This is a genomic window from Aeromicrobium tamlense (assembly GCF_013408555.1).
Taxonomy (GTDB): Bacteria; Actinomycetota; Actinomycetes; order Propionibacteriales; family Nocardioidaceae; genus Aeromicrobium; species Aeromicrobium tamlense.
On sequence record NZ_JACBZN010000001.1, the window covers coordinates 2,637,055 to 2,692,978 of the forward strand.

Genomic DNA, 55,924 nt, shown 5'->3' on the forward strand with positions numbered 1-55,924 from the left:
CGATGCCCTTGACGATGTCGGCGATGCGCTCGGGGACGACCTTGCCGCAGGCGATGTAGTCGGTCAGGAACAGCGGCTCGGCGCCGCAGACGACGAGGTCGTCGACGAGCATGCCGACCAGGTCGAACCCGATCGTGTCGTGGCGATCCATGCGCTGCGCGATCGCGACCTTGGTGCCCACGCCGTCGGCGCTGGTGGCCAGCAGGGGGCGGCGGTAGTCCTTCAGGGCCGAGGCGTCGAAGAGGCCGGCGAAGCCGCCGATGCCGCCGACGACCTCGGGGCGGGTGGCCTTGGCGACCCACTGCTTCATGAGCTCGACCGCGCGGTCGCCCTCTTCGATGGAGACTCCGGCGGAGGCGTACGAGGTCACTGGATCACCTTCAGGGGCTCGGTCCCGTTGTGCGGCAGCTCCAGCAGGTGCTTGCCGATGAGGTCGTCGTCCGGCAGCTCCACCGGGTAGATGCCGTCGAAGCAGGCGCGGCACAGGTTGTCCGCGGGGACGTGCGTCGCCTCGATCAGGTCGTCGAGCGAGACGTAGGACAGGCTGTCGGCGCCGATCGAGCGGCAGATCTCGTCGACGCTCAGGCCGTTGGCGATCAGCTCGGCGCGCGAGGCGAAGTCGATGCCGTAGAAGCACGGCCACTTCACCGGCGGGCTGGAGATGCGCACGTGCACCTCGGCCGCGCCGAACTCGCGCAGCATCCGCACCAGCGCGCGCTGGGTGTTGCCGCGCACGATCGAGTCGTCGACGACGACGAGGCGCTTGCCGGCGATGACGTCGCGCAGCGGGTTGAGCTTGAGCCGGATGCCGAGCTGGCGGATCGTCTGCGACGGCTGGATGAACGTGCGGCCCACGTAGGAGTTCTTGACCAGGCCGTGGCCGAACGGGATGCCGCTCTCCTCGGCGTAGCCGATCGCGGCGGGCGTGCCCGACTCGGGCACCGGGATCACGAGGTCGGCCTCGACGGGCGCGGTGTTCGCGAGCTTGCGTCCGATCCGCTCGCGCACGCTGAACACGCGCTGCTCGTTGATCGTGGTGTCGGGGCGGGCGAGGTAGACGTACTCGAAGATGCAGCCCTTCGGCGCGGCCTCGGCGAATCGGCTGCTGCGCAGGCCGTTCTCGTCGATCGCCACGAACTCGCCGGGCTCGATCTCGCGGATGTACGAGGCGCCGACGATGTCGAGGGCGGCGGTCTCGCTGGCGATGACCCAGCCGCGCTCGAGCCGGCCCAGCACGAGTGGGCGGATGCCCTGCGGGTCGCGCGCGCCGTAGAGCGTGGTCTCGTCCATGAAGACGAGGGAGAAGGCGCCGCGCAGCTGCGGCAGCACCTCGAGCGCCGCGTCCTCGACCGAGCGGTCGCGGTAGGACGCCAGCAGCGAGGCCATGACCGACGTGTCGGTGGTGGCGGTCTCGGCGGAGGCGGACTTCGCGTCGCCCTCGGTGCGCTCGCGCAGCAGCTGGACGAGCTCGTGGGTGTTGGTCAGGTTGCCGTTGTGGCCCAGCGCGACCGAGCCCTGGGCGGTGGGCCGGAACGTGGGCTGGGCGTTCTGCCACACGCTGGCGCCGGTGGTGGAGTAGCGCGCGTGGCCGATCGCGATCTGGCCGGCGAGGGACTCCAGGGTGGCCTCGTCGAAGACCTGGGACACCAGGCCCATGTCCTTGTAGACGAGGATCTGCCGGCCGTTGCTCACGGCGATGCCGGCCGACTCCTGCCCGCGGTGCTGCAGGGCGTAGAGACCGAAGTAGGTGAGCTTGGCGACCTCCTCACCGGGGGCCCAGACCCCGAACACGCCACAGGCGTCCTGGGGGCCGGCGTCGCTGGGGTCGAGCTCGTGGGTCAGGAGACCATCTCCGCGGGGCACGGGTCCCAGTCTACCGGCCGTCGGCGCGTTCCCCGACCGGCACCGGAAAGCCGGAATCCTCATTAACAGTCAACCTTGACTGGAAGTCTTCCCTGCGGCGCTCCGGAGCACTAGCGTGTGACGCACCTCACCACCGGCCTCCAGGAGACCTCATGACCGATGCCGCCTTCATCGCCGACCACGCGCGCGCCGCCGCGCAGGCCTCGCCCGACGAGACCGGCTGGATCTACGAAGGGCGCGAGTGGACCTGGGCGCAGGTCTGGGAGTCGGTCCGGCGCACCGCGGGCGCGCTGCGCGCCGAGGGCATCGGGCACGGCGACCACATCGCCGTCGTCGACAAGAACAACCCCGCGATCCTGCAGCTGGTGCTGGGCGCGAGCCTGGTCGGCGCGGCCACGGCGATCGTCAACTGGCGCCTCGCCGGCGACGAGCTCGACTACACGATCAACGACGCCGGCGCGAAGCTGCTGTTCGTCGGGCACGAGCTGCTCGACCAGGTGGAGGTCATCCACGAGAGGCTCACCACGGTCGAGCGGATCGTCGTGATGGGCGGCGACGCCGACGAGTTCGAGGCCTGGCAGTCCGCGGGCGAGCCTCTCGAGCAGGCCGACGACGTCACCGCCGACGACCCGGTCGTCATCATGTACAGCTCGGGCACGACCGGACGCCCCAAGGGCGTGCTGCTGACCCAGCGCAACCTCGTCGCCCACACCGAGGCCGCCGACACCGGCATCGCCTACGGCGAGGGCGCCAAGATGCTCATCGCGATGCCGATGTTCCACGTCGGCGGCACGTCCTACGCGATGTTCGGCCTCAAGAACCGGGTACCCGGGCACATCATCCGCGAGGTCGAGCCCACCGCCCTGGCCGGCGCGATGATGTCCGGCGTCACCCACGCGTTCCTCGTGCCCGCCGTGGTGGCGATGCTGCTGCAGGCCGGGCCCGACGCGATGAAGCTCTTCAGCGGCCTGCGCGGCTTCTCCTACGGCGCGGCGCCGATGCCGCTCACGATCCTGCGCGGGGCGCAGGAGCACTGGCCCGACACGGCGTTCTACCAGGTGTACGGCCTCACCGAGTTCTGCGGCGTCGTGACGATGCTGCACGACGACGAGCACCGCGACCTCGAGCACCCCGAGCGGCTGCTGTCGGCCGGCAAGCCGATCCCCGGCGTCGAGGCGCGCGTCGTCGACCCGGCGACGCTGCAGGACGTCGCTCCCGGCGAGCCCGGCGAGCTGTGGTTCCGGACCGACCAGGCCACGCCCGGCTACCACGGCAAGCCCGAGGCGACCGCCGAGCTCTATGCCGGCGACGGCTGGGTCCGCACCGGCGACATCGGGCGGATCGACGCCGACGGCTACGTCTACGTCGAGGACCGGATCAAGGACATGATCATCACCGGCGGCGAGAACGTGTACTCCCCCGAGGTCGAGCGCGTGCTCTCCGAGCACCCGGCGCTCCTCGAGGTCGCGATCATCGGCGTCCCCGACGACACGTGGGGCGAGTCGGTCAAGGCGGTCGTCGCGCTGCGGCCCGGCGCCGAGGCGACCGAGGCCGAGATCATCGCGTGGGCGCGCGAGCAGCTGGCGCACTACAAGGTGCCGCGGAGCATCGACATCGTCGAGCTCCTGCCGCGCAACCCCTCGGGCAAGATCCTCAAGCGCGACCTGCGCAAGCCCTACTGGTCGAGCGGCCGCCAGGTCTGAGTCAGGAGACCGACTCGATCACGACGTCGTTCTTCGGAGCGACGCCGTCCGCGCCGTTGCCCTCCTCGGCGATGGCGCGGGCGGCCTCCATCCCGGCCTCGTCGACCGTGCCGAAGACCGTGTAGGCGGCGGGCAGCGCGGCGTCCTCGAGGACGATGAAGAACTGCGAGCCGTTCGTGTCGGGGCCGCTGTTGGCCATGGCGAGCGTGCCGGCGGGGTAGGTCTCGTCGCCGGTCAGCTCGTCGTCGAAGCTGTAGCCGGGGCCGCCGGTGCCCGTGGCGGACGGGTCGCCGCACTGCAGCACGAAGCCGGGCACGAGGCGGTGGCACTTCGTGCCGTCGAAGTAGCCCTGCTCGGCCAGCGACGCGAACGAGTTCACGGTGCACGGCGCGGTGTCGGGCGTGAGCGTGAGGCCGAAGTCGCCGCGGTTGGTCTTGACCGTGAGCTGCTCGGGGGCGAGCAAGTCGGACGGCGGGAGCTTCGCGTCCTTCGCGGCCGCGGACTCCTCGACGTACGAGCACTCGCTCGAGCCGGCGTCGGAGTCGTCGCCGCCTCCACAGGCCGCGAGGAGCGGGAGGGCCAGGACCGACAGGAGCAGGAGTCGCACGCGCATGGGGAAGACCCTAGCGAGCGGCTTCAGGGGACGAGCGGCAGCAGTGGCGAGAGGTCGGATCGCTCGCCACTGGCCCGCACGGACGCGTCGGCCCAGGCGAGCCGGCCGCGCGCGAGGGCGATCCAGGTCTCGGCGTCGGTCTCGACGACCGCCGGCGGGGTGCCGCGCGTGTGGCTCGCCCCGGCGATGCACTGGATCGCGGCGAACGGCGGGATGCGGACCTCGACGCTGTGCCCCGGCGCCTTGCGCTGGAGCAGGGCCAGCAGGTGCTTCGTGGCGGCCTTGAGGTCGGCGCGGTCGGCCTCGCCGGCGTCGATGCGCGCGCAGATCTGCGCGAACTCGGCGAGGTCGATCGGGGTCAGGGTGCGCGCCACCCGGTCACCCTATCCGGCCCACTGAACGAGGTTTCCTGTCACTTCACGAGGGTTGCGAACCTCGTGAAGTGACAGTTTCCCCGGTTAACCGGGGAAACCGTCACTCCGGCAGCCGCAGCGCGGAGTGGCGGGGGCGGGGGGCGGCGGGGCGGCCGGCGAGGTACTCCTCGGTGCTGACGCCGCGGACGTCGGCGGGGTCGCGGCCCTCCTCGGCGAAGACCCGGCGCGCGATGTCGGCCCACGACTCCACCGGGCCGCGGCCCGTGACGTGGTGGATGCCGTACGGCGCCTCGGACCGCAGCAGGTCGACGATGCCCTCGGCCAGCACCGACGCGGGCGTCAGCCGGCCGTGCTGGTCGTTCACCACCGACGGCGAGACGCCCTCGCGCGCGAGCCGGCGCATCGTGTCGACGAAGTTCGCGCCCTCGCCCACGACCCAGCTGGTGCGCACGAGGTAGTGCCGCGGGACGACCGACGTCACCGCCTCGGTGGCCGCCTTCGTCTGGCCGTAGACGCCCAGCGGGGAGACGGGCTCGTCCACGCGGTGCTCCTCGACCGTGCCGTCGAAGACGTAGTCGCTCGAGACGTTGACGAACGTCAGGCCGCGGTCGTTCGCGATCCGCGCCATCGCGGCGACCCCGGTGACGTTGATCGCCCAGCACAGCCGCCGGCCCTCGGGCGTCTCGGCGCCGTCCACGTTCGTGTAGGCGGCGGCGTTGATCAGCGTGCCGACGCCGCTCCAGTCGATCGAGTCGAGGGTCTCGGGGCGCGCGAGGTCGACCTCGGGGAGGTCGTGGAACTCGGCGTCGGGCAGCACCTGCTGCAGCGCCCGGCCGAGCTGGCCGCCCGCGCCGATCACGACCGTGCGTCGCGGCGCCATCGGGGCGACCTCGGCCAGCAGCGGGTGGGCGCGGTCCTTCTCGGACATCTCGCCCACCGGCAGCGGCCACGGGATCGCGACCTCGGGGTCGAGCAGGTTGACGTTGGCGTAGACCGCGTCGGGGCTCCAGTGCTCGTTCACGAGGTACGAGTAGGCCGTGTCGTCGTCGAGCACCTGGAACGAGTTGGCGACCCCGCGCGGCACGAAGACGGCCGTGCGCGGGTCGAGCTCGGTCCAGAAGGTGGCGCCGAACGACTCCCCCTCGCGCAGGTCGACCCACGCCCCGAACGCCCGGCCCGCCGCCACCGACACGTACTTGTCCCACGGCTCGGCGTGGATGCCGCGGATCGTGCCCGCGGCGGCGTTGAAGGAGACGTTCTGCTGCACCGGCCCGAAGTCGGGCAGGCCGGCCGCGACCATCCGCTCGCGCTGCCAGTTCTCCTTGAACCAGCCGCGGTTGTCCTCGTGCACGTCCAGGTGCACCACCAGCAGGCCGGGGACGGGTGCCGTCTCGATCCTCATCGCGCTCCCCTACTGGCCCAGCGCCGCGTACTTGGCCTCGGTGGCCGCCTTCGCGGGCCGCCACCAGTCCTCGTGGTCGCGGTACCACTGCACGGTGTCGGCGAGTCCCGCCGAGAAGTCGGCGAAGCGCGGCGTCCAACCGAGCTCGGTGCGCAGCTTCGTCGAGTCGATCGCGTACCGCAGGTCGTGACCCGCCCGATCGGTGACGTGGTCGAAGTCGTCGGGCTCGCGACCGAACAGCGCCAGCAGCGCCTCGACCACCTCGCGGTTCGACCGCTCCCCGTCGGCGCCGATCAGGTAGGTCTCGCCCAGGCGGCCGCGCTCGAGGATCGTCAGGACGGCGGCGTTGTGGTCGTCGACGTGGATCCAGTCGCGCACGTTGCGACCCTCGCCGTAGAGCCGCGGCCGCACGCCGTCGATGAGGCCCGTGATCTGGCGCGGGATGAACTTCTCGAGGTGCTGCCACGGCCCGTAGTTGTTGGAGCAGTTCGAGATCGTCGCGCGCACCCCGAACGACCGCACCCACGCCCGCACCAGCAGGTCCGAGCCGGCCTTCGTGGACGAGTACGGGCTCGACGGGTTGTAGGGGGTCGACTCGGTGAAGCGCTGCGGGTCGTCGAGCTCGAGGTCGCCGTAGACCTCGTCGGTGGAGATGTGGTGGTAGCGCACGTCGTGGGCGCGGACGGCCTCGAGCAGCGTGTACGTGCCGACGATGTTGGTGTCGAGGAACGGCCGCGGCCCGACGAGCGAGTTGTCGTTGTGCGACTCGGCGGCGAAGTGGACCACCGCATCGGCGTCGGTCACGAGCGAGTGGACCAGCTCGGCGTCGGCGACGTCGCCGACCACGAGGCGCACCCGGTCCTCGGGCAGCCCGGCGAGCGACTCACGGCTGCCGGCGTAGGTCAGCTTGTCCAGGACGGTGACGTGGTCGTCGGAGTGCTCCACCACGTGGCGGACGAAGTTGGACCCGATGAAGCCGGCTCCCCCGGTGACCATCAGTCGGCGCATGGGGCCGAGCGTAACGCTGATCGAACCCCCTCCGGGGCGGTCTTGGCCACAGTAGGGTGCACCCATGCGCGGCATCATCCTGGCCGGAGGAACCGGATCGCGGCTGCACCCGATCACGCTCGGGGTCAGCAAGCAGCTGGTGCCCGTCTACGACAAGCCGATGATCTACTACCCGCTGTCGACCCTCATGGCCACGGGCATCCGCGACATCCTGGTGATCACGACGCCCCACGACGCCGAGGCGTTCCAGCGCCTGCTCGGCGACGGGTCGCGGTTCGGGATCAACCTGACGTACGCGCAGCAGCCGTCGCCCGACGGCCTCGCGCAGGCGTTCCTCATCGGTGCCGACCACATCGGCGACCAGGGCTCGGCGCTGGTCCTGGGCGACAACATCTTCTACGGCGCGGGCCTCGGCACGAACCTGCAGCGGTTCGACCAGACCGTCGGTGCTGCGGTGTTCGGCTACCACGTGGCCAACCCGCGAGCCTACGGCGTGGTGGAGTTCGACGCCGAGGGGCGGGCGATCTCCCTGGAGGAGAAGCCGAGCGTCCCGCGCAGCAACTACGCCGTGCCGGGCCTGTACTTCTACGACGACACGGTGGTCGAGCGCGCCCGCGCGCTGCGGCCGTCCGCGCGAGGCGAGCTGGAGGTCACCGACCTCAACCGCACGTACCTCGACGAGGGCACGCTGCAGGTGGAGGTGCTGCCGCGCGGCACCGCCTGGCTCGACACCGGCACGTTCGACGACCTCGCCGACGCGGGCGCGTTCGTCCGCACGATCGAGAAGCGGCAGGGGCTGAAGGTCTCGTGCCCCGAGGAGATCGCGTGGCGGCTGGGCTGGCTCTCCGACGAGCAGCTGGCCGAGCTGGCCCGCCCCCTCGTGAAGAGCGGCTACGGCGGCTACCTGCTGGGGCTGCTCGGCTCCTGAGGTCCCAGCCACGCGTCGACCACGCGCGCGGCGGCGTGGCCGTCGTCGAGCGGGGCGTACCGCTGGCGGAACGCGCGCGCCTGGTCCGACGAGGCTCCCGCGAGCGCCTCGATCACCTGGTCGGTGGAGGTCGCGATCGGTCCCGGCGGCGTCTCCTGGAGGTCGAGGTAGAAGCCGCGGTCGTCGCGGTACTCCTCCACGTCGGGCACGAGCAGCACCTGGGGCCGCTCGGTGACGGCGAAGTCGAACATCACCGAGGAGTAGTCGGTGACGAGCACGTCGGCGGCGGCGAGCAGCGCCGTGATGTCGGGGTGCGCGGTGACGTCGAGGACGCCGGGTGAGCTGATCCGGCCTCGCCCCGCCGCGGCGTTGCTGTGGCTGCGGAGCAGGACGGTGGCGCCGGTGCGCTCGTGCACCCGCGCCGCGTCGAGGTGCGACACGAAGGCGCGGCGGCCCTGCTCGGTGCGGGCGGTGTCGCGCCACGTGGGGGCGTACAGGACGACGCGCTCGTCGCCGAGCCCGAGCGCCTCGCGCGTGGACTGCCGCAGGAGATCGGCCCCCTCTCCGGCGAGCGCGTCGTTGCGCGGGTAGCCCTCGAGGATGACCCGGCCGTCGAAGCCGAGCGCCTGCGGCAGCACGCCTGCGGCGAAGGAGTTCTGCGCGAGCAGCGCCTCCCACGCGCCGGCCTCGCGCGCCATCGCCGCGGTGTAGCCGGCCGAGAGCCGCGGCGAGGCGATGTCGCGGCCGATCCGCTTGAGCGGGGTGCCGTGCCAGGTCTGGAGGTAGCGCTGACCCTCGCGGAAGCGGACGTAGTGCGGGAACTCCGCATTGTTGACGAGGTACCTCGCGTGGGTGAACGCGTCGTGCCACTCGCGGGAGTGCAGCAGGATCGGACGGGAGCCCTCGGGCACGGCGACGGAGTGGTCGGTGACGACGAAGTCGACGGGGATGCCGCGACGGACCAGCTCACGCGCGACGGGTGCCACGCTGTCGCCGGCACCGCTGCCGCCGAAGCACATGGCGACGGCACGGTCGCGCAGCGGACCGGCGTTCTCGCGGACCTCGTCGAGGAGGAGTCGCTGACGACGGCGGCCCCGGTCCTCCACGGGGATCGGGTTCCTGACGACGAGGGCGACGCCGGGCTCGCCGGAGGTCCAGCCGCGTGCCGTGACGAGCAGGTCGACGAGGTCGATCGCCCGCTCGGCCAGGGGCAGCGCCAGCGCTGCCGGGTCGGCGAGGTCGAGGGGCACGTCGGCGGTGACGGCGAAGCGACCGGCGGGAATGGTGGCGGCCGCACCGAACCGGTCGACGCGGGCGTCGAGGTGCAGTGGGGACGGCCCGCCTCCCCAGGCCTCGGAGACGGCCGCCACGGTCAGCTCGTGGTCGCCGGCGGCGAGGCGGACGCCGGACGCGGTGGGGACGACGGCGAGGGGCACGGCTCCGTCGAGCGCGGGCACGACGACCTCGGCCGTGCGGACGACCTGGTCGGACGTGACCGTGACGGTGAGGGTGATCGGCTGGCTACGGTCGAGGCCGATCGCGGTCCACCAGGACGCGCCGGTCTGGTCGGCCCACCGCTCCCCGCTCTCGGCGTCGGCGACCGGGTCGGGCCGCATCGTGACGTCCGCCTCGACGGTGCCGTCGCTCGTCGTCGCGGTCACCGCGACGGTGTCGACGTCGGGGTCGAAGGCGAGGCCGGAGATGAAGCTGGTGCCGGCGACGTACACGGGCGACGAGCCGGCGGCCTCGACGGTGACGCGGAGGGCGAGGTCGTGCTCCTGCGCGGCGAGCAGCCAGCCGGGAACCTCGATGCCCTCGCCGAGGTCGATGCGATGCGTGCCGCGATGGACGAGGAACGAGGGCCCGTGGACGGTGCGCGACTCTGCCAGCCGGTCCACGGTCTCGCGGTCGCCGTGCGCGGCCGCGTAGAGGGCCGCGCGGTCGCGGACGGGCAGGTCGAGCCAGTCGGCGCGGTTCCAGGTGGCGGCTCCGGACTCGGCCTCGGCGACGAGGGCCCGCCATTGCTGGGCGTCGAGCCGGAAGGCGGTGCGCACGCGCTTGGCGAGGGCCGGCGGCGACGGGGCGTCGCCGTGCCGGCGCAGCCGCTGCACGATCCTGCGCACGAGATCCATCCGGTCAACCTACCGATCGGTGGGCGCGGGTCGGGTCACCCGGTGAGGCTCAGGGGTCGGTAGTGGTGGTTGCGTCGCCAGGGCTCGCCGGGACGCCGGCGAAACTCGACGATCTGGTCGGTGGGATGGAGTCGGAGATCCCAGTCGCGGTCGTGCACCTCGTGGTGGTGGCGTGAGCAGAGCAGCACCCCGTCGTCGACGGTGGTGGGACCGCCGCGTGACCACGGCACGAGGTGGTGGCTCTCGCACCAGCCGGGTGACCGGTCGCAGCCGGGGAAGGCACAGCCGAGGTCGCGCTGCGCCAGTGCCCGTCGCTGGGCGACGGAGTGGAGCCGCTCCTCGCGCCCGAGGTCGAGGACCTGGGACTCGCCGCTCAGCACCAGGGGCAGGATGCCCGCGTCGCAGGCGAGGCGCCGGAGCTGGCCGGCGGAGACGGCCGTGCCGTGCTCGGTGACCCCGGCGCGGTCGGTGGCGCCTCGCAGGCTGGCCTCGTCGACCGTGACGACGAGCGTGGCCGGCACGCCGCCGTGGTTGCCGAAGCCGTCCTTCGGCAGGTGGCGCACGAGCCGGACGAACGCCTCGCCCTGGGCGCGCCGACGATCGATGACGCCGTCCTGCTTGCGGGGCGCCGTGGCGGAGTCCATGAGGGAGCGCAGCAGGTCGCCCGTGACGGCGTCGACCTCGAAGCCGCCCTTGACCAGGCCGGTGGCGGGATCGGGTCGGATCATCCAGAACGAGGCCTCGGCGGCCTGCGGCGTTCCTCGCCGTCGAGGAGCTGGTTCTCGATCGCGTCGGCGCGGCGCACGTCGACGACCTCGACCGCGCGGCGGGCCTTGCGGCGCAGCTGCTCGAGCGGGAGGTCGGGCGCGGCCGCGGTGAGGTCGGACTCGACGGCGCGCCGCTCGTCGGTGGTGAGGTCGGCCGGAAGGCCTTGGAGGGCCTCGGTGACGATGCGGGCCTTGTCGGCCGACATTCCGTCGCGACCGAGGGCCTCGCGCAGCACGGGCGCGGTCTCGAGCTGCTGGGCCAGGCGGACCTGCTGGGCCGCCTCGCGACGCGAGACCCCAGCTTCCCGGGCGACGAGCGCGGCCATCGAGATCTCCCCGGCCGCACGGTGCGCCTCGGCGCGGGAGGCCTCGGCCATCGCCGCGAGCCCCAGCGCCGTGGCCTTGCGCACGAGGTCCTGCGCCAGCCGATTCAGCCGGACGAGCTCGTCGGCGGTGAGCTCGGTCAGGTCGCACGCCAGTGCCGCATCGAGAGCCCGCGGCCCCGACTCGATCTGACTGAACACCCGATGCACGCGTCCCCCGACGACCCTCGAACTGATGTTCTGAGTCTACCGCATTGGGCCCAACACAACAAGCATCAATCCGAGCTCGATGCGTGGTCGCGCTGCCACCAGAAGGTCAGCTGCTCGCGCGGCACCTGCGGCTGCACGACCACCTTCAGCCGGCGCGGCCCGCCGAGCGCGAGGTACCCCTGCCGGTCCTCCATCTCGACGTCCCACGGCAGCCGGAGCGCCAGCGACTGGTCGACCAGCCCGGGCACCTCGTGCTCGCCGATCTCGGCCGGGATCTCGATCGCCGCCGGGTCCCTCAGGTCGCCCTCCCACGGCACGACCTCGTCGATCGTCAGCGCCCACGGCTCCTCGCCCGTCAGAGCGACGTCGCCAGCCCGCTGGCGGATCGCGGCCGAGCCCGTCGGATCGATCCGGGTGACGACCTCTCGACGCGTTCGTCCGCGATGTGTCACCTCCAGCACGAGCTCCGACGAGTCGACGTCGTCGAGGTCGGGCAGCTCCAGCTCGAGATCCCAGACACTGTCCTCGTTGCTGCGGCGGGTGGTGCGGACCCGATGGCCGATGAACTCCGCGGAGGGCGCCACGGTGAACTCGCGCTCCCAGCCCGTGATGTCGCGCAGCCAGGCACGACACGTCGGCGCATCGCCGTCGACATGGCGCAGCCACGCGGCGACCGTCAGGCGCAGGCCGGACTCGTCGAGGTGCGCCCGCAGGATCGTCGCGTCGAGCGGCGTCTGCCGCTGCGACAGGACACGCGCCTCGTCGGGCACGTCCGGGTCGCCCGTGAAGGGAAAGACCAGCGCGGGCTCCCCACCCACCTCGTCCGATCGGAGCGAGGCGAGCTCGAACCCGCCTTGCTCGACGAACGTCGCGACGTCGGACGCGCGTCCGGCCCGCAGCAGCGCGTAGACGACCCGCGCCTCGGCCGGCGCCTCGGCGAGATCGAGGTCCGGCTCCGCCAGCAGGTCGAGCGCCCCGCGGAACAGCCGCTCGCGATACCCCTCGTCCTCGACCTTCGCGAGCGTGCGGAGGTACCGCGGCACGTCGTTCGACAGCACCTGCGAGGCGCGCGCGGCGCGGGCACCGGGCACAGTGTCGAGCGCATCGAGACTCAACGCGATCGCGTCGAAGAACGCGCCGATGGACCGCTCGGTGGCCTCACGCGTGATGGAGCCGGGCCGCACCCGCCAGAGGTACGTGGGGTACGGCACGAGGTCGATGCGATCGGCCGCCGCGAACGCCCGCGCCGTGACCTCCTGGTCCTCGTAGAGGACGCCCTCGCGGAACGCCAGACCGGCACGGTCCCAGAAGCTGCGGCGGTACACCTTCGACCACGCCGTCGCCTGCGCCAGGATCTCGGGGTGCTCGTGCGCGACGACGGTGCTCGTGCGCTCGTCGTAGAACTCGGCGACCCAAGGCGGCGTGGGACTGATGGATCCCAGGTCGCGGAACTGCTGGTACGGCAGCAGCGCATAGTCCGCACTCGTCCTCTGCAAGGAGTCCAGCCCTTCCCACAGACCGATCGCGTTCACCCGGTCGTCGGAATCGACGAACGTCAGGTACGGCGCCGTGGCGTGCTCGATGCCGGTCATGCGCGCGGCACTGAGGCCGCCGTTCGGGCGGGTCACGACCGTCACCCGAGCATCGCGGCGGGCGTGCTTCCGCGCGATCTTCGCACTGCCGTCCGGCGACCCGTCGTCGACCACGATGACCTGGAACGGCGCCTCCGGCTGTTCGAGGATCGAGTCCAGGCACTCCGCCAGGTACTCCTCGACGTCGTACACGGGCACGATCACGCTCAGCAGTGGCTCGGGAGCCGCCTTGCGGAACAGCCTCACGCGTCCCACCCGAGCAGCCCGTCGACGGCGCGCTCGGCGGCGTGCCCGTCGTGGAACCGGTTGAACCGCTGGTTGAACGCGGCGTACGCCTCGGCGCACTCGGAGCTCCACGCGGTGTCGCGCACGAGTGCCGCCAGCTCGCCGGAGTCACGCACGACCGGACCGGGTGCGGACTCCTCGAACGGGAACAGGAAGCCGCGCAGCTCCTGCTCGTACTTCTCCAGGTCGGGGACGAAGAAGATCATCGGCTTGCCGGTGATCGCGTAGTCGAACCGCACCGACGAGTAGTCGAGGATCGCGAGGTCGGAGGCCAGCACGAGGTCGTTGATCTCCGGGTGGTCCGTGACGTCGACGACGCCTCCCCCGCTGCCGTGACGCTGGTCGGACCGGGCGACGGAATGGTGGCTGCGCTGCAGCACGACGACGTCGTCGCCGAGCTCCTCGGCGAGCGCCTTCACGTCGAGCAGGCCGGGATCGGCCGACGTGTTGTCGCCGCGCGACAGGTCCTCGCGCCACGTGGTGGCGTGCAGGACCGCCACTTGGTCGTCGCGGATGCCGAGCAGGCGGCGCGTCGCGCGGCGCACCTCGTCGGCGTCGTCGGCCAGCAGCGAGTCGGTGCGCGGCAGACCGTGGTCGAACGCCGGCCCCTCCCAGTCGTAGGCCTCGCGGTAGAACTCCGCCGCCTCGGGATAGGGCAGCGCGATCACGTGCCAGTAGGCGGAGCGGCGCTCGGTGGCCTCGTACTGCGCCTTCCACGGCGCCATCCGGCGCGCGAAGTCGGGGCGTCCCATGCGCTTGAAGGGCTGGCCGTGGAAGGTCTGCAGGTAGACCTGGCCCGGCCGCAGGCGCGTGTACGTGCCGACCTCGGTGTTCTTCACGAGGTACTTCGAGGCGGCGAGCGCCGAGTACCACTCGCGGGTCCCGGCCACCACGCGCTTGGCGCCCTCGGGCAGCGGCACGGAGTGGTCGACCGCGCCCCAGTAGAGCCGCATCCGCGGGTCGCGGCGGTGCAGCTCGCGGTGGATCGCGGCCTGGCTGTCGGTGGCGACCTCGGCCCAGTAGCACTGGAACATCGCGGCGCGGGCGTCCACGTCGACCTCGAGCGCCGCGTAGGCCTCGCGCAGGTCGCGCTGCCCGTACATCGCGTTCTCGTCGCGCTGCCGCGGCTTGATGAGGCGCAGACCCACGTCGGTGGTGTGGCCGACGAGAGGTCCGTCCTCGAGGTCGGTGGGCCAGCCGACGAGGTCGGCCGAGAGCGGCAGCGCGTCGCCCTGGGACACGACGGCGTAGTCGCCGACGGGCAGCGGCAGGGCGCCACGGCCCCAGCGCTCGGCGGTGGCCGGGAAGACGGCCCGGAAGCTCGAGCCGAGGCGGGCGAACTCGGTGGCCTCCAGCGTCACCGACGCGGACTCCAGCGTCGGCGCGGCATCGAGGCCGCGGCCGTTGACGACGATCGTGCCGCGCTCCAGCGAGATCGCGTCGACGGCCGGTCCGATCGGGTCGGGCGCGGCGACGAGGCCCACTCGACCGGTGGCGGTGCGGCCGGCGAGCCGGACCTCCACCTCGACCTCGAGCGCCTGCTCGGGACCGAGCCGCGAGAGCGCCACGTCGACGGCCCAGGTGCTGCGGTCGTAGGTCTCGCGCCACGTCGCGGCGCCGCCGCGGTGGCCGGAGGTCTCGCCCGTCCACTCGGCGCGGACGCCCGGCGTGAGGACGGTCAGCTCGGGAACGGCGCCCGGGACGTCGATGTGCGCGAAGCCGGCCCGGAACACGGCCTCGAAGCGGTCGCCGACGACGCGCGACCGGACGACCTCGCCGGCGAACCGGGTCTCGGAGTCGGCCAGCACGAACGCCTCGCGCGGGATGCTCGGGTCGTCCCAGCCGGGCAGGTGGGCGACGGGCTCGCCCTCGTGCACGCCCGCGGCGAACTGGCGCACGTCGGTCAGTCCGAGGTTCAGCGCCGCGTGCAGGGCGTCGAGGTCGTCGTGCTCGAGGTGGTGCAACGCGACCTTCGCCCACGACGGCAGCCGACGCACGAGCTGCGTGCGGTCGACGCCGTGGAGGAGCTCGGGGAGCCGGGCGAGGAGGTCGGCCTCCACGCTGCCGTCGACGTCCTTGGGCAGCCGGCGCACGAGCGGCGGCAGCTCCTTCACGAGCACGTCGAGGGGCTTCGCCGGACCCGTCGCGAGGTCCAGCACCCGCCGCGAGAGCGACCGCAGCCTGCCCATGTCACCTACGCCTTCGACGAACATCCCGGACGGCGTCGATGCTATACGCTCGCCGCGTGTCGCCTTCCCCTGCAGCACCGGGCGCGCCCGCCGCGGCCTTCCCCGACGGAGCCTGGTTCTCGGTCGTGGGCAACGTGCGGCTCGGCGCCGGCGGCCAGACCCGGATGGTGCTGCTGCGCCACCGGCTCTTCCTCGCCGCCGGGCTCGACTTCCCGATCCTGACCTACAACCCCGTGCCGTCGTACGAGCCGATCCGGGCGGGCCTGCGCGCCGACGGGCTGCTGCTGCCCGAGAGCCAGCTGCTCAACCTCCACGAGGACCTCCGTGAGCGCGACCTGGGCGCGCTGCCTGCCGTCGAGGCCGCTCCCGTGCCCGAGCCCGCGCGGACCGAGGACGACGCCGAGGACGGCTACGTGTGGCGCCGCCGTCACCTCGACGCCGCCGGCACCGAGACCACGTGGGAGTACCTGCGCCCCGACGGCACGACCTACGCCTTCACCCCGCCTGACGTCATGGCCGGCGACACCCGCGTGCTCGACCGCGACGGCCGCGTCGTCCTGGCGGGCGACGGGCTCGGCGCGCTGTGGCGCTGGTGGACGCGTCAGCTGGCCCCCGCCGGCGGTGCCGTGTTCCTGGTGAGCGACAGCCGGTTCGTCGCCGAGGAGCTCGGCCTGCTGGACGACCCGCGCTTCGTGCTCATGCACCAGATGCACAACCCACACCTGCGCGGCGACCGGCGCTGGGACTCCCCGCTGGAGCCCTCGTACGCCTCGTCGCTGGAGCACGTCGACCGGTTCGACGCGATCAACACCCTCACCGAGCGCCAGCGCCACGACCTGCGGCTGCGCTTCGGCGACCTCCCGCAGCTCCACGTGGTGGCCAACCCGGTGGAGGCCGTGGAGCCGCCGTCGCCCGCGCCCGCCCGCGTGCCCGGGCGGATCGTCGTCATCGCGCGGCTGCACCCGCAGAAGCAGCTCGACCGCGCGATCGACGCCTTCGCGCTCGTGGCGCCGCGCCACCCCACGGCCACGCTGGAGATCTACGGCGACGGCGACGAGGAGGAGGCGCTGCGCGCCCGTGCCGCGAAGCGCGACGTGGCCGACCGCGTGGTCTTCCACGGGCACGTCGCGGACGCGGCCGAGCGGCTCTGGGAGGCCGACCTCGCGTGGCTCACGAGCCGCTTCGAGGGCTACGGGCTGTTCATCCTCGAGGCGCGCATGCGCGAGTGCCCCGTGCTGGCGTTCGACGTGCCGTACGGCCCGGCCGAGCAGATCGAGTCGGGCGTCGACGGCGTGCTGGTGCCGCCGGGCGACGCCGCCCGCTTGGCCCACGCCACCCTCGACCTGCTGGCCGACCGCGAGCGGCTCGAGTCGATGCGCCCCCGCGCCCGCGCCGGCGCCATCGCGCACGGACACGAGTCGTTCCTGGCCGACTGGGCCGAGGTCGCGCGCGACGCGCTCGCCCGCAAGGACTCGCGCGTGCGCCTACGGGGTGTGACGGCCACGTTCGACGGCCGCACGGCCCGGCTCGAGGTCGACGGCGACGGCGATCTCGGTGAGGTCACGCTGCGCTGGCAGGCTTGGCAGCAGGGCGACGACGCCCCGGCCGACCTCACCACCTCGGTGGAGCGCGACGGCGCCACCCTCACGATCAGCGCCGCACGAGCGCCCAAGGGCGCCCACGAGCGGCTCCTGCTGACCTGGCGCAACGCCACGTGGCAGCACGACGTGCCGCCGCCGCGCAGGTTCTGGCGTCGGCGGTGAGTCCTCAACCCCTCGCTCGCTTCGGTGGTGAGCACTCAACCGAATGAGGGCACCGTTCGGTTGACCGGTCACCGCTCCTCCAGACGGACGAAGGCTCAGGCGGGTGAGGGGCCGACCTCGGAGGTGGTCTCCTCGTCGTCGCCCGACGGGAGCCGGCAGGCCCACTCCAGGCACAAGGCGGCGACGAGCAGCAGCAACGCTGCACCGGCGGCGGCAGCGGCACGCCAGAAGCGCAGCTCGCCGAGCTCGGTGGACGAGCCCAGGTAGGCCAGTGCGTAGCCCGCGTAGCCGCCCGTGAAGACGCCGCCGACGAGGACCGCGGCCTTGGCCAGCGCGACGAGTCGGATGGCGTGGTGGGCGGTGAAGCGACGCTTGTCGCGGTGCAGGCGCTGCCACGTGCCCCACGCGAGGGCGCCGACGGCGATGGCCCCGCAGAGCAGGACGATCGCGGCGCCCCAGCCGGGGACGGGCGGCGACGTGCCGTCGAGGCGGACGGCCAGCGGCGGCAGCAGCCGGCCGACCACGAGACCCGACGCGACGAGCAACGCGACGTAGAGCGGCGAGCTGCGCCGGGCCTTCCTCATCGGGACGTCACAGGATGATCTCGACGTCCTCGCGCTTGGTGACGCCCGAGGTGTCGATGCCGGACAGGAGGTCGGCGACGAAGCCGTGCCCGGGGATCTCGCCCTCGGGGTCGATCTCGAGCCACGGCACGAGCACGAAGCCGCGCTCGTGGGCCCGCGGGTGCGGCAGCACGAGGGAGTCGTCGTTGGCGATGCGGTCGCCCACGACGATGATGTCGACGTCGAGGGTGCGCGGGGCGCCCGGCTCGCTGCGCTCGCGCTCGAACGCGTCCTCGATCGCCAGCGCGCGGTCGAGCAGCGTGTGGACCGTGAGGGTCGTGTCGATCAGCACCACGGCGTTGAGGAACGCGCCGGAGCCCTCGGGCGCGCCGACGGGCTCGGTCTCGTAGACCGACGAGATCGCGACGACGGTCACCTCGGGGGTGTCCTCCAGCGCGGAGACGGCGCCCTGCAGGCGGCCGGCACGATCGCCGAGGTTCGAGCCGATCGACAGGACGGCCTGACGGATGGGTCGCATGCCCCCGGTCATCGTGTCGGCGTCGAGTTCGTACGGCGTGGGTGCTTCGGTCACAGCTTGCTCCGCTCCATCGTCACGGTGACGTCAGTGAACGCCACCTCGATCGGCGCCTCGGGCTTGTGCACCGTCACGCTGACCCAGCGGACGGGCTCGTGGCCCAGACACGCCCTCACTATACGGAGGGCCAACGTCTCGATGAGATCCACGGGGTCGCCCGTGATGATCGCGTGCACCTGTTCGGCGAGTTCGCCGTAGTGCACGGTGCGCGTCAGGTCGCCGGACTCGGCGGCGGGCTGCAGGTCGACCGACAGCACGAGGTCGACCACGAAGGTCTGTCCGTCGCGTCGTTCGTGGTCGAACACGCCGTGGTGGCCGACGGCGGACAGGCCGCGCAGCTCGATGCGGTCGCCCTGGTGCTCGGTCATGCGTCCTCCGGTTCGATCAGCGGCGAAGCGTGCCGCGCGAAGAACCGCCAGCGTCCCGCATCGCGGACGAGCACGCTCGTGGCGACGGCCTTGCCGCCGTTGAACGACTCGACCGAGCCCGCGTCGGACAGGATGTTCTCGGTGCACACCACGACCGCGGTGGTGGGGTCGGTGGCCGGCAGCAGCGTGACCTCGACGTCGGTCAGGAAGAACTGGATGTACCCGACGCCCGCCATCAGGACGGTCCACGACCGCAGGATCGGGCCGGTGCCGCTCAGCGGCTGCGCGCCGGGGTGCACGCAGGTGGTGGCGACGTCGTCGACCCACAGCGAGGCCATGAGGTCGACGTCGCCCGTCTCGATCGCGTCGTAGAAGGCGCGGTGGGCCGCGAGGACGTCAGCCACGGCCGGCCTCGCTGCGCAGCCGGGCGGCCACGCGGACGGCGTCGGCGCTCCGGCGGGGGTCGTGGACGCGCACGCCCCACGCGCCGGACAGCGCCGCGAGGGTGCTCAGGGCGGCCGTGGCGTCCTCGCGACCGTCGACCGGGCGCGGACCGACGGAGTCCGCCAGCAGCGCGCCGAGGAAGCCCTTGCGGCTGGCCGCGACGAGCAGGGGCCGGCCGAGGTCGGTGAAGCGGTCGAGGTGCGCGAGCAGCGTCCAGTTCTGGTCACCGGTCTTGCTGAAGCCCAGGCCCGGGTCGAGGATCACGCGCTCGGGGTCGACACCGGCCTCGCAGACGGCGGCGTACTGCTCGCGCAGCTCGCCCACGACGTCCTCGACCACGTCGGTGTAGTCGGTGTGCTGCTGCATGCGGTCGGAGTGGGCGCGCCAGTGCATCACGACGAACGGCACCTCGGCATCGGCCACGAGGGGCACCATCTGCGGGTCGGCGCGGCCGCCCGAGACGTCATTGACGATCGCGGCGCCCGCCTCGATCGACTGGCGCGCGGTCTCGGCCCACATGGTGTCGACCGAGACGACGACCCCCGCGTCGGCCAGGCGGCGCACGACGGGCACGACCCGGCGCAGCTCCTCGTCGCGGTCGACCGGCAGGGCGCCCGGGCGCGTGGACTCGCCGCCCACGTCGACGAGATCCGCCCCGCGGCGGACGAGGTCGAGCCCGTGCTCGACGGCGGCGCCGGGGTCGAACCACCGGCCGCCGTCGGAGAACGAGTCCGGCGTGACGTTGACGACGCCCATCACGACGCACCGGTCCTGCGGCAGGCCGGGGATCGGGGGCGTCACCATGGGGAGCTCACCGGGTGATGAGGTTCATCGCCTCGGCGCGCGTGGCGGGGTCGAGCAGCTGGCCCCGCACGGCGCTGGTGATGGTGCGGGCGCCGGCCTTGGCGACGCCCCGCATCGTCATGCACAGGTGCTCGGCCTCGACGACCACGATGACGCCCTCGGGGTCGAGGACGTCGACCATCGCCTCGGCGACCTGCGTGGTGAGGCGCTCCTGCACCTGCAGGCGGCGGGCGTAGACGTCGACGAGCCGCGCCAGCTTCGACAGGCCCGTGACGTGGCCGGTCTCGCCGGGGATGTAGCCGATGTGCGCGACGCCGAAGAAGGGCACCATGTGGTGCTCGCACATGCTCCACAGCTCGATGTCGCGGACGAGGACGAGCTCGCGGTGACCGACCTCGAAGACGGCCGAGAGCACCTCCTTGGCGTCCTGGTCGTACCCGCGCAGCAGCTCGGCGTACGACCGCGCGACGCGCGCGGGGGTGTCCTGGAGGCCGTCGCGGTCGGGGTCCTCTCCGATGGCCGCGAGCAGCTCGCGGACGGCTGCCTCGGCTCGGGGCTGGTCGACGGACACGGCCGCTCCTCAGTTCGTGGGTGACTCGCCCGGCTGCGGCTGGTCGGCGGGAGGCGCGTCCGAGCCGGAGTCCGGTCCGACGACGATACCGTCCTCGGGCCCGGCATCGGCGTGTGAGCCGTTGCGTGCCGGCACGACGATGGGCGGCTGCGTCGACGGCAGGCGGTTCTCGGAGCCGGTCCACGCGGGACGGATCTCGCGCATGGTGAGGGCCTCGAAGATGCGGGCGACCTGGGCCTTGTCGAGCGTCTCCTTCTCCATCAGCTCGCGCACCAGCGTGTCGAGGACCTCGCGGTTCTCCACGAGGATGTCGAACGCCTCCTGGTGGGCGTGCGCGATGAGGGCGGAGATCTCGTCGTCGATCGTCGCGGCGATCTCCTCGGAGTAGTTGCGCGAGTGGCCGATGTCGCGACCGAGGAACGGCTGGCCGTTGTCCTCGCCGAAGCGGACGGCGCCGATGCGCTCGCTCATGCCGTACTGCGTGACCATCGCGCGAGCCAGACTGGTGGCCTTCTCGATGTCGTTGCCCGCACCCGTGGTGGGGTTGTGGAACACGAGCTCCTCGGCGGCACGGCCACCGAGCATGTAGGCCAGCTTGTCGAGCAGCTCGGCGCGGGTCTGGCTGTACTTGTCCTCGTCGGGCAGCACCATCGTGTAGCCCAGGGCGCGACCACGCGGCAGGATCGTGATCTTGTGCACGGGGTCGCTCTGCGGCAGCGCCGCGGCCACCAGGGCGTGCCCGCCCTCGTGGTAGGCGGTGACGAGCCGCTCGTGCTCGTTCATGAGGCGCGTGCGCTTCTGCGGGCCCGAGATCACGCGGTCGATCGCCTCGTCGAGGGAGGCGTCGTCGATCGTGGTGGCCGAGCTGCGCGCCGTGAGCAGCGCGGCCTCGTTGAGCACGTTGGCCAGGTCGGCGCCGCTGAAGCCGGGGGTGCGGCGGGCGACGGCCTCGAGGTCGACGCCGGGCGCGATCGGCTTGCCCCGGGCGTGGACCTTCAGGATCTGGGTGCGTCCGGCCAGGTCGGGCGCCTCGACGGCGATCTGGCGGTCGAAGCGACCGGGGCGCAGCAGCGCCGGGTCGAGCACGTCGGGACGGTTGGTCGCGGCGATGAGGATGACGCCGCCGCGCACGTCGAAGCCGTCCATCTCGACGAGCAACTGGTTGAGGGTCTGCTCGCGCTCGTCGTGACCGCCGCCCATGCCGGTGCCGCGGTGACGGCCGACGGCGTCGATCTCGTCGATGAAGACGATCGCCGGGGCGTTGTCCTTCGCCTGCTCGAACAGGTCGCGCACGCGGCTGGCGCCGACGCCGACGAACATCTCGACGAAGTCCGAGCCGGAGATCGAGTAGAACGGCACGCCGGCCTCGCCCGCGACGGCGCGCGCCAGCAGGGTCTTGCCGGTGCCGGGAGGACCGTAGAGCAGCACGCCCTTGGGGATCTTCGCGCCGACGGCCTGGAACTTGGCGGGCTCCTGGAGGAACTCCTTGATCTCGCCGAGCTCCTCGATGGCCTCGTCGCAGCCGGCGACGTCGGCGAACGTGGTCTGCGGGGTGTCCTTGGTCATCAGCTTCGCCTTGGACTTGGCGAACTGCATGACGCGGCCTCCGCCGCCCTGCATCGAGTTCATCAGCCACAGGAAGATGAGGATGAAGATGACGAACGGCAGGAAGCTCAGCAGCACCGAGAGGAGCGTGTTCTTCGGCGGGACCTTGACGTTGTAGGAGGTCATCTTGTCGTCGTTGACGAGCTCCTGGGCCTGCGTGACGAGCTGCGAGCCCTGGTCCTGGCCGAGCCAGGTGGCCTTGACCTTGTCCTCCTTGTCACCCTTCAGGGTGGCGCGGATCTCCTGGTCGCCGTCGACGAAGGTGACCTCCTTGACCTTCGCGTCGTCGAAGTAGCCCACCATCGTGGCGGTCTTGACCTCGCGGTAGCCGTCGGCCGAGCCGGAGAACGTCAGGACGCCGATGACCACGCCGGCGATCAGGATGATCCACAGCCACGGTCCCTTGAACACGCTCTTGATGTTCATGCCGCCTCGTCGTTCATGCAGGTCTGGTTCCGTCCGGTGCTCTCAGCCACGTGCTCAGGAGTACATGTGCTCAGCCAGTGTGCCGATGCTGCGCAAATTCCGGTACTTCTCGTCGTAGTCCAGTCCGTAGCCGATGACGAACGCGTTCGGGATGTCGAAGCCGACGTACTTGACGTCGACCGGCATCTCGAGGGCCTCGGGCTTGCGCAGCAGCGTGGCGATCTCGACCGACGCGGGGCCGCGGGACTTCAGGTTGGCCACGAGCCACGACAGGGTGAGGCCGGTGTCGATGATGTCCTCGACGATGAGGACGTGGCGTCCCTCGAGGTCGGTGTCGAGGTCCTTGAGGATCCGCACGACGCCCGACGACTTGGTGCCGGCGTAGGACGACACCGCCATCCAGTCGATCTCGACGTGGCGGTTCAGCTCGCGCGCGAGGTCGGCCATCACCATGACCGCGCCCTTCAGCACGCCGACGAGCAGGATCTCGCGGCCCTCGTAGTCGGTCTCGATCCGCCGGGCCAGCTCGGCCAGCCTCTCCTTGATCTGCTCCTCGGTGAAGAGCGTCTGGGTCAGGTCGAGGTCGGCTTCGACGTGCGAGGTGTCCACGGTGTCAGCGTGCCACAAGGGACGACATCGGGCGTCGCCTGGTGGCCGGGACGAACGATGAGGCATTCGGGCACCGCAGCGGGGCGAAAGGCCTCATCGTGCGTCGAGGAACCGGACCCCGCGACCGTCGCGCACGGCGGTGACGTGACCCGGGAGCTCGATGCGCGTGCCGCCGCGGGCGTCGAGCAGGCCGTCGAGGGCCCGGGTGTGCGCGTGCGAGAGCTCGCCCGCCGCGGCGCCCGCGGCCACCGCGAGGCGTCGCCAGACGCGCATCCGCACCGCCGGGTCGAGGTCGGCGAACGCCGTCACGTCGTCGATCGCGCCCGACGGCGGCGCCTCGTCGCAGGCCATCGCGTCGAGCAGGTCGGCGTCGGCGCGCACGAGGTCGGCCGTGCGGGCGAGCGCCTCGGCCACTCCCCCGCCGAGCACCTCCTCCATCAGCGGCAGCAGCTCGTGGCGCACCCGCACGCGGCGGTAGGCGGGGTCGTCGTTGTGCGGGTCGTGCCACGGCTCGACGTCGTGCAGCGCGCAGATCCGCTCGGTCTCGGCGCGACGCAGCGCGAGGAACGGACGGCGCAGGGCTCCGCTGGCGGGCCGCATCCCGTCGATCGATCGCGGCCCCGAGCCGCGGGCGAGTCCCAGCAGGACCGACTCGGCCTGGTCGTCGAGCGTGTGGGCGAGCAGGATCGGAGCCCCGTCAGCCTCCGCGTGCAGGGCCCGATGGCGAGCCACGCGGGCGGCGTCCTCGGGTCCGCTGCCGAGGTCGCGGACCTCGACGCGGCACACCGTGGCGGGCAGGCCGAGGGCCTCGCACTGCGCGGCGGCGCGGGACGCGACCTCCGCCGACCCGTCCTGGAGGCCGTGGTCGACGACCACCGCGCGCGCGTCCAACCCGCGGCGGCGCACGAAGAACCCGGCGACCGCGGCCAGCGCGAGCGAGTCGGCACCGCCCGAGACCGCGACGACCGCACCGGGCGCGAGGTGCGGCTCGACGAGCCGGCGCGCCCGCGCCACGAGCGCGTCGAGGCGGCTCGTCGGTCGGTCCTCACCTTCGGGTGGTCTCACCGACCCAGCGTCTCAGCCGTGGACGCGGGAGACCCACGATTTCGGGTCGACGATCTCGGCCCGGGTGGGCAGGTGGGCGGCGTCGGCCCACACCGCGTCGAAGCCGTCCTTGCCGACCTGGTCGGTGACGGCGCGCACGAACTTGGCGCCGTCGCTGTACTGGCGCATCTTGGCCTCGTAGCCGAGCAGGCGGCGCAGCACCTTCGACAGGGCCGAGCCCGAGCCGCGGCGCTTCGTGAACTTGCGGCGGATCTCGGCGACGCTCGGCACGACCTCGGGACCGATGTCGTCCATCACCACGTCCGCGTGGCCCTCGAGCAGGGACATGAGGCCCGTGAGACCGTCGATGACCTCGCGCTGCTGCTCGTTCTGGAACAGGTCGGAGAGCGACTTGTCGGACTCGCCGCGGACGATGCGCACGAGCTCGGGCAGCGCCTCGGAGAGCATGTCGGTGACGGCTCCCCCGCCCACGTCGGTGGCGTCCATGAGCCGGGCCACCTGGGCCAGCATGTGGTCGCGCATCCAGGGCACGGCCGTGAACTGCGCGCGGTGCGTCTCCTCGTGGAGGCACACCCAGCGGCGGAAGTCGGTGGGGTCGACGCCGAGCTCGCGCTCGACGTGCACGACGTTGGGAGCCACCAGCAGGAGTCGGCCGGGGCCGTGCTCGCCCTCGGCGAACGGATCGAACTGGCCGAGCACCTTGCCGCCGAGGAACGCCACGATCGCGCCGAGCTCGGCGCCGGTGACGCGTCCGCCGACCGCACGCGGGATCCCGGTGGGCATCTTGCCCGCCGCCGCCAGCTTCTCGTCGAAGGGACCCATGAGGACCTCGAACGCGGCGAGGTTCGCGTCGGCCCAGCGCGGACGGTCGACCACGAGCACGGGCGTGGGGTACGCCGGGACGAGCCCGGTGAACTCGCGCACGGGCCCCTCGGCGATGCGCGAGGCCTCGCGGAGCTCGGCGACGACGTCCTCGACCTCGGCCGGGCTCAGGTCGGGTCCGGGCCGCATGAGGCGCCGGGCCGTGGAGCGCGCGACGTTCCAGTCGATCATGGCGTCCAACCTACGGCCTGCGCCCTCGCCCGGCCCGCCCTCACTTTCGGAACGGGATCCACGTGAATCCGGCGACAGACGGTGCATCCCGCTCCAAGAGTGGGGAGGGGGTAGGGCGCGGAGGGTCAGCGGGGGCCGACGTCGAGGACGCGCACGACGGGCTCGCCCTGCTCGTCGGAGGCGTCGAGGTCGACCTCGGCGGCGATGCCCCAGTCGCGGTCGCCCTCGGGGTCCTCGAAGACCTGGCGCACCTTCCACGTGCGGGTGCTGTCGTCCTCGACCATGAACAGCTCGGGCCCGCGGGCCGACGGGCCGGTGCCGAGCTCCTCGTACTCCTCCCGGTAGCCGAGCATCGCCTCGCGCCAGGCGAGCGCGTCCCAACCGTCCTCGGCGTCGAGCTCGCCGAGGGCCTCCCAGCGGCCGAAGGCGGCCAGCTCGACCCTGCGGAACATCGCGTTGCGGACGAGGACGCGGAACGCGCGGGCGTTGGCGGTGAGGGGGCGCGGCGTCTCGGCGCCGGTGGCCTGCGGACGCACGTCGGCCGGGTCCTCCCCGGGCGCGATGAGCTGCTCCCACTCGTCGAGCAGGCTCGAGTCGGTCTGGCGCACGAGCTCGCCGAGCCACTCGGTGAGGTCGGTCAGCTCGTCGTCGCGGACCGCCGTGGGCACGGTGCGGACCAGGGTCTTGTAGACGTCGGAGAGGTACCGCAGGACGAGGCCCTCGGACCGCGCGAGACGGTAGTCGGCGATGAGCTCGGAGAAGGTCATCGCCCGCTCCCACATCTCGCGCACGACCGACTTCGGCCGCAGCTCGTGGTCGGCGACCCACGGGTGCCCCTGGCGGTACATCTCGTAGGCGGCCTCGAGCAGGTCGCGCAGCGGCTGCGGGTGCTCGACGTCCTCGAGGAGCTCCATCCGCTCGTCGTACTCGATGCCGTCCATCTTCATCTCGGCGACGGCCTCGCCGCGGGCGCGGAAGCGCTGGGCGCTGATGATGGGGCGCGGGTCGTCGAGCGTGGACTCGACCACCGAGACGACGTCGAGCGCGTAGGTGGGCGACTCGCGGTCGAGCAGGTCGAAGGCGGCCACCGCGAACGGCGAGAGCGGCTGGTTGAGCGCGAAGTTGGCCTGCAGGTCGACGGTGAGGCGCAGCGTGCGACCCTCGGCGTCGGGCGGGTCGATCCGCTCGACGACCTCCCCGGCCAGCAGCGCCTCGATGATGTGGTCGACCTGCGCGAGCAGTCGCTCCTGCGACTCCTCGGTCTCGCCGCTCTCGCGCACGAGGTGCTCCAGGGCGGCCCGCGCGTCACCGGGCCGGGTGATGACGTCGAGGACCATCGCGTGGCTGACCTTCATCCGCGAGTGCAGCGCCTCGGGCGTGCCGTTGACGAGGCGCTCGAACGTGCCGTGGCCCCACGAGACGAACCCCTCGGGGGGCTTCTTGCGCTGGATGCGCTTGAGCTTCTTCGGGTCGTCGCCGGCCTTGCGCACGAGCTTGGCGTTCTCGATCTCGTGCTCGGGCGCCTCGACGACCACGTGGCCGACGGTGTCGAACCCGGCCCGCCCGGCACGGCCGGCGATCTGCTGGAACTCGCGCACCTGGAGGTGTCGCTGACGGGTGCCGTCGTACTTGCTCAGCCCGCTGAACAGCACCGTGCGGATCGGCACGTTGATGCCGACGCCGAGCGTGTCGGTGCCGCACACGACCTTGAGCAGTCCCTGCTGCGTGAGGGTCTCGACGAGGCGGCGGTAGCGCGGCAGCATGCCCGCGTGGTGCACGCCGATCCCCATGCGGATCAGCCGCGAGAGCGTCTTGCCGAACGCCGAGGTGAAGCGGAAGTCGCCGAGCGCCTCGGCGATCGCGTCGCGCTCGGCGCGCGTGGCGACCTTGGCGCTGGTGAGCGCCTGCGCCCGCTCGAGCGCGGCGGCCTGTGAGAAGTGCACGACGTAGACCGGGGTCTGGTGCGTCTCGACGAGCTGCTCGAGCGTCTCGTGCACCGGCGTCGTGACGTACTCGCTGACGAGCGGGACGGGTCGCTCGACCGACGTGACCGCGACGGTCTCGCGGCCGGTGCGGCGGGCGAGGTCGGCCTCGAGGCGCGTGGTGTCGCCGAGCGTGGCGGACATCAGGAGGAACTGCGCGCGCGGCAGCTCGATGAGCGGCACCTGCCAGGCCCAGCCGCGCTCGGGGTCGGCGTAGAAGTGGAACTCGTCCATCACGACGAGGCCGATGTCGGCGTCCGCGCCCTCGCGCAGCGCCATGTTCGCGAGGATCTCGGCCGTGGCGGCGATGATCGGGGCGTCGGCGTTGACCGCGGCGTCGCCCGTGACCATGCCGACGTTCTCGGCGCCGAAGATCTCGCACAGGTCGAAGAACTTCTCGCTCACGAGCGCCTTGATCGGCGCGGTGTAGACGCTGCACTCGCCACGGGCGAGGGCGGCGCCCATCGCGGCGGTGGCGACGAGGCTCTTGCCCGAGCCGGTGGGGGTGGCGAGGACGACGTTCGAGCCGGCGACCATCTCGAGGATCGCCTCGTCCTGCGCCGGGTAGAGGGTCAGTCCGCGGTCCTCGACCCACTGCAGGATCGCCTCGTGGACGGCGTCGACGTCGTCGGTGGTGCCCGACGGGAGGCGGTCGACGAGGCGCGCCATCAGCGGGCCCCGCAGGCGCAGTCGGCCATCGCGACCGTCACGCGGTCGAGTGCGGCCTGGGTCTCGAACGGGTTGACCTGCTCGGTGTCGTCGGCCATCAGCGCGAACGCCACGGGCCGCCCGCCCGAGAGGGTGACCACCCCGGCGAGGGAGTGGACGCCCGTGAGCGTGCCGGTCTTCGCCCGGATGCGACCCCGTGCGTCGCCGGCGCGGTCGTAGCGGTTCTCGAGGGTGCCGCTGAAGCCGCCGACGGGCAGGCCGCTCAGCACCGACCCCAGGCGAGGGGTCGCCGCCACCTCGACCATCGTCTCGGCCAGGGTGCGCGCCGCGATGCGGTTCTTGCGCGACAGGCCGCTGCCGTCGTACAGCACGAGTCCCTCCGTCGTCACGCCCGCCTGCCGCAGGACCTGGCTCACCACCTTCGCACCCCCGGCGAACGAGCCGGGCTCCCCCGCCGCGATCGCGGCCTGACGCAGCAGCACCTCGGCGACCTCGTTGTCGGAGTCGGCGAGGAACTGCTCGACGATGCGCGAGAGCCGGGCGCTGCGGACGGCGGCCACGCGCGTCGCGTCCGCGGGCACCTCGGCCTGCTGCGGCTCGCCCGTCACGTCGACCCCGCGCGCCCGCAGCAGCTCGGCGAAGCGGCGCGCGGCGTCGCCGGCCGGATCGGTGGAGCGGGCGGCGCCGACGCGGCCACGGTCGATCCACAGCGGGCTGACCGGCGCGACGACCGCACCGACGTAGCCGTCCTCCCACGCCGGGCTCACGGACGGGCCGGAGAACAAGGAGACGTCGTAGCCGAGGCTGACCTGCTGGTCGCCGACCTGCTTCGCCGTGGCCGCGGCCAGGGTGGCGAGGTCGGCGCGCTCGACCGGTGAGCCCTTCGTCCGGACGTCGCTCAGGTAGGGGTCGCCGCCGCCGACCAGGACGAGCCGGCTGCCGTCGCGCACGACCGAGGTGGTGAAGGTGGCGTCGGGGCCCAGCTCGGCCAGGGCGCCGACCGCCGTGAGGACCTTGGTCGTGGAGGCCGGGACGTGGGCTCCGTCGGACTCGTCGGCCAGCACCGTGCCGTCGCGCGCGTCGAGGGCGACCAGGCTGGTGCGGCCGCCGAGCGCGTCGGAGCGGAGCGGACCCGCCACCGCGGCCTCCAGCTCGCCCGCCGTGATCGGACCCGAGCCGACCGAGGCCGCCCGCGCGGGGTCCGGCGAGGCCGGCTCCAGGCCCACGGGCGCGGTCACGAATTGCGGTCCGCACGGCCCGTCGCACAAGATGGGGTTCAGGTCGCCGCGGACGTACAGCCAGGTGATCGACGCCAGCGTCACGAGCACGAGCAGCGGCAGCACCCAGGCCGCATGCACTCTCTCCCCCCTGCGGGGACCACGGGCCGTCACGTGCGTCAGACTATGTGACACCCATCAAGACCAAGCCGGAGGAACCGTGTTCTTTGACGTCACCGTGGAGATCCCCAAGGGCGAGCGGAACAAGTACGAGCTCGACCACAAGACCCACCGCATCCGGCTGGACCGCACGCTCTTCACGTCGATGCAGTACCCGGCCGACTACGGCTTCATCGACAACACCCTCGGCAACGACGGCGACCCGCTCGACGCGCTGGTCATCCTGCCCTTCCCGACCTTCCCCGGCTGCGTCATCGAGTGCCGCGCGATCGGCATGTTCAAGATGACCGACGAGGCCGGCGGCGACGACAAGATCCTGTGCGTCCCCGCGGGCGACCCGCGCCACGACCACCTGCAGGACGTCACCGACGTGTCGGACTTCGACCTGCAGGAGATCGAGCACTTCTTCACCAGCTACAAGGACCTCGAGCCCGGCAAGTCCGTCGAGGAGGGGTCCGAGTGGGTCGGCCGCGAACAGGCCGAGGCCGAGATCAAGGCCAGCCTCGAGCGGTTCACGGCCAACGGCGGCTACTGAGCCGCCGGGTCCCTCCGGGGCCTGACCAGTCCGGCGAGCACGTCACCGAACACGTCCATGTCGACCTTCGGGTCGAGCGCGCGCAGGCCGCCCAGACCCGCGCCGAGCGCCAACAGGGCCGTGGCCACGTGCTCGACCGGCACCGTCGTCTCCAGGCCGGCGTCCTCCACGGTCGCCGAGATCAGCTGGGCGATGAGCCGACGCACCTCGCGGTGACGCTTCACCAGCTCGGACGCGACCCAGGGGTTGTGCCGCGCGACGGCGGCGAACTCCACCTCGAGCGCCGTCCAGCGCGGCTCGCCCAGACCCGATCGCGACCACTCGACGAAGCTCTTGAGGCGCGTCTCTATCGACGTGTCCTCGGTGAACATCTGGTGCACGAGGCGGATCTTCTCGGCGTGGATCGTGTCGAGCGCCGCCATGCAGAGCTCTTCCTTGCCGGCGAAGTTGGAGTAGACCGCACCCTTGGAGAAGCCGGCCTCGACGGCCACCTTGTCCAGCGACGTGCCGGAGTACCCGACGTCGAGGAACATCTCGGTGGCCACCTCGATGAGGCGTTCGCGCGTCTGCTGCTGACGCTCGGCCCGGCTCACTCTCGTCTGGGACACGGCTGGCTCCTTCGGTATTCGCATACCGATGGTATCTGAAACTCGGCGTCTGTCGCCCCCGGATCCCGAATCGACGCGCCGCTAGGGTCGGGCCCATGACCTCACGAGCCCTCTGGTCGGCGATCGAGAACCTGCACGGAGGCGTCTACTTCGCGCCCGAGTCGAAGGCGCGCTACGAGGCGATCGGCCTCAAGGGCTATTGGATGGGCTACTTCGCCAGCCGCTCCGCCGCCCTCGGCACGCCGGGCCCCGAGCTGGTGATCGCGACCTTCCACGGCTTCGCGCCGCGCCTCGTCGAACGCGCGCTGCCCGACGCGTGGCGCCTCGCCGACCGCGACCGCGTGCTCGAGGCCCGGTACTCCTTGGCGCGCGACCTGCTCGCGAACGTCGCGGACCAGGCCTCGGCCCTGGCCGCGAAGACCCGCAGCGTGCTGGACGGCGTCGACTGGGCCGGCAAGCCCCTGGCCGCCGCTCACGCCGGCCTGCCCGCCTCGGACGACCCCGTCGTCGACTTCTGGCAGTCCGTCACGGCGCTGCGCGAGTACCGCGGCGACTGCCACCTCGCGGTCCTGACCTCCGCGGGGCTGGGTGGCGCGGCCTCGAACGCGCTCGCCGTCGCCACCGGGTGGTCGTGGTTCGCCGACCAGCGCACGATGCGCGGCTGGACCGAGCAGGAGTGGGCCGAGGCGATCGCCGGACTCGTGACCCGCGGCTGGCTCGCGCCCGACGGCACCGCCACCGAGACCGGAACCGCCGCGCGCGCCCAGATCGAGGACGCCACCGACCGCGTCGTGGCCGCCGGCCTCGATCGCGAGGCCACGTCCCGGCTGCTGACCCTCGAGGACGACCTGGTCGCGATGGCGGGACAATGGGCAGATGATCACCCCGCCCTCGCAGGACGCACGCACCGCAGCTCGTGACCGCCTCGCCGCCCTCGCGATCCCCACGGGGGCGCTCGGCAGGCTCGGCGAGCTGGCGGTCTGGTGGTCCTCGGTGCGCGGCGAGGCGACGCCCGCTCCCCCGTCGCACGTGAGGGCGGTCGTCTTCGCCGGCGACCACGGCGTCGCGGCGCACGGTGTCTCGGCCTACCCGTCGGCCGTCACCGGCGCGATGGTGCGCGCGTTCGCGTCCGGCGTGGCCGGCACCTCGGTCCTCGCCCGCCAGCACGACGTGCACCTGCGCGTGCTCGACCTCGGCGTCGACGGCGACTTCCCCGACCTCGACCCCGCGATCGGCGCGTACAAGATCCGCCGCGGCACCGAGCCGTTCCACCTCGCCGACGCGATGACCCTCGACGAGGCGCGCCGCGCGGTCGAGGCCGGCGCGGCGATCGCCGCCGAGGAGATCGCGGCCGGGGCCGACCTGCTGATCGGCGGCGACATGGGCATCGGCGACACCACCACCGCCGCGGTCCTCACCGCCGCGGTCCTGGGTCTGCCGGCCGTCGAGGTCGTCGGCCGCGGCACCGGCATCGACGACGAGGGCCTGCGGGTCAAGACCGAGGTCATCGACACGGCGCTGCGACGCGCGCAGGACCGCACGGCCGATCCCATCGACCTGCTCAGCGCGATCGGCAGCCCCGACATCGCCGCCCAGGCCGGCTTCATCAGCGCCGCCGCGCAGGCCGGTGTCCCCGTGCTGCTCGACGGCGCGATCGCCACGGCCGCCGCGCTCGTGGCCGAGCGGCTGACGCCGGGCGTCGCCCCGTGGCTCGCCGCTGGTCACCGCTCCACCGAGGGCGCCCAGTGGCACGCCCTGAAGGACCTCGGCCTCGAGCCACTGCTCGACCTCGGCATGCGCCTGGGCGAGGGCTCGGGCGCCGTCACCGCGGTGCCGCTCGTGCGCTCGGCCGCCCTGCTGCTCTCGGACATGGCGCTGCTCTCCGAGATCCTGTGAGCCGGCTCGGGGACGCCGTCCGGCTGTCGGTCGGCACCTTCAGTGCCCTCCCCGTGCCGCCGCCGCGGCAGGTCGACCGTCGCACCGCCGGCATCGCGGTGGCGATCGCGCCGCTCGCGGTCGTTCCCGTCGGCCTGCTCGTGGCGCTCGTGGCGTGGGGCGGGCGCGAGCTCGGCCTGAACCAGCTCGTCGTCGGCGCCCTCGCGATCGGCGCCGGGGTCTGGGCGACTCGCGGGTTCCACCTCGACGGGCTCGCCGACACGACCGACGCGCTGGCCTCGTCCTACGACCGCGAGCGGGCGCTGACCGTCGCGCGCACCGGCGACGTCGGCCCCGCGGGAGCCGCCGCCCTCGTCCTGGTCCTGCTCGCGCAGGCCGCCGCCGCGGGCACGCTGATCGTGTGCTGGGAGCGAGGCTTCGTGGCCGTCGGCGTGCTGTGGTGCCTCGCCCGCGCGGGTGCCACCGTGGGCCTGCGGCACGGAGTGCCGGCCGCCCGCCAGGACGGCATGGGCGCCACCTTCGCCGGCAGCGTGAGCCCCCTCGCCCTCGCGACCGTCTGGCTCCTCGTCGCTGTCGCCGGCGCGGCCGTCACGGGGCTCACCGACGCCACCGTGGCGCAGGGGCTCGTCGCCGTCGCGGCCACGCTGCTCGTCGTCCTCCTGCTGGTCGCCCACGTCGCGCGTCGCCTGGGTGGCATCATCGGCGATGCGGTGGGCGCCTCGGTCGAGGTCGCCCTCGCTGTCCTCCTGATCGGCTTCTCGGCGGTGATCGCATGACCTTCCTCGGCCCCGACGGCCAGCCACGCTGCGACTGGGCGGGCAGCGCGCCCGGCTTCGTGGAGTACCACGACACCGAGTGGGGCTTCCCCGTCGCCGACGACGTGCGGCTGTTCGAGAAGTTCTGCCTCGAGGGGTTCCAGTCGGGGCTGTCGTGGCGCACGATCCTGGACAAGCGCGAGAGCTTCCGGGCGGCGTTCGCGGGCTTCGACCTCGACACCGTGGCCGGGTTCGACGAGTCCGACGTGCTGCGGATGCTGGCCGACGCCGGCATCGTGCGGCACCGCGGCAAGATCGAGGCGGCGATCAACAACGCCGGCCGCGCGCTCGAGCTGGTCGAGTCCGAGGGCTCGCTCGCGGCGTTCGTCTGGCGTCACGAGCCCGACCCCGCCGAGATCCCCGCGCCGCAGACGCTCACCACCTCGCCCACCGCGATCGCCCTGTCGAAGGACCTCAAGAAGCGCGGCTGGAAGTTCGTCGGCCCCACCACGGTCTTCTCGTTCATGCAGGCGATGGGCCTGGTGAACGACCACGCGCACGACTGCGTCGTACGGGCCAGCGTCGCCGCCGCGCGCGACGCCTTCACGCCTCCGGCCTGAGCGCGGCCTCGCGCGCCGAGCCCGGCGCGGGTCAGAGGCGCAGGACGCGGCCCGAGACGACGAGGAGGACCTCGTCGCAGTCCATCGCGAAGCGCTGGTTGACCTTGCCGAGGAGGTCGCGGAAGAGGCGCCCGGAGCGGTGCTCGGGCACGACGCCCCAGCCGACCTCGTTCGTCACCACGACGACGTCCTCCCCGTGCGCGGTCATGGCCTGCGCGGCGCGCTCGACGCGCAGCCAGAACTCGGGCTCCCAGTCGTCGAGGGTCTGGTCCCAGCCGTCGAGCTCGCTGACCAGGGCGGTCACCCACGTGCCGAGGCAGTCGATGATCACCGTGTCGTCGGTCATCGCGATCGCGCGCTCGAGGTCGGCGGTCTCGACCGTCTTCCAGTGGGCGGGACGCCGGCTGCGGTGCGCCTCGACCCGGGCCGCCCAGTCGGGGTCGAACTCCGGATCGGGGGCCGGACCGGGGGCGATGTACGTGACGTCGGGGGCCGCGACGACGAGCGACTCGGCATGGAACGACTTGCCCGAGCGCACGCCTCCGGTGATGAGGGTCCTCACCCTCGCAGCCTAGTCCCGTCCGGTGCCGCGACGGTCAGCCCTGATCGAACACGGAGTCGAACGAGGCGGTCGGCGGCTCGAAGTCGAAGCGCTTGAGGAACTCCAGCGCCTCCGGGGCGCCGCGGAGGCGGTCCATGCCCGCGTCCTCCCACTCCACCGAGATCGGACCGTCGTAGCCGATGCGGGCGAGTGCGCGGAACGCGTCCTCCCACGGCACGTCGCCGCGACCCGTGGAGACGAAGTCCCAGCCGCGGCGCTGGTCGCCCCACGGCAGGTGCGACGAGAGGATGCCGTTCCTGCCGCCGCCCATCCGCATCCGGATGTCCTTGCAGTCCACGTGATAGATCCGGTCGGCGAAGTCGCTGATGAACGCGACGGTGTCGATCCCCTGCCACACCATGTGGCTGGGGTCCCAGTTGAGGCCGAACGCCTCGCGGTGGCCGATCGCCTCCATCGCCCGCACCGTCGACCAGTGGTCGTAGGCGATCTCGGACGGGTGGACCTCGTGCGCGAATCGCACGCCGCACTCGTCGAAGACGTCGAGGATCGGGTTCCAGCGGTCGGCGAAGTCCTGGTAGCCGGCCGCGATGCGCTCGGCGGGGACCGGCGGGAACATCGCCACGTACTGCCAGATCGACGAGCCCGTGAAGCCCACCACGACGTCGACGCCCATCCGCTGCGCAAGGCGCGCGGTGTGCTGCATCTCCTCGGCCGCGCGCCGGCGGACGCCCTCGGGGTCACCGTCGCCCCACACGCGCGGGCCCACGATCGAGCGGTGCCGGTCGTCGATCGGGTCGTCGCAGACCGCCTGGCCCTTCAGGTGGTTCGAGATCGCCCAGCAGCCGAGCCCGTGGCGGCGCAGGATCTCCAGGCGCCCCTCGACGTACTCGTCGTCGTCCCAGCGCCACGCGTCGAGGTGCTCGCCCGACACGGCGATCTCGAGACCGTCGTACCCCCAGCGCGCCGCGAGCTCCGCGACCTCCTCGAGGGTGAGGTCGGCCCACTGGCCCGTGAAGAGGGTGAAGCGCTTGCCCATGGTGTCTCCTTCGATGATCAGGATCGCGCGAGCTCGACCGTGCCGCGGCCCGCCACGGCGCTGCGCTCGATCGCGTCGAGCACCCGCTGCACCGCGAGCCCGTCCTCGAACGACGGTGCCGGGTCGACGCCCGAGGCGATCGCGGACAGGAACCCGGCGGCCTGCGTCGTGAACGTGTGGTCCCATCCCAGCACGTGGCCCGGCGGCCACCAGGCGGCGAGGTGCGGGTGGTCGGGCTCGGTCACGAGGACGCGCGTGCGGCCCTGGCCCGTGTCGACCCACAACTCGTTGAGGCGCTCGAGGTCGAAGGCGACCGAGCCTCGGGAGCCGTAGACCTCGATCTGCAGCGCGTTCTTGCGGCCCGCGGCCATTCGGCTGACCTCGAGGCTGACCACGGCGCCACGACCGGTGCCGAGCAGCGCCCACGCGGCGTCGTCGACGGTCACGTCCTCCGGGCCGGCGGGACCGGGGCGCGACCCGACGAAGGTCTCGAGGCGGCCCGAGGCGCTCGCGATCTCGTCGTCGAGCAGGAAGCGGACCTGGTCGACGACGTGCGAGCCGAGGTCGCCCAGCACGCCGGACCCGGCCTGCTCCTTGCGCAGCCGCCACGTCATCGGCGCGTCCGGGTCGACGAGCCAGTCCTGGAGGTAGGACGCGCGGACCTGGCGCACCTCGCCGATCCGGCCCTCCGCGATGACCTCGCGGGCGAGCGCCAGCGCGGGCACGCAGCGGTAGTTGAACCCCACCATCGAGCGCACCCCGCGCGAGCGCGCCTCCTGCGCCGCGGCGACGAGCTCGACGGACTGGTCGATCGTGTTGGTGAGCGGCTTCTCGACCACCACGTGCTTGCCGGCGCGCAGGGCGGCCAGCGCGATCTCGTGGTGGAGGTGGCCGGGCGTGCAGACGTCGACGACGTCCACGTCGTCGCGGGTCACCACGTCGCGCCAGTCGGTGGCCCACTCGCGCCAGCCCAGCTGGTGCGCGGCGCCGCGCACGGCGGACTCGTCGCGACCGACGAGGACCTGCTGGGTCACGGCGGGAAGGTCGGGGTGGAACGCGCCGACGTTGCGCCAGGCGTTGGAGTGGGCCCGGCCCATGAAGGAGTAGCCGATGGCGGCCACCCGCAGCTCGCGCGCGCTCATCACGCCGCCTCCGTCCGGGTCAGGTCGCGCAGGAAGGCGAGACCGTCGCGGGCGAGGTCGTCCTGCGTGGGCGCGAGCGGGCGCCAGATCGAGGCCGCCGTCGCGATGGAGGCGTTCTCGGCGGTGAAGCTCTCGATGACGAGTGGGCCGGTGTGCCCGACCTCGTCGAGGGCGGCGATCAGGGCCGGCCAGTCGGTCTGGTCGCCTCCGGGTGCGCCGCGGTCGCTGCCGCAGACCTGCACGTGCACGAGGTGCTCGCCGGCCGCCCGGACCGCGTCCGCGCTGGACCGCTCCTCGATGTTCAGGTGGTAGGTGTCCAGGGCGAGGCCCAGCGACGGGCCGAGCAGGCCGTCGAGTCCCTCGAGCGCCTGGGCCACGGTGTTGACGAGCGAGGTCTCGTAGCGGTTGAGCGGCTCGATGCCGATCCGCACGCCGCTCTCGGCCGCGTGCTCGACGACCGGCGCGAGGTGCTCGCGCCACTGCGCGTAGGCGGACCGCCGCTCGTCCGGGGTCATCCGCCACGTGCGGCCGGTGGCCGCGTAGAACGGTCCGCAGACCGCGGCCGCGCCGATGCCGGAGGCGAGGTCGACGCAGCCACGCAGGTAGTCCTGCGTCGCCGCGACCGCCGCGCCGTCGGCCTCCACGAGGTCGCGTCCGGGAGCCATGGCGCCCACGACGAGCGGCACCAGCCCGGTGCGCTCCAGCACCGGCCCGACGACGGCGGGCGTCAGGTCGCCGAGTCCTTCGAGCGGGAGCTCGACCGCGTCGAAGCCGAGCGCGGCGACGTGCTCCAGGCGGGCCTCCACCGTGGCGTCGGTGAGCGGGGACTGCCAGACCCACGTGTTGATGCCGATGCTGCGCACAAGAGCTCCTGTCGAGAGGGACGGGGTGGGCCGGGTGGCGGCGGGTCGCCGCCACCCGGACACGGTCAGCGGTCCTGCCAGGCCTTCGGGAAGCCCGGGAGGTCCTCGCCGCCGAACTTGGCGTAGTGCCCGTCGGGCATGCCGTCGTTCGCCTTCAGGTAGTCCGCACGGTCGTCCTCGGTGATCGGCGACTGGGGCAGCACCCACTCGGTCGGCACCTCCTCGCCCGCGAAGATCTTCTGCACCGCCAGCAGCGGGGTGCGCCACTGGAAGTTCGAGTAGACCGGCGCGAGTCCGGTCAGACCGGTCTCCTCCCACTTGCGCAGGAAGCTCATCTCGTCCTCACCGGTCATGACCGGGTAGTCCTTGCCGGCGTCCTCGAAGGCCTCGATCGCGGCGACGGCACCGTCACCGGCGTCCATCCAGACGCCCTTGATGTCGTCGGAGTTGATCGCGTCGGTGATGATCTGCTTGATCTTCGTCGGGTCGGCGTCCGTGAACTGGTCGTCGGCCTCGATGTCGTTCTCCTCGAAGATCTTCTCGGCGGCGGCCCAGCGGGTCTCCAGGACGTCGACGCCGGGCAGGATGCGCAGCGCGACGACCTTGTCGCCCTTCTCGAGGTTGTCGACCAGGAACTCGGCCGTGTCGATGCCCCACGCGTAGCCACCGATCGGGTGGATGAACGACGTGGCGCAGTCGGTGTCGACGCCACGGTCGAACACGACGACCGGCTTGCCCGTCTCACAGGCGCGCTCGACGGCCGGGGTCATCGCCGCGGTCGAGTTCGGCGAGATGATGAAGGCGTCGCAGTTGCCCTCCTTGATGAAGTAGTCGATGTCCGCGATCTGCGTGTCGTCGGAGTCCTGCGCGTCGCGGGTCTCCATCTGCGAGACGACGCCCTCGTCCTGGAGCACCTTCAGCTGCTGCTGCATCGTGATCCAGCCGGTCTGGCGCCACGGGTTGCTGATCGAGGCGTTGGCGAAGCAGACCTTCTTGGCGCCCTCGGACTTGAACTTCGAGGTGTCCGTCATGTCACCGTCGATGTACTGCAGCCACGGGGTCGCGGCGTCTCCCTCGAACGTCGCGCTGCGCTGCTCGTTCTGGCGGTCGAAGTCCGCCTGCACGAACCACTCGGTGTCCTTCGAACCCGAGTCGTCGTCGCCCGCGTCGGACACGTCGTCCGTGCTGCAGGCAGCGAGTACCAGCACGGCCGCGGCCGACACGAGTACCCCTCTCATCGATGCTCGCATCAGTTCTCTCCTGTCGTATCGCCCGTCGCGGGCTGGGGTGGGGTGGGTGGAGAAGTCACGGAGGGCCGCCGGCGGACGGCGCCCTGCCACGCGCGGCCGGCCAGGGCGACCGCGACGATGATGATGAGTCCCTGCACGGTGTCGCGCCACGTCGACTCGATGCCCAGGCTGTTCAGCAGCACGAAGAGCAGCTCCAGGGCGAACGCGCCGGCGGCCGCCGAGAGGACCCAGCCGCGCCCGCCGCCGAGGACCACGCCGCCGAGCACGACCGCGGTGATCGCGGCGAACTCGTAGCCCGAGCCGACCGACGGGTGGACGCCGGCGTAGCCGACCAGCAGGATGCCCGCGACGGTGGCGGACAGCGAGGAGATCATGAAGGCGCGCGTCTTCGTCCACCACAGCGGCGTGCCCGAGAAGCGGGCGGCCTCGGGGTTGTCGCCGGCGGCGATGAGGGTGCGGCCGTACGGGCGCCGCATGAGCCACACGGCGAACGCGCCCGCGGCGATCAGCACGATCAGCGGGTACGGGATCGTCCCGACGAGCGGCACGTCCTGGATGCCCCCGCGGCCGATCTCGCGGAAGCGGTCGGACGGGTTGCCCGTGGCGGCGCCGCCCGTGACGTAGCGGACGAGGCCGGTCAGCGACAGCATCATGCCGAGCGTCACGATGAAGCTCGGCACCCGCAGCAGCGTGGTGGCCAGGCCGTTGACCAGACCGATCAGCGCGCCGACGACGAACATCAGCAGCAGGCCCGGGAGGATGTTGGCCTCGTCCTGGCCGATGACGTTGCCGGCGAGCACCACCTGCGCGGCGATGACCGCGCCCATCGACAGGTCGAACTCGCCGCTGACGATGACGAAGTACTGACCCATCGCCGCGATCGCGATCGGCGCCGTGCGGCCGGCGAAGCGGATCAGCGTGTTGCCGTCGGCGAAGCTCGGGTTCGAGACCATGATCGCGAGCAGCAGGGCGATCACGAGCAGGAAGACACCGCCGCCGGGGGTGGCCAGGGCCGCCAGGGACCGGCGACCGAACGTGGTCTCGTGGACGGGCAGCACGCGCGTGGTCATCGGGCCACCTCCGTGGTCTCGGCGGGGGCGGCGGACCCGAAGCGCTCGGGCCGCCGGTCGATCTCCCGGCGCGCGTAGACGGCCACCGCGACGACGATGACGATGCCGCGCACGACGTCCTTGAGGAACGGGTTGAGCTCCATGACGCCCATGACGTTGTCGAGGACGGCGAAGATGCCGACGCCGGCGATCGTGCCGACGATGCTGCCCTTGCCTCCGGCGAGCAGCGTGCCGCCGAGCACGACGGCCGCGATCGACATGAGGTCGTAGCCGCCCTGCGAGCCGACCGTCGGCTGGCCGACGCCGAGGCGCGCGAGCAGCAGCAGACCGGCGAGCGCCGCGGTCACCGAGCAGATGACGTGCGCCGCGATGATCGGCACCTGGGTCCGCAGGCCCGACATGCGTGCCACGTCGGCGTTGCCGCCGACGGCGTAGAGGTGGTGGCCCAGGCGGGTGCGGCGCAGCATCAGGACGGCCAGGCCCGCGCACGCCAGCATGATGAGCGTGGCGACCGGCACCGGTCCGATCCGGGTCGCGTCGAGCAGCCGGAACGCGTACGGCGCCGAGCCGTGGCTGCCCTGGTAGTTCGAGCCGAGGTAGCCCGAGACGACGAGGCCCGTGCCGAGCGTCGCGATGAAGCCGTGCACGTGCAGCAGGCTGACGATGAGGCCGTTCACGAGGCCGAAGACCACCGCGACGGCCAGCGCCGCGACCACGCCCAGCACGATGTTGGAGGTCTGGCCGGCCATGATCCCGCCCGCCAGCACGCTGGAGAGGCTGACCACGAACGGCACCGACAGGTCGAGCGAGCCGGCGAGGATCACCAGGGTCTGGCCGATCGCGATCAGGCCCAGGATCGTCATCGTCGTCAGGACGTTGTCGATGTTGCCGACGCTGAAGAAGTTGCGTCCCTCGATCGCCGTGATGATCGAGCCGACGACCACCGAGATCAGCAGCACGATCCAGACGATCATCGTGGAGTCGAGTGCAGCGAGCCGGGCCCTCATGAGGCCACCTCCTCGTCGAGGCCGGCGGCGAGCGACAGGATCGACTCCTCGTCGGAGCCGCCGGGCCGCTCCCCCGCCAGCCGGCCGTCGCGCATCACCAGCACGCGGTCGGACATGCCGATCACCTCGGGCAGCTCGCTGGAGACCATCAGGACCGCGACGCCGCGGGCGGCGAGGCTGCGCATGACCTCGTAGATCGCGTGCTTCGCGCCGACGTCGATGCCGCGGGTGGGCTCGTCGAGCAGGACGACGCGCGGGTCGGTGGCGAGCCACCGCGCCAGCACGACCTTCTGCTGGTTGCCGCCGGAGAGCAGCTGGGCCTCCTGGCTGAGCGCGCGCGCCGAGACCGAGAGCGAGCCGAACAGCTCGGGGACGTCGCGGCGGACCGCGTCGGTGCGGCGGGGGAAGACGGCGCGGACGACACCGAGCGCGTTGTCGAGCAGTGACTGGTGCAGCGCCAGGCCGGTGGCCTTGCGGTCCTCGGTCACCAGCGCGAGGCCCGAGCGGATCGCGCGACGCGGCGTGCCGATCGGGGTGACGACGCCGTCGATCGCGATCTCGCCGCGGGCGAGCGGCTCGATGCCGAAGATCGCCTCGAGCAGCTCGGTGCGGCCCGAGCCCTGGAGGCCCGCGATGCCGACGATCTCGCCGCCGCGCAGGGTCAGGTCGATGCCGTCGACGTAGCCGTTGCCGGCGCCGCGCAGCTCCAGCCGCGGCTCGCCGACGGTGGTGCCGGGGACCGGATCGGGGAAGAACGAGTCCATGGGGCGGCCGACCATGAGGCGCACGAGCGTGGCCTCGTCGAGCTCGGACGCGGGGCGCGTGTCGACCTGACGGCCGTCCTTGAGGACCGTGACGTTGTCGCACAGGTCGAGGACCTCGCGCAGGCGGTGCGAGACGTAGACGATGGCGACGCCGCGCGAGGTCAGCTCGCGCACGATGCGGTAGAGCAGCTCGACCTCGTGGTCGGCCAGCGCGGCCGTGGGCTCGTCCATCTGGATGACGCGGGCGTCGAAGCTGACGGCCTTCGCGATCTCGACGATCTGCTGCTCGGCCACCGAGAGGGACCGTACGCGACGCGACGGGCGCAGGCCCTCGATGCCGAGGCCGCGCAGCAGCTCACCGGCCTGACGCTCCATCCCGCGGGTGTCCACGAGTCCGCGGCGGCGCGGCTCGCGACCAAGATAGATGTTCTCGGCGATCGTCCGCTCGGGCAGCAGGTTGAACTCCTGGAAGACGGTGGCGAGCCCGGCGCGCTGCGCCTGGACGGGGTGGGTGAACGCGACGGGCTCGCCACCGAGCTCGACCGACCCCGAGTCCGCGGGATGCACGCCTGCGAGGATCTTCATGAGGGTCGACTTGCCGGCGCCGTTCTCGCCCACGAGTCCGTGGACCTCGCCGGGGACCAGGTCGAGGTCCACGCCGTGCAGGACCGGGTTGCCGACGAAGGACTTCGTCACGCCGCGCACGCGCAGCACCGGCGGGGTCCCCCGCTCGTTCAGGACAGCGTCGTTCACGGTTGCACTGTGACACAGATCTCCACTTCTGTCGAGAAGTCGGCAGAAGTTGTGCGCTAGACGTTCAAAAGCCCGAGTGGTTGAATCACCCCCGTGAAGACCAGCGACGTGTTCGCCCTGCTCCAGCGCGAGGGTCGGCCCATGACCCGCGCGGAGCTGGCGGAGTCGACGGGCCTGGCCCGCTCCACCGTCGCGTCCCGCGTGGACCTGCTGCTGCGCCTCGGTCTCATCACCCCCTATGGCGGGCGGAGCTCCACCGGCGGGCGTCCCCCGTCACTGCTCGCGGTCAACACCGCCGCCCGCGTGGTGGCCGCGATCGACCTCGGCGCGCGTCATGCCCGCGCGGCGATCGTCGACCTGTCGGGCGCCGTGCTGGCCCAGGAGCGCCAGGACCTCGACATCGCCGACGGCCCCGTGCCCGTCCTGAACTGGGTCACCGCCACGATCGAGCGGCTGCTGCTGCAGACCGAGCGCCCGCTGGGCGACCTCGCCGGGATCGGGATCGGCCTGCCGGGGCCCGTCGAGCACTCCACCGGGCGCGCCATCAACCCGCCGATCATGCCCGGCTGGGACCGGTTCGACGTGCCGCAGTTCGTGCGCGGCTCGTTCGACGTGCCCGTGCTGATCGACAACGACGTGAACATCATGGCGCTGGGAGAGCAGGACACCCAGTTCCCCGAGATCGACGACCTCATCCTCATCAAGGTGGCCACCGGCATCGGCGCGGGCATCATCGCCGGCGGCGAGCTCCAGCGCGGCGGGCAGGGCACCGCGGGCGACATCGGCCACATCCGGGTGTCGCGCAGCAGCGACGTGGTCTGCCGCTGCGGCAACGTCGGCTGCCTCGAGGCGCTCGCGGCCGGCCCGGCGATCGCACGCGAGCTGGGGCGGACCGGGGTCACCGAGGCCACCGACGTGGTCGAGCTCGTCCGCGCGGGCGACCTCGAGGCGATCCAGGCGGTGCGCCAGGCGGGCCGCGACATCGGTGACGTCCTGGCGATGATCGTGAACTTCATCAACCCGTCGGTCGTGGTGATCGGCGGCGCGCTCGCCGAGGCGGGTGAGCACCTCATCGCCGGCATCCGCGAGGAGGTCTACCGCCGGTCGCTGCCGCTGGCCACCGAGCACCTGCGGATCGTGCCGTCGGTCAGCGGCGAGCAGTCCGGCGTCCTGGGCGCCGCGGCGATGGCCATCGGCCACGCCCTCTCCCCCGAGGCGATCGAGCAGGCCAGCGCCGAGCTGCTGGCCGCCGCCGACTGAGTCCTCCGCTTCACCTCGCCCCCCGAGATTTGCTCCCATGTCGACGTTTCAACCGGTCTGAAAGGTCGAAATCGGAGCACATCTCGGGACGGGGCGGGGTCAGCCGCGGCGCCGGCGGCCGACGACGAAGGCGGCGACGGCGACGAGCAGCGCGGCGGCGATGGCGATCGGCAGCGCGATGGCGGCCAGCGGGGTGTCGTCGTCCTCGATGACCGTGAGATCGCTCTGGTACGCGGAGTCATGGGTGACCTCGGCCGCGGCGCGGGTCTCGACGCTCGCCGGGACGGCGACCTCGACGGTCTCGCCGTCGGCCATCAGGTGGTACTTCAGCGCGATGAAGTCGCCCTCGGCGACCTCGTACTCCTGCAGGCCCACCGACGCGTAGCCCCAGTCCTGGTCCTCCTTCGCCACGAGGAACGCCCAGTAGCCGGGGCCGTTGAGGGCGTTGCCGCACTTCTCCTGCTCCGGCGTCGGCTGACCCTCGATGCGGCACACCATCGGCATCGCGGCGGTGGTCTCCTCGGTCTCCAGGTCCACGGCATCGAGGACCTCTAGGCCGGTGTCGCCCGCCGCGTCCTTCGCGCACAGCACGCGGTCCTCGCCGTCGAGCGTGCCGAACTCCAGCACCACCGGCACGTCCGAGGCCGCGTCGCAGGACCCGTGGTCCTCGGCCGACGCCGCCGTCGGCAGCGCGATCGCGCCGGTCGACAGCAGGGTGGCCGCGGCGAGGCGGGCGAGCAGGCTCTTCATGTGGACTCCTTGAGGAGGTAGCGGGCACGCCGGGCGGCGCGCCGCAGCGTGGCCAGGACGGCGGGGCCCAGGAACACGACCAGCAGCGCGTTGGTGATCGCGCGGCCGAGGTCCCAACCCCAGAACGAGGTGAGCAGGGTGAAGACGAGGAAGCGCTGAAGGTTCTCCAGGACGGGGTCGCCGGGCACCATCGCGAGGGAGTCCTCGGCGCCGGGGATCGCGATGCCCAGCGTGAACGGCCACGACGACAGGTTCATCAGCAGCCCGTACGCGAACGCCGCGACCACCGTGTAGGCGGCCAGCACCGCGATCTCGGCCCGGCCCGTGGCGCGGCGCGGCAGCAGGCCCGCGCCCATCCCCACCCACGCGGCGCAGAGCATCTGGAACGGCAGCCACGGGCCCACTCCGGACGTCAGGAGCGCGGACGCGAACAGGCTCGTGCAGCCCAGCACGAAGCCGAAGCCCGGACCGAACACGCGCCCGCCGAGGATCAGCAGGAAGAAGATCGGCTCGACCCCGGCGACGCCCGCGCCCAGCGGACGGACGGCCGCGTTGATCGCGCTGAGGACGCCCAGCATCGCGAGCGCCTTGGAGTCCAGGCCGCCCTCCGACAGCTCGGCGACGACCACCAGGACGACCACGGGCATCAGCGCCATGAAGATGAAGGGCTGGTCGACGCGCGTCTGGCCCTCGGCCGGCGTGAAGATCAGCGGCCACAGCAGCATGAGCAGGCCGGCGACGCTGGCGGCCGCCAGCACGAGCGCGGAGCGCGGCGTGACGGGGACGGCGGTGTGCCGCGGCGAGGTCATCGGACGACCTCCGACGGCAGCGCGGCGGCGACCTCGTCCACGGTGAGCCAGTCGCGGCCGAGCACCTTGGAGACCTGCGGGGCGAACGCGGGCGACTCGGCCAGCACGGTGCGGACCGGTCCGGTGGAGACGACCTCGCCCTCGGCCATCACGACCACGGTGTCCGCGACCGAGGCGACGAACTCGACGTCGTGGCTCGACACGACCACGCCGCGTCCCTCGGCGGCGAGGTCGTGCAGGATCGCCGCCAGCGCGGCCTTGCCGGGGTAGTCGAGACCGCGCGTGGGCTCGTCGAGCGCGACCACCGCGGGCTGCGCCGTCAGGACGATCGCCAGCACCAGCGCGAGCTTCTGCCCCTCGGACAGGTCGCGCGGGTGGCGGTCGCCGGGGATGCCCGGGGCGAGGCGGTCGAGCAGCGCACGGCACGAGCCCGGCGCCACGCCGGACTGGTCGTCGGCAGCGGCGCACTCGCGGTCGACGGTCTCCAGGTAGAGCAGGTCGGCGGCGGTCTGCGGGACGAGGCCGACGAGCATGCGCGCCTCGGACGGGCGGACGTCACCCGGGTCGACGCCGTCGACGTCGACCACGCCGTCCACCCGGTCGCCCGTGCCCTGCACGGCCCACAGCAGCGAGCTCTTGCCCGAGCCGTTGCGGCCCATCAGCGCGACGACCTCGCCGTGGCCGACCTGCAGGTCGACGTCGTCGACCGCGGTGAAGCGGCCATACTGCACGGTGACGCCGCGCGCCCGCAGCGCCGGCGGGCGCTCGAACGGCACGTGCACCGGCGGCGGCCCGAGGCGCGCGGCGAGCGGCTTGACCCGGCGGCGGGCCTCGCGCACCGACAGCGGCAGCGGGCTCCAGTCGGCGAGCCGGCCGAGATGGACCAGCGGCGGCGCGACGGGCGCGTCGACCAGCAGGTCGGCGGTCTCGCCGATGCGGACCCGACCGTCCTCGACCACGGCCAGGCGGTCGGCGAACGGGACGACCCGCTCCATGCGGTGCTCGGCCACGACGACGGTGAGCGCCAGGTCGTCGACGAGGCGCGCGATCGTGGCGAGCACGTCCTCGGCCGCGGTGGGGTCGAGGGCCGAGGTCGGCTCGTCGAGCACGAGGACCCGCGGGTGCATCGTCAGCACCGAGCCGATCGCGACCCGCTGCTGCTGGCCTCCGGACAGCGACCGCACCGAGCGGCGGCGCAGGTCGGCGATGCCGAGCAGGTCGAGCGTCTCCTCCACGCGGCGGCGCATCGTCTGCGGGTCGAGGCCGAGGTGCTCCATCCCGTAGGCGAGCTCCTCCTCGACCACGTCGGCGACGAAGCCCGAGACCGGGTCCTGGGCGACGTAGCCGACCAGGTGCGCCAGCTCGCGCGGCGGTCGGCCCAGGATCGAGGCGCCGTCGACGTGGATGTCGCCGGCGAGCGTGCCGCCGGTGAAGTGCGGCACGAGTCCGTTGAGCATGCCGAGCAGCGTGGACTTGCCCGAGCCGGTGCGGCCCGAGACCAGGACGAGCTCGCCCTCCTCGACCTCGAGGCCGACGTCGCGCAAGGTGGGACGCCTGGCGCCCTCGTACCAGAACGAGACGTCGTCGAAGCGGATCATGCGTCGTCACCTCCGACGTGGTCGTGGGCGGAGGGGGCCTGCGGCGCGACGAACACCGGCAGGATCCCGATCGCCACGACGGCCAGCGACAGGACGCTCACGGGTGGCCAGCCCGGCACGCTCGGGTAGATCACGGCGATCTGCTCGGAGGACAGCAGCTTGAGCCCCACGGCGACGGCGAGGCCCGAGCCCGCGGTGAGGTACTCGGCCAGGTGCCAGCGCTGCGGGCGGTAGCGGGTGCGCTGCACGCGTCGGCCCGCCGACCGCAGCGCCAGCACGGCGAACACGAGGCCCAGCGCCAGCATCGGGTAGGACAGGATCCGTGGCGCGGTGCCGTCGAGGTAGCCGTAGGTGCCGACGCTCAGCCCGAACAGGCCGACCAGCATGAGCACGCCGGTGGCGAACCGGTCGCGCTGCGTGGCGGTGCCGCTGCGGCCGTAGCCGCGCGCGTCCATCCCCGCGGCCAGCGTCATCGACCGGTCGAGCGCGTCCTCCAGCACGGGGATGACGATGCGGTGCATGGCGCCGGTGCCGCGGCTGGCGTCACCGCGCAGCTTGCGGGCGCGGTTGACCCGGCGCACGCTCTCGGCCAGCTGGGGGAAGACCGAGACCGCGACGACGAGCGCCGCCCCGACCTCGTAGAGCGCCGGCGGGGCCGAGGCGAGCAGCCGCTTCGGGTTGGCCAGGGAGTTCGCCGCGCCGACGCAGATCACCAGCGTGGCCAGCCGCATGCCGTCGTACAGGCCCACGAGGACCTCGTTGACCGTGACGTCGCCGAGCAGCTGGATCCCGCGGGCCACCTCCGGCAGCGGGATCTCGGGCAGCGAGAACAGCACGGGGTCGCCGGGGGCGGAGCCGCCACCGAGCAGGATCCGGAACACGACCCGCATGACCACGATGACGAGGCCGAAGTACAGGTAGTACCGGAACGACAGCGCCCACGGCGCATCGCCGCGGCAGGCGGCCACGACGAGCGCCGCGATCGCGACCGTGACCAGCAGCAGGAACGGGTTGAGCGTGAACGAGGCACCGGCCGCGAGCCCCAGCGCCCACAGCCACCAGGCGCCGGGATGCAGCTCGCGCCGCGGCCGTCCGGTGGCCGCTGGCGGCCGGGTGGGGGTGGGGTCGACGACGGCGGTCATCCGGTCCCCTTCCCCACGGGACGGGGGCGAGGTCCACGAGGGCGGTTCGCCCACCCGTCGCTGCTCGACAACATCTGGTGGCGGCGTCCCGGCGCGGGTTCCCGGCTCGCACCGCCCGGGAGGGCGGGGCTGACGGTTGCGGCACAGCACCGGAATCGCACCGGTTTCCCCTGCGCCGGACGTTGGTCCAACGTCAGGAGTCTACTCGCACCGCGCCCTCAGCCCGCCCGGCGGCGGTACCAGACCACTCCCCCCGCGGCGGCCAGCACGACCACCACGGCGGCCGCGGTCGCGAGCGCGGCGCCCGAGGTCGCATCCGACCCCTCGGCCGCGGTCGGCTGCACGGCGGGCGCGCCAGCAACGTCGTCGTCCGTCCCGGCCGAGGCCGCGGGAGCCGACGCACTCGGGGTGGCGGTCGAGGCGCTCGCGGACGGCGTCGCCGTCGAGGGGGACGGGGTCGCCCCCGCCGACGCGCTCGCCGTGGCCGAGGGAGCCGAGGAGGCCGGGCTCGCGGCCCGCGTCGAAGGCGTCGACCGCTTCGGAGTCGACGCCTTCGACCCCTGCTCCTTCGAACCGGGCTTCGGGCTGGCGGAGGTGGGACGCGAGGGCGGAGGCGTGGGGGCGGGGGCCGCCACCGGGGGCTTGACCGAGGGCCACGTCCGCGACGAGGAGTCCTGGAACACGAACGCGACCGACCCGCCCTGCGGCACCTTCAAGGAGGTCACGCCGAGACTGGAGTAGGTCCACGTTCCCTTCTTCCCGTCCGACCAGAACAGGCCCCAGTAGGCGTCGGCTGGGGACGCCTCGACGCAAGGGTCCGACGCCGGCGCGCCGTCGACCCGGCACACGAAACCGGGGGCGCGCGACGCGAAGCTCAGCTGGTGCCCCGCGTCGGCGAAGTTGCTCGCCGCGACTCCGCCGCCGGTGGCGTCGCAGCCGACGCTCGACCCGACGACGACCGTCACGCCCTTCCCGCCGGTGCACGCGGCGGCGTGCGCGGGGGCGCTGAGCGCCGCCGGCCCGGCGGCGACCCCGAGGAGGGTCGCCGCCAGGAGGCGATGGACGAGACGGGTCACTTCACGACCCGGAAGACCCGCACGCCGTTGCGCTCGGCATAGGCGCCGCGGACGATGACCTTCGTCCGGCCGACCTTCTTGCCGACCTTGAGGCGATACGTGTAGCTGCCGGCCTTCGACGCGACGCCGCGCTTGACGAGCTTGCCGCGGTAGTAGACGCGCACCGGCTCGCCGGCGACGAGGCCGCGGACGACGACCTTCTGCACCTTGGCACGGCGCACCGTCGACTTCGACGAGACGCGCAGCTTCTTGGCGGCCAGCACCTGCACCGAGGAGGTCGCGACGGCGCGGCCGGTGGCGTCGCCGACGACGACCGCACGCTTCGCGGTGCCCTTCGGCGCGCGCACCGTGAACGTGGCGCGACCCGCGGCCGGGACGACGGCGCGGGCGGAGGTGCCACCCGAGACGCGAGCCGTGCTGCTCCAGCCGGCGGCCAGACCGCTGGCGGTGACCTTCAGGGTGCTGCCCGAGCGCACGTACTTGGGCACCGACACCGCGGCCTTCGGCGCGGAGAGCAGCGCGAGCGCCGGGGCGGCCTGCGCCGAGGCGCGGATCCACTGGTCGATCGCGAACTCGTCGATGCCGTCCTCACGGCCGGCGGTCAGCGCGGCGCCGTCGTAGGCGACCGCACCGAGCTCGGACGCGAGCTTGCCGCCCGTGGCCTCGGTGACCTGGTGGCGCGCGACGTACGCCGCGGCCTTCGCGGCCTCGGTCGTGCGGCCCGCACGGGCGAGCGCCGACGCGGCGAGGCCCGTGGAGTTCGTGTTGGCCACGCCGTTGCCGACGAACGAGCCGTCGGCGGCCTGCGCCGCGACGATCGCGGCGACGGTGCGGTCGACGACTGCCGCGTCGACGGTGATGCCCGCGGCGCGCGCCTCGAGGAGCGTGTGCAGCGCGGCGGTCGTGGTGTCGATCTCCGGCACCTCGGGGCACGGCGCGGTGAGCACCTGGCGGAAGGTGCCGTTCTCGCACTGCTGCGCGGCCACGTAGCCGACCGACGCGGCGGCCTCGTCGCTGTCGCCCGCGATCAGGCCGCGGGTCGCGAAGGTCTGGCCGAACAGCCCGTAGGTGTCGGCGGACTCGCCGGTCTCGTCGTTCGTGGCGGCCTCGATGTCGGCCACCAGGTCACGGCCGCCGACCGAGGTCACGTCGCCGCCCGCGGCGTCGACCGCGAGGGCGAGCTTGCCGGCCGAGCCGGGGTAGAACGTCGTGACGCCCTCCCACGTGGACTCGACGTACTCGTCCACGCGCGACGTCACCGCGGTCAGGATCTGCTGCTGGGCCGCCGGCTGGACGTCGAGGGCACGCAGCGCGGCCAGCACGTCGAGCGTCAGCCCGAAGTCGTCGTAGTCCCACTGGTCGTTGTGGACGACGCCGCCGGTCAGCTGGGCGGCGAGCCACGTGCCGGCCGCGGAGGTGGAGGGCGTGGGGGCCGCCGAGGCGGTGGGGGCGACGGCGGTGGACAGCGCGACCGCGCCGCCTGCGAGCACCGCGAGGGCGCGTCGACGCAGGGGTGTTCTCATCAGGGGTCCTTCCCGCTGCATCGGACGGGAAGGGGCCTGATCGTCGTGCGACCTCGGCTCCGTCCGCTGCGTTCCTCGACAGCGTGTGGTCGGTTCCGACAGGCAGGTGCTCCGGCTCGCCGACCCGTCTCGGGCGGTCTCACGGTTGCGGGTCAGCGCCGGATTCGCACCGGCTTCCCCTGGCACTGCGGAAGGTGTGTGGTTGTGGGGAGCAGGCTAACAGGCTCCGGCCCTCCCCTTTTCCGCGTCCCGCGGACCAGATGTGCAGCGGTGTCCACCGTTTTCCGGCCGATCCGCCGCCGAAATGGTGAAGACCGCTACAGATCTCGCGCGGCGGAGCCGTGGTCAGCAGGTGCGGTAGCGGTGGCCGGGGGCGCCGCGGGGGACGACGTCGCGGTCGCGCAGGAGTACCGAGATCCGCGAGCCGCGGGCCTTGCAGGCGCGCAGGAACGCACGCCGGCCGTTGTCGGTGTACTCGACCTCGATCACGCGGCGGCCGTACAGGCGCGTGTAGCGGCCACACTCGCGGTAGACCTCGCACTCCTCGGCGATCGCGAAGTCGAAGCCGAGCCGCCGGCCGTTCAGCTGGGGCGTGTTCTTCTGCGCGATCGCGAGCCCCTCGGCGTGCGCCGCGAGGACCAGCCGCTTGGCGAACGCCTTCGCCTGCGAGCCTTTCAGCAGCCCCTTCGAGCGGGTCCACGAGTCGAGGTTGTCGGGCTCGACCGCGCGAAAGCCCCGGTCGGCGCAGTCGGCGAACCAGCGCCGCGCCACCCCCGCCGCGACCGTGCGCTTGCGCGCCGAGCGCAGGTCCAGCAGCACCTCGTCGGGCCAGCCCGGGTCGCGCACGACGCGGCCCTTCCGGTCGCGCAGCAGCAGTCCCGGGTGGTGCTTCTTCCACCACCGCAGCGAGCCCGGCTGGGTCTGGAACGCGTTGACGTAGCAGACCGAGTAGACGCCGGGGGCGGGCTGCTCGGTGCGGTCGCGCACCACGATCTCGACCTTGGCGGCCGGACGGTAGGCGCCGCCGAGCTGGTAGTCGGCCACGCCGCCCGCCGGCGGGGGCGTGACGGGCGTGATCGCGGCGACCAGCGCCAGCAGCACCGAGGACAGGAACCCCATGCCCTCAGGAGTACCAGTCCTTCACCGTGTCGTCGTGGGCGGGCGCCACTAGCCTGTGCGCATGAGTCTCGGTGAGGAACTTCGACGGTCCATCGACGGCAAGTGGCGTCACGTGCGCGAGCAGAGCCGCATCGAGCTCGCGAGGCTCGACCTGGCCTACGACCACTCGCTCACCCTCGACGAGGCCCGCGAGCGCGTGCTCGACCAGATGAAGCAGCTCGTGCCCACCGGGATCCCCGCCGCGGGCTTCCGCACGGAGAACGGCGGCACGGGGGATCCGGGCATGGCCGTCACGGGCATCGAGATGCTCGCGCAGTTCGACCTCTCGCTCATGGTGAAGGCCGGCGTGCAGTGGGGCCTGTTCGGCGGCGCGATCGAGAACCTCGGCACCGAGCGCCACCACGAGAAGTACATCCCCGCGCTGATCAACCTCGACCTGCTCGGCTGCTTCGCGATGACCGAGACGGGTCACGGCAGCGACGTGCAGAGCCTCGAGACCACGGCGACGTACGACCCCGCGACGCAGGAGTTCGTCGTGCACTCCCCCACGCCGTCGGCGCGCAAGGACTACATCGGCGGGGCCGCGAAGCACGCGCGCGTGGCCGCCGTCTTCGCCCGACTCGTCACGCTCGGCGAGGACCACGGCGTGCACTGCTTCGTCGTGCCGATCCGCGACGAGGCCGGCGACGACCTGCCCGGCGTCACCACCAGCGACTGCGGCCACAAGGGCGGCCTGGGCGGCGTCGACAACGGCCGCATCATGTTCGACCAGGTGCGGATCCCGCGCGAGAACCTGCTCAACCGCTACGGCAACGTGGACGAGGGCGGCACCTACTCCTCCCCGATCGACAGCCTCAACGCGCGCTTCTTCACGATGATCGGCACGCTCATCCGCGGCCGTGTCAGCGTGGGCGGCTCGGCCCGCGCCGCGGCGGAGGTCGCGCTGAGCATCGCCACCCGGTACGCGCTCCAGCGCCGTCAGTTCGAGGGCGTGCCGGGCGAGGAGACGGTGCTGCTCGACTACCGGATGCACCAGAGGCGCCTGCTGCCGCTGCTCGCCGAGGCCTACGCCTTCCGGTTCGCCCACAACCAGCTCGTCGCGCGCATGCACCGCCTCCAGACCGAGGCCGATCCCGACGCGCACGCCCAGCGCGAGCTCGAGGGTCGCGCCGCCGGCCTGAAGGCCGCGCTCACCTCGTTCGCCACCCGCGCGATCCAGGAGTGCCGCGAGGCCTGCGGAGGCGCGGGCTACCTGTCGGAGAACCGCCTCACCACCCTCAAGGCCGACAGCGACGTGTTCACCACGTTCGAGGGCGACAACGTCGTGCTGCTCCAGCTGGTGGCCAAGGAGCTGCTGACCTCGTACGCCAAGGAGGTCACCGGACTCGACCCCGTCGGCATGGTGAGGTTCGCCGCCGGCACCGTCGCCGAGACGGTCAAGGAGCGCACCGCCGCGGCCCAGCTGATCCAGCGCCTCATCGACGCGCGCTCGCGCGACGACGACCACAACCTGCTCGACCGCGGCACCCAGCTCGACCTGTTCGAGGACCGCGAGCAGCACGTCATCGAGACCGCCGCGCGACGCCTGCGCCGCGCCGGCGACGACAAGGGCGCCGCCTTCGAGACGTTCAACGCCGCGCAGGACCACGTGGTCAAGATCGGCCAGGTCCACATCGACCGCGTCGTGCTCGAGGCGTTCACCGCCGGCATCGCGCGGTGCGAGGACGAGGAGGCCGCCGACGTGCTGCGCGACCTGTGCTCCCTCTACGCCCTCACCGTGATCGAGCGGGACAAGGCGTGGTTCATGGAGCACAACCGCATCAGCGACACCCGCGCGAAGGCCGTCACCACCGAGATCAACGCCCTGCTGGAGAAGCTGCGGCCGCACGCGCTCGCGCTGGTCGAGGGACTCGGCGTGCCCGAGGAGACCCTCGGCGCCGCCATGCTCGACTGATGTGACCAGTGGGACTGATGTGACTTCTTCGCCCGTGCGCGGATGAACACTCGGCATCGACTTGCCGGTTGAGCAGGACCATCCGGCGGGGCCGTGGCAGACTGAGCCTGCCAATTCACACATTTTCGTCTCGGGGAGAAAAATGAACCGAACCTTCACGAAGGTCGCGCTGGCCGCTGCGACCGCCATGACGCTGTCGCTGGCAGCGCCGATCTCGGCCCACGCCGACGAGTCGGCCACCGCCAAGCGCGGCAGCGTCTCCACCGCCGTCGACGCCCCCCGCGCGGCCTCCGCCGCCACCGGCTCCGTGCGCTTCACGACCTCGGCGGTCCTGACCAGCAGCAAGCAGACCTACGCCAAGACCCGCGCCGGTGTCGCGGTCCCCGGCTCCGTCAGCTGGTCCGTCCGCGCCGACATCTACGTCAACGGCGTCGTCCGCGTGCGCGACGAGCTCGTCGGCACGAACAGCTCGCCGAACCTGAGCGCCTGGTGGCCCCGCGCCTCCGGCTACGGCAAGGCCCAGATGCGCAACGTCCGCGTCACGTCGTACGACGCGAACTACAACTCCACGGTCACGCGCCTGCCCGACAGCAACGTCATCGCGATCCGTCGCAGCACGGGCTACCTGCCCTCCGCGACCATCGTGAAGCGCGGCTCGAAGCTGACGATGAAGGCCAAGAACTGGCGCGTCTACCAGCCCAACGGCAGCACGGTCCGCGTTCCCAAGATCACGGTCAAGCGCTACTACAAGGGCAAGTGGCGCAACGTGAAGCACATCAAGCTGAACCGCAACGGCCACGGCAAGGTCAGCTGGAAGTCGAAGAAGAAGTACAAGTACCGCGTCTACCTGAAGACGACCTCCACGGTCCAGGGCACGTTCCTGTACTGGCCCCGCAAGATCTGAGGCAGTCGCCTCGCACCGGACGCCGGTCCACCCTCGGGTGGGCCGGCGTTCGCCGTTCCCGGGGCCGGTCAGCTCCAGTCGTCGCGGCGCAGCGGCGTGAGCAGCTCGTGGATCGTGCGCTGGTCCTGCGCACTGACGCCGCCGACGCCGAAGTCGAGCGCGGTGAGCGCCTCGGTGGCCGCGTCGAGCACCTTGAGGCCCGCGGGGGTCAGCGAGGCCAACACGCGGCGCCGGTCGGCGGGGTCGATGTTGCGGTCGACGAGGCCGTCCGCGACGAGCCGGTCGATGACGTTGGTGACCGAGGTCGGGTGCACCATGAGCCGTTCGCCGATCTTCGACAGCGGCAGTGAGCCCGAGGAGCTGAACGACAGCAGCCGCAGCACCTCGTAGCGCGCGAACGTGATGCCGAACGGCTTGAGGGCGCCGTCGAGCCGGGCCAGCACGATCTGGTGGACCCGCATGATCGAGGTCGCGAGGCGCATCGAGGTGGCGTCCCCGATGCGCTCCTCCCACAGCTCCCCGGCGCGCTCGAGCGGGTCGAAGTCCAGTCCTGGCATGGACCCACCGTAGCCACCCGGAGCACCCCGTGTTCGCAGGGCGGATGCCGGTGGCGTCCCAGGTGGGCGTACGGTTAGGCTTGGCTTACCTACACGTCACGAAAGGCACTCCCTTGCGTCTCGCACCCCTGCTCGCTGCTGCGGCACTCGCTCTGAGCCTCGCCGCCTGCGGCTCCTCCGACGACGATTCGAACGACGCCTCGGGTGCGTCGGGCGAGGGCTTCCCCGTCAGCGTCAAGCACACGTTCGGCACGACCGAGATCGAGTCCGAGCCGCAGCGCGTCGTCGCCGTCGCCTGGTCGAACCAGGACACCGCGCTCGCGCTGGGCGTCGTGCCGGTCGCGATGCCCAAGGTCACCTACGGCGACGACGACACCGACGGCCTGCACCCGTGGGTCAAGGACAAGATCGACGAGCTCGGCGGCGAGACGCCCGCCCTCTTCGACGAGACCGACGGCATCGACGCCGCCGCCGTCGCGAAGGCCGAGCCCGACCTCATCCTCGCGGTCCACTCGGGCCTGACGAAGGAGGAGTACGAGACCCTCAGCAAGATCGCGCCCACCGTCGCCTACCCCGACAAGGCGTGGGGCACGCCGTGGCGTGACGCCATCGAGCTCACGGGCCAGGCCCTGGGCAAGACCGACGAGGCCGACCAGCTGATCGGCGACCTCGAGCAGCAGATCTCCGACGCCGTCGCGAAGCGCCCCGAGATCCAGGGCAAGAGCGCCGTCATGAGCTGGATCGACCCGAGCGACCTGAGCAAGATCGGCTACTACACGGCGTTCGACACCCGAGCCACGTTCCTGAACGACCTCGGCCTCGAGACGCCCGAGTTCGTCGAGAAGGCCTCGGCCGACACCGACCAGTTCTTCCTCGAGATCAGCGCCGAGAAGGCCGACGAGCTCGCGGGCGCCGACATCTTCGTGGGCTACGGCGACGACGCCGCACTCAAGAAGGTCCAGGCCGACCCGCTGCTCGGCAAGGTCCCCGCCTTCGAGCGCGGCAGCGCCGCGCTGCTCGAGGACAACACGCCGCTCGCCGCGGCCGTGTCGCCCTCGGCCCTGTCGA

Annotated in this window: 54 protein-coding genes and 2 riboswitches (2 of these 56 running past the window's edge); of the genes, 14 read left to right on the forward strand and 40 right to left on the reverse strand. The window is 72.4% G+C overall.

The window, feature by feature from the left end; genetic code table 11:
• Positions 1-370, reverse strand: partial view of a phosphoribosylformylglycinamidine cyclo-ligase gene (purM, locus tag BJ975_RS13020; protein WP_179426585.1) — the 5' portion only. 674 nt of this gene lie to the left of the window's left edge; the window shows 370 of its 1,044 coding nt (coding positions 1-370); the start codon lies at positions 368-370; its stop codon lies off the left edge, out of view.
• Positions 367-1,863 carry an amidophosphoribosyltransferase gene (gene purF / locus BJ975_RS13025; protein WP_179426587.1) on the reverse strand — a complete coding sequence of 499 codons (1,497 nt, stop codon included), beginning with the start codon at positions 1,861-1,863 and terminating at the stop codon, positions 367-369. Before purF ends, purM begins: the two co-directional genes overlap by 4 nt.
• Before the next feature lie 152 nt (positions 1,864-2,015).
• On the opposite strand from purF, the gene BJ975_RS13030 reads away from it, so the two are divergent.
• Positions 2,016-3,566: a long-chain-fatty-acid--CoA ligase gene (locus tag BJ975_RS13030; RefSeq protein WP_179426589.1), complete on the forward strand. Its 1,551-nt coding sequence runs from the start codon at positions 2,016-2,018 to the stop codon at positions 3,564-3,566.
• Between the two features lies 1 nt (position 3,567).
• Here BJ975_RS13030 and BJ975_RS13035 read toward each other — a convergent pair whose 3' ends face one another.
• The 4 genes from BJ975_RS13035 to rfbB form a co-directional block, all read right to left on the reverse strand.
• Entirely contained in the window at positions 3,568-4,179 is a 612-nt protein-coding gene (locus BJ975_RS13035; RefSeq protein WP_179426591.1) for a peptidylprolyl isomerase, read from the reverse strand.
• A 23-nt stretch (positions 4,180-4,202) separates the two neighbouring features.
• On the reverse strand, positions 4,203-4,553 hold the full coding sequence (locus BJ975_RS13040; RefSeq protein WP_179426593.1) for a sterol carrier family protein: 351 nt from the start codon (positions 4,551-4,553) through the stop codon (positions 4,203-4,205).
• 100 nt (positions 4,554-4,653) lie between these two features.
• A complete protein-coding gene (locus BJ975_RS13045) occupies positions 4,654-5,955 on the reverse strand; it encodes a sugar nucleotide-binding protein (RefSeq protein WP_179426595.1) in 1,302 nt (433 codons plus the stop codon).
• A gap of 9 nt (positions 5,956-5,964) precedes the next feature.
• Entirely contained in the window at positions 5,965-6,963 is a 999-nt protein-coding gene (gene rfbB / locus BJ975_RS13050; protein WP_179426597.1) for a dTDP-glucose 4,6-dehydratase, read from the reverse strand.
• Positions 6,964-7,027: 64 nt separating this feature from the next.
• Here rfbB and rfbA point away from each other — a divergent pair, with 64 nt between their 5' ends.
• The gene (rfbA, locus tag BJ975_RS13055) at positions 7,028-7,891 is read left to right on the forward strand and encodes a glucose-1-phosphate thymidylyltransferase RfbA (protein ID WP_179426599.1); all 864 of its coding nucleotides are present in this window, start codon (positions 7,028-7,030) and stop codon (positions 7,889-7,891) included.
• On the opposite strand, the gene BJ975_RS13060 is transcribed toward rfbA, so the two are convergent.
• The 5 genes from BJ975_RS13060 to BJ975_RS13080 all read right to left on the reverse strand — a co-directional run bounded on the left by BJ975_RS13060 (position 7,864) and on the right by BJ975_RS13080 (position 15,389).
• A complete protein-coding gene (locus BJ975_RS13060; protein WP_179426601.1) occupies positions 7,864-10,023 on the reverse strand; it encodes a CDP-glycerol glycerophosphotransferase family protein in 2,160 nt (719 codons plus the stop codon). The genes rfbA and BJ975_RS13060 overlap by 28 nt on opposite strands.
• Before the next feature lie 35 nt (positions 10,024-10,058).
• Positions 10,059-10,751 carry an HNH endonuclease signature motif containing protein gene (locus BJ975_RS16835; RefSeq protein ID WP_179426603.1) on the reverse strand — a complete coding sequence of 231 codons (693 nt, stop codon included), beginning with the start codon at positions 10,749-10,751 and terminating at the stop codon, positions 10,059-10,061.
• Positions 10,748-11,314: a DUF222 domain-containing protein gene (locus BJ975_RS13070; RefSeq protein WP_179426605.1), complete on the reverse strand. Its 567-nt coding sequence runs from the start codon at positions 11,312-11,314 to the stop codon at positions 10,748-10,750. The genes BJ975_RS16835 and BJ975_RS13070 overlap by 4 nt, the downstream gene beginning before the upstream one ends.
• A 74-nt stretch (positions 11,315-11,388) precedes the next feature.
• Positions 11,389-13,161, reverse strand: a complete 1,773-nt coding sequence (locus BJ975_RS13075; RefSeq protein ID WP_179426607.1) for a glycosyltransferase — start codon at positions 13,159-13,161, stop codon at positions 11,389-11,391.
• Positions 13,158-15,389, reverse strand: a complete 2,232-nt coding sequence (locus tag BJ975_RS13080) for a CDP-glycerol glycerophosphotransferase family protein (RefSeq protein ID WP_179426609.1) — start codon at positions 15,387-15,389, stop codon at positions 13,158-13,160. The genes BJ975_RS13075 and BJ975_RS13080 overlap by 4 nt, the downstream gene beginning before the upstream one ends.
• A 56-nt stretch (positions 15,390-15,445) precedes the next feature.
• On the opposite strand from BJ975_RS13080, the gene BJ975_RS17160 reads away from it, so the two are divergent.
• The gene (locus tag BJ975_RS17160) at positions 15,446-17,152 is read left to right on the forward strand and encodes a glycosyltransferase (RefSeq protein WP_179426611.1); all 1,707 of its coding nucleotides are present in this window, start codon (positions 15,446-15,448) and stop codon (positions 17,150-17,152) included.
• Between the two features lie 95 nt (positions 17,153-17,247).
• On the opposite strand, the gene BJ975_RS13090 is transcribed toward BJ975_RS17160, so the two are convergent.
• The 12 genes from BJ975_RS13090 to dacB form a co-directional block, all read right to left on the reverse strand.
• Entirely contained in the window at positions 17,248-17,736 is a 489-nt protein-coding gene (locus BJ975_RS13090; RefSeq protein WP_179426613.1) for a DUF3180 domain-containing protein, read from the reverse strand.
• Between the two features lie 7 nt (positions 17,737-17,743).
• Complete coding sequence (gene folK, locus BJ975_RS13095) at positions 17,744-18,307, reverse strand: 2-amino-4-hydroxy-6-hydroxymethyldihydropteridine diphosphokinase (protein WP_179426615.1); 564 nt, start codon at positions 18,305-18,307, stop codon at positions 17,744-17,746.
• Complete coding sequence (folB, locus tag BJ975_RS13100) at positions 18,304-18,678, reverse strand: dihydroneopterin aldolase (protein WP_179426617.1); 375 nt, start codon at positions 18,676-18,678, stop codon at positions 18,304-18,306. The genes folK and folB overlap by 4 nt, the downstream gene beginning before the upstream one ends.
• Positions 18,675-19,082: a nuclear transport factor 2 family protein gene (locus tag BJ975_RS13105; RefSeq protein ID WP_179426619.1), complete on the reverse strand. Its 408-nt coding sequence runs from the start codon at positions 19,080-19,082 to the stop codon at positions 18,675-18,677. The genes folB and BJ975_RS13105 overlap by 4 nt, the downstream gene beginning before the upstream one ends.
• The gene (gene folP / locus BJ975_RS13110) at positions 19,075-19,926 is read right to left on the reverse strand and encodes a dihydropteroate synthase (RefSeq protein ID WP_223302994.1); all 852 of its coding nucleotides are present in this window, start codon (positions 19,924-19,926) and stop codon (positions 19,075-19,077) included. The genes BJ975_RS13105 and folP overlap by 8 nt, the downstream gene beginning before the upstream one ends.
• 7 nt (positions 19,927-19,933) lie before the next feature.
• Complete coding sequence (gene folE, locus BJ975_RS13115; RefSeq protein WP_179426621.1) at positions 19,934-20,497, reverse strand: GTP cyclohydrolase I FolE; 564 nt, start codon at positions 20,495-20,497, stop codon at positions 19,934-19,936.
• A gap of 9 nt (positions 20,498-20,506) precedes the next feature.
• A complete protein-coding gene (ftsH, locus tag BJ975_RS13120) occupies positions 20,507-22,528 on the reverse strand; it encodes an ATP-dependent zinc metalloprotease FtsH (protein ID WP_179426623.1) in 2,022 nt (673 codons plus the stop codon).
• Positions 22,529-22,582: 54 nt separating this feature from the next.
• Positions 22,583-23,137 carry a hypoxanthine phosphoribosyltransferase gene (hpt, locus tag BJ975_RS13125; protein WP_269305161.1) on the reverse strand — a complete coding sequence of 185 codons (555 nt, stop codon included), beginning with the start codon at positions 23,135-23,137 and terminating at the stop codon, positions 22,583-22,585.
• Between the two features lie 93 nt (positions 23,138-23,230).
• The gene (gene tilS / locus BJ975_RS13130; protein WP_269305159.1) at positions 23,231-24,202 is read right to left on the reverse strand and encodes a tRNA lysidine(34) synthetase TilS; all 972 of its coding nucleotides are present in this window, start codon (positions 24,200-24,202) and stop codon (positions 23,231-23,233) included.
• Positions 24,203-24,214: 12 nt separating this feature from the next.
• On the reverse strand, positions 24,215-25,255 hold the full coding sequence (locus tag BJ975_RS13135) for a zinc-dependent metalloprotease (protein ID WP_179426627.1): 1,041 nt from the start codon (positions 25,253-25,255) through the stop codon (positions 24,215-24,217).
• 125 nt (positions 25,256-25,380) lie between these two features.
• Positions 25,381-27,906, reverse strand: coding sequence for a DEAD/DEAH box helicase (locus tag BJ975_RS13140; RefSeq protein WP_179426629.1), 2,526 nt, complete (start codon positions 27,904-27,906; stop codon positions 25,381-25,383).
• A complete protein-coding gene (gene dacB / locus BJ975_RS13145) occupies positions 27,906-29,264 on the reverse strand; it encodes a D-alanyl-D-alanine carboxypeptidase/D-alanyl-D-alanine endopeptidase (protein ID WP_179426631.1) in 1,359 nt (452 codons plus the stop codon). The genes BJ975_RS13140 and dacB overlap by 1 nt, the downstream gene beginning before the upstream one ends.
• 79 nt (positions 29,265-29,343) lie before the next feature.
• Here dacB and BJ975_RS13150 point away from each other — a divergent pair, with 79 nt between their 5' ends.
• On the forward strand, positions 29,344-29,838 hold the full coding sequence (locus tag BJ975_RS13150) for an inorganic diphosphatase (protein WP_179426633.1): 495 nt from the start codon (positions 29,344-29,346) through the stop codon (positions 29,836-29,838).
• Here the strand turns inward: BJ975_RS13150 and BJ975_RS13155 are convergent.
• Positions 29,832-30,446 carry a TetR/AcrR family transcriptional regulator gene (locus BJ975_RS13155; RefSeq protein ID WP_269305154.1) on the reverse strand — a complete coding sequence of 205 codons (615 nt, stop codon included), beginning with the start codon at positions 30,444-30,446 and terminating at the stop codon, positions 29,832-29,834. The two genes, BJ975_RS13150 and BJ975_RS13155, sit on opposite strands and share 7 nt — an antisense overlap.
• 95 nt (positions 30,447-30,541) lie before the next feature.
• Here BJ975_RS13155 and BJ975_RS13160 point away from each other — a divergent pair, with 95 nt between their 5' ends.
• From BJ975_RS13160 to BJ975_RS13175, 4 genes are read left to right on the forward strand one after another with little or no spacing between them, the layout of a single operon-like run.
• The gene (locus tag BJ975_RS13160) at positions 30,542-31,366 is read left to right on the forward strand and encodes an SCO6745 family protein (RefSeq protein ID WP_179426635.1); all 825 of its coding nucleotides are present in this window, start codon (positions 30,542-30,544) and stop codon (positions 31,364-31,366) included.
• Positions 31,323-32,342: a nicotinate-nucleotide--dimethylbenzimidazole phosphoribosyltransferase gene (gene cobT, locus BJ975_RS13165; RefSeq protein ID WP_179426637.1), complete on the forward strand. Its 1,020-nt coding sequence runs from the start codon at positions 31,323-31,325 to the stop codon at positions 32,340-32,342. Before BJ975_RS13160 ends, cobT begins: the two co-directional genes overlap by 44 nt.
• Positions 32,339-33,118, forward strand: coding sequence for an adenosylcobinamide-GDP ribazoletransferase (locus BJ975_RS13170; RefSeq protein ID WP_179426639.1), 780 nt, complete (start codon positions 32,339-32,341; stop codon positions 33,116-33,118). Before cobT ends, BJ975_RS13170 begins: the two co-directional genes overlap by 4 nt.
• Complete coding sequence (locus BJ975_RS13175; RefSeq protein ID WP_179426641.1) at positions 33,115-33,717, forward strand: DNA-3-methyladenine glycosylase I; 603 nt, start codon at positions 33,115-33,117, stop codon at positions 33,715-33,717. Before BJ975_RS13170 ends, BJ975_RS13175 begins: the two co-directional genes overlap by 4 nt.
• A gap of 31 nt (positions 33,718-33,748) precedes the next feature.
• Here BJ975_RS13175 and BJ975_RS13180 read toward each other — a convergent pair whose 3' ends face one another.
• From BJ975_RS13180 to BJ975_RS13215, 8 genes are all read right to left on the reverse strand, one after another.
• A complete protein-coding gene (locus BJ975_RS13180; protein ID WP_179426643.1) occupies positions 33,749-34,279 on the reverse strand; it encodes a bifunctional adenosylcobinamide kinase/adenosylcobinamide-phosphate guanylyltransferase in 531 nt (176 codons plus the stop codon).
• A gap of 34 nt (positions 34,280-34,313) precedes the next feature.
• A complete protein-coding gene (locus tag BJ975_RS13185) occupies positions 34,314-35,315 on the reverse strand; it encodes a sugar phosphate isomerase/epimerase family protein (protein WP_179426645.1) in 1,002 nt (333 codons plus the stop codon).
• A gap of 17 nt (positions 35,316-35,332) precedes the next feature.
• Positions 35,333-36,457, reverse strand: a complete 1,125-nt coding sequence (locus BJ975_RS13190; RefSeq protein WP_179426647.1) for a Gfo/Idh/MocA family protein — start codon at positions 36,455-36,457, stop codon at positions 35,333-35,335.
• Positions 36,457-37,320 (reverse strand): sugar phosphate isomerase/epimerase family protein, encoded by an 864-nt coding sequence (locus BJ975_RS13195; RefSeq protein ID WP_179426649.1) that lies wholly within the window; start codon positions 37,318-37,320, stop codon positions 36,457-36,459. The genes BJ975_RS13190 and BJ975_RS13195 overlap by 1 nt, the downstream gene beginning before the upstream one ends.
• Positions 37,321-37,385: 65 nt before the next feature.
• Positions 37,386-38,558, reverse strand: a complete 1,173-nt coding sequence (locus BJ975_RS13200; RefSeq protein WP_218845927.1) for a substrate-binding domain-containing protein — start codon at positions 38,556-38,558, stop codon at positions 37,386-37,388.
• A gap of 11 nt (positions 38,559-38,569) precedes the next feature.
• Positions 38,570-39,640, reverse strand: coding sequence for an ABC transporter permease (locus tag BJ975_RS13205; protein ID WP_179426653.1), 1,071 nt, complete (start codon positions 39,638-39,640; stop codon positions 38,570-38,572).
• Positions 39,637-40,647 (reverse strand): ABC transporter permease, encoded by a 1,011-nt coding sequence (locus tag BJ975_RS13210; RefSeq protein WP_179426655.1) that lies wholly within the window; start codon positions 40,645-40,647, stop codon positions 39,637-39,639. The genes BJ975_RS13205 and BJ975_RS13210 overlap by 4 nt, the downstream gene beginning before the upstream one ends.
• A complete protein-coding gene (locus BJ975_RS13215) occupies positions 40,644-42,164 on the reverse strand; it encodes a sugar ABC transporter ATP-binding protein (protein ID WP_218845929.1) in 1,521 nt (506 codons plus the stop codon). The genes BJ975_RS13210 and BJ975_RS13215 overlap by 4 nt, the downstream gene beginning before the upstream one ends.
• Positions 42,165-42,257: 93 nt before the next feature.
• Between BJ975_RS13215 and BJ975_RS13220 the strand changes: the two genes are divergently transcribed.
• The gene (locus BJ975_RS13220; protein ID WP_317628272.1) at positions 42,258-43,424 is read left to right on the forward strand and encodes an ROK family transcriptional regulator; all 1,167 of its coding nucleotides are present in this window, start codon (positions 42,258-42,260) and stop codon (positions 43,422-43,424) included.
• Positions 43,425-43,523: 99 nt separating this feature from the next.
• Here the strand turns inward: BJ975_RS13220 and BJ975_RS13225 are convergent, their stop codons facing one another.
• From BJ975_RS13225 to BJ975_RS17015, 5 genes are all read right to left on the reverse strand, one after another.
• Complete coding sequence (locus tag BJ975_RS13225; RefSeq protein WP_179426657.1) at positions 43,524-44,174, reverse strand: hypothetical protein; 651 nt, start codon at positions 44,172-44,174, stop codon at positions 43,524-43,526.
• A complete protein-coding gene (locus tag BJ975_RS13230; protein ID WP_179426659.1) occupies positions 44,171-44,983 on the reverse strand; it encodes an ECF transporter S component in 813 nt (270 codons plus the stop codon). Before BJ975_RS13230 ends, BJ975_RS13225 begins: the two co-directional genes overlap by 4 nt.
• A complete protein-coding gene (locus BJ975_RS13235; RefSeq protein ID WP_179426668.1) occupies positions 44,980-46,581 on the reverse strand; it encodes an ABC transporter ATP-binding protein in 1,602 nt (533 codons plus the stop codon). Before BJ975_RS13235 ends, BJ975_RS13230 begins: the two co-directional genes overlap by 4 nt.
• Positions 46,578-47,723, reverse strand: coding sequence for an energy-coupling factor transporter transmembrane component T (locus BJ975_RS13240; RefSeq protein WP_179426670.1), 1,146 nt, complete (start codon positions 47,721-47,723; stop codon positions 46,578-46,580). Before BJ975_RS13240 ends, BJ975_RS13235 begins: the two co-directional genes overlap by 4 nt.
• A gap of 75 nt (positions 47,724-47,798) precedes the next feature.
• Positions 47,799-47,934: riboswitch (cobalamin riboswitch) on the reverse strand.
• A 7-nt stretch (positions 47,935-47,941) separates the two neighbouring features.
• A complete protein-coding gene (locus tag BJ975_RS17015) occupies positions 47,942-48,067 on the reverse strand; it encodes a hypothetical protein (RefSeq protein WP_263280597.1) in 126 nt (41 codons plus the stop codon).
• Positions 48,068-48,131: 64 nt separating this feature from the next.
• On the opposite strand from BJ975_RS17015, the gene BJ975_RS13245 reads away from it, so the two are divergent.
• Both BJ975_RS13245 and BJ975_RS13250 read left to right on the forward strand, forming a co-directional pair.
• Positions 48,132-48,464 (forward strand): hypothetical protein, encoded by a 333-nt coding sequence (locus tag BJ975_RS13245; protein ID WP_179426672.1) that lies wholly within the window; start codon positions 48,132-48,134, stop codon positions 48,462-48,464.
• Positions 48,465-48,604: 140 nt separating this feature from the next.
• On the forward strand, positions 48,605-48,841 hold the full coding sequence (locus BJ975_RS13250; RefSeq protein ID WP_179426675.1) for a hypothetical protein: 237 nt from the start codon (positions 48,605-48,607) through the stop codon (positions 48,839-48,841).
• Here BJ975_RS13250 and BJ975_RS13255 read toward each other — a convergent pair.
• Together BJ975_RS13255 and BJ975_RS13260 are read right to left on the reverse strand one after the other, a co-directional pair.
• Positions 48,796-50,322 (reverse strand): prenyltransferase/squalene oxidase repeat-containing protein, encoded by a 1,527-nt coding sequence (locus BJ975_RS13255; protein WP_179426678.1) that lies wholly within the window; start codon positions 50,320-50,322, stop codon positions 48,796-48,798. The two genes, BJ975_RS13250 and BJ975_RS13255, sit on opposite strands and share 46 nt — an antisense overlap.
• Positions 50,323-50,457: 135 nt before the next feature.
• A riboswitch (cobalamin riboswitch) is annotated at positions 50,458-50,501 on the reverse strand.
• A 166-nt stretch (positions 50,502-50,667) separates the two neighbouring features.
• On the reverse strand, positions 50,668-51,441 hold the full coding sequence (locus BJ975_RS13260; RefSeq protein WP_179426681.1) for an endo alpha-1,4 polygalactosaminidase: 774 nt from the start codon (positions 51,439-51,441) through the stop codon (positions 50,668-50,670).
• 61 nt (positions 51,442-51,502) lie between these two features.
• Here BJ975_RS13260 and BJ975_RS13265 point away from each other — a divergent pair, with 61 nt between their 5' ends.
• Both BJ975_RS13265 and BJ975_RS13270 read left to right on the forward strand, forming a co-directional pair.
• Positions 51,503-53,395 (forward strand): acyl-CoA dehydrogenase family protein, encoded by a 1,893-nt coding sequence (locus tag BJ975_RS13265; RefSeq protein WP_179426683.1) that lies wholly within the window; start codon positions 51,503-51,505, stop codon positions 53,393-53,395.
• Positions 53,396-53,537: 142 nt separating this feature from the next.
• Positions 53,538-54,299: a hypothetical protein gene (locus tag BJ975_RS13270; protein ID WP_179426685.1), complete on the forward strand. Its 762-nt coding sequence runs from the start codon at positions 53,538-53,540 to the stop codon at positions 54,297-54,299.
• Between the two features lie 68 nt (positions 54,300-54,367).
• On the opposite strand, the gene BJ975_RS13275 is transcribed toward BJ975_RS13270, so the two are convergent.
• Positions 54,368-54,856 (reverse strand): MarR family winged helix-turn-helix transcriptional regulator, encoded by a 489-nt coding sequence (locus BJ975_RS13275; protein ID WP_179426687.1) that lies wholly within the window; start codon positions 54,854-54,856, stop codon positions 54,368-54,370.
• A 113-nt stretch (positions 54,857-54,969) separates the two neighbouring features.
• Here BJ975_RS13275 and BJ975_RS13280 point away from each other — a divergent pair, with 113 nt between their 5' ends.
• Positions 54,970-55,924 carry the 5' portion of an iron-siderophore ABC transporter substrate-binding protein gene (locus BJ975_RS13280; RefSeq protein WP_218845931.1) on the forward strand. Its footprint extends 62 nt past the window's final position, so 955 of the gene's 1,017 nt are visible here — the first part of the coding sequence; its start codon is at positions 54,970-54,972; its stop codon lies beyond the right edge, outside the window.

Coding starts and splice junctions, on each gene's coding strand:
- BJ975_RS13190 (WP_179426647.1), bottom strand. CDS start 36,457: ATGAGCGCGCGCGAGCTGCGGGTGGCCGCCATCGGCTACTCCTTCATG.
- BJ975_RS13030 (WP_179426589.1), top strand. CDS start 2,016: ATGACCGATGCCGCCTTCATCGCCGACCACGCGCGCGCCGCCGCGCAG.
- BJ975_RS13275 (WP_179426687.1), bottom strand. CDS start 54,856: ATGCCAGGACTGGACTTCGACCCGCTCGAGCGCGCCGGGGAGCTGTGG.
- BJ975_RS13230 (WP_179426659.1), bottom strand. CDS start 44,983: ATGACCTCGCCGCGGCACACCGCCGTCCCCGTCACGCCGCGCTCCGCG.
- BJ975_RS13240 (WP_179426670.1), bottom strand. CDS start 47,723: ATGACCGCCGTCGTCGACCCCACCCCCACCCGGCCGCCAGCGGCCACC.
- cobT (WP_179426637.1), top strand. CDS start 31,323: ATGATCACCCCGCCCTCGCAGGACGCACGCACCGCAGCTCGTGACCGC.
- rfbB (WP_179426597.1), bottom strand. CDS start 6,963: ATGCGCCGACTGATGGTCACCGGGGGAGCCGGCTTCATCGGGTCCAAC.
- BJ975_RS13210 (WP_179426655.1), bottom strand. CDS start 40,647: ATGAGGGCCCGGCTCGCTGCACTCGACTCCACGATGATCGTCTGGATC.
- BJ975_RS13205 (WP_179426653.1), bottom strand. CDS start 39,640: ATGACCACGCGCGTGCTGCCCGTCCACGAGACCACGTTCGGTCGCCGG.
- BJ975_RS13255 (WP_179426678.1), bottom strand. CDS start 50,322: ATGAGAACACCCCTGCGTCGACGCGCCCTCGCGGTGCTCGCAGGCGGC.
- BJ975_RS13140 (WP_179426629.1), bottom strand. CDS start 27,906: ATGGCGCGCCTCGTCGACCGCCTCCCGTCGGGCACCACCGACGACGTC.
- BJ975_RS13185 (WP_179426645.1), bottom strand. CDS start 35,315: ATGGGCAAGCGCTTCACCCTCTTCACGGGCCAGTGGGCCGACCTCACC.
- BJ975_RS13060 (WP_179426601.1), bottom strand. CDS start 10,023: ATGGATCTCGTGCGCAGGATCGTGCAGCGGCTGCGCCGGCACGGCGAC.
- folP (WP_223302994.1), bottom strand. CDS start 19,926: ATGGTGACGCCCCCGATCCCCGGCCTGCCGCAGGACCGGTGCGTCGTG.
- BJ975_RS13235 (WP_179426668.1), bottom strand. CDS start 46,581: ATGATCCGCTTCGACGACGTCTCGTTCTGGTACGAGGGCGCCAGGCGT.
- rfbA (WP_179426599.1), top strand. CDS start 7,028: ATGCGCGGCATCATCCTGGCCGGAGGAACCGGATCGCGGCTGCACCCG.
- BJ975_RS13270 (WP_179426685.1), top strand. CDS start 53,538: ATGAACCGAACCTTCACGAAGGTCGCGCTGGCCGCTGCGACCGCCATG.
- BJ975_RS13035 (WP_179426591.1), bottom strand. CDS start 4,179: ATGCGCGTGCGACTCCTGCTCCTGTCGGTCCTGGCCCTCCCGCTCCTC.
- BJ975_RS13265 (WP_179426683.1), top strand. CDS start 51,503: ATGAGTCTCGGTGAGGAACTTCGACGGTCCATCGACGGCAAGTGGCGT.
- folB (WP_179426617.1), bottom strand. CDS start 18,678: ATGACCGAGCACCAGGGCGACCGCATCGAGCTGCGCGGCCTGTCCGCC.
- BJ975_RS13135 (WP_179426627.1), bottom strand. CDS start 25,255: ATGATCGACTGGAACGTCGCGCGCTCCACGGCCCGGCGCCTCATGCGG.
- BJ975_RS13045 (WP_179426595.1), bottom strand. CDS start 5,955: ATGAGGATCGAGACGGCACCCGTCCCCGGCCTGCTGGTGGTGCACCTG.
- BJ975_RS13260 (WP_179426681.1), bottom strand. CDS start 51,441: ATGGGGTTCCTGTCCTCGGTGCTGCTGGCGCTGGTCGCCGCGATCACG.
- BJ975_RS13200 (WP_218845927.1), bottom strand. CDS start 38,558: ATGAGAGGGGTACTCGTGTCGGCCGCGGCCGTGCTGGTACTCGCTGCC.
- ftsH (WP_179426623.1), bottom strand. CDS start 22,528: ATGAACATCAAGAGCGTGTTCAAGGGACCGTGGCTGTGGATCATCCTG.
- BJ975_RS13090 (WP_179426613.1), bottom strand. CDS start 17,736: ATGAGGAAGGCCCGGCGCAGCTCGCCGCTCTACGTCGCGTTGCTCGTC.
- BJ975_RS13175 (WP_179426641.1), top strand. CDS start 33,115: ATGACCTTCCTCGGCCCCGACGGCCAGCCACGCTGCGACTGGGCGGGC.
- BJ975_RS16835 (WP_179426603.1), bottom strand. CDS start 10,751: ATGATCCGACCCGATCCCGCCACCGGCCTGGTCAAGGGCGGCTTCGAG.
- BJ975_RS13225 (WP_179426657.1), bottom strand. CDS start 44,174: ATGAAGAGCCTGCTCGCCCGCCTCGCCGCGGCCACCCTGCTGTCGACC.
- BJ975_RS13080 (WP_179426609.1), bottom strand. CDS start 15,389: ATGGGCAGGCTGCGGTCGCTCTCGCGGCGGGTGCTGGACCTCGCGACG.
- BJ975_RS13160 (WP_179426635.1), top strand. CDS start 30,542: ATGACCTCACGAGCCCTCTGGTCGGCGATCGAGAACCTGCACGGAGGC.